Genomic DNA, 57671 nt, shown 5'->3' on the forward strand with positions numbered 1-57671 from the left:
TATTTCAGCAGCTGTTAAAACAGGAATGAGTTCTTTAATGAGTTTGTGTGATGCTGGAGAGATACCTTGGGGTATTCTTTACCACTCCCATTACCGTGATGTCGCTCGTGAGATTGCTGAGCGTTTAGTGATAGAGAATACTTTTGTTGATGTGCTTTTCAGACGTTCTTCAGTGAAGGGACATCTGGCTGTCACTACATTGAACAATGAGAAAGAGCCGATTCATTTTCTTTTATCGAATGAAGAGCTTAATGAGAGAGCAGCGAGTTGTAGATACTACCAGGTAAATATGGGGAATGTCCTTGTAGAATTAACTCATATCTATCTCTCAGGGCGTACGGACAATAAATATCAGGACTTTATTTTGCAGGGAATAGATCAACGAGTCGAAGCCATTAAAGAAGATGTCCGCCAGCGACAGAAAAAATTAGTAGAGGCATTTATTGTTAAAGATGAGGATGAAAATGACTCTTATGGGGATGAAGTAATTGTCTCTAAGTTAAATTAAACTATTCGAGCTTCCATTAAAAGGGCATTATCTTGCCCTTTTGCAGTTTGCTTAAGACATGTCAAGGGCACCAAGACCAAATGTGAGATAATTAGCAGAAAGCTCCTCATTTTTTACTCTGGAGTGCCTCATTACATGTCTTTCAGAAGACCAGAGTTTGACCCTCAATAAAAGAGTGTACTAGGAAGAGAAGCAGACAATACAAAAGCCTGTTTCTTATTCTACATGAATGTGTAATTTTTATTTGAGAAGAAGGACTTGTCTTGATATAGTAAGCACGGAAAAACACATGTGGATGTGAAGACAATGATACGGACGTTTGTTACAGTTTTACTACTGTTTTATTCCTTATTTTCAGTTGCACAACCTGTAGTGCAAGCAATAAAAGACATTGATGTTTCCTCAATACCGATGGACAGTCCGCGCCTTATTCAGGCCAAACAGTATCGTATTGTTGAGATTGATGTTAATCATCTGTATGCCGAATTAGAACATGCTCCTCACCGAGACAGCTTGTATACAGGCACTCCTCTTTTAATTGAATTACCTCATCCCGATGGAACAAATCATCAATATAAAGTATTAGAAAATAGTACTATGGCACCTGAATTGGCTGCCAGGTTTCCAGAAATTAAAACTTATGATGCTTACGGAGTAGGTGAACAAAAAGAGTTTGTAAAATTTGATATTACACCTCATGGATTTCATGCCATGATCATGGCTCCTGGTCATACTATTTTTATTGATCCGTTAGAGAAGGATAATACGCAATATTATATGGTGTATTATCAAAAACATTTTACTACTTCAAAAACATTTAAATGTGGTGTTTCCGGGCAAAGTCAGCCACTAAAGGAGGTTGGTCATTTTAAACAGTTTGTTAACTTTGCCTCCTGCGAATTAAGAAAATATCGACTTGCCATGGCAGCTACTGCAGAATATACGGCTTTTCATGGAGGTACTGTTCCTATGGCCCTTGCAGCGATAGTGACAACAGTGAATCGTGTAAACGGTATTTATGAGCGCGATATAGCAATAACTATGCAGTTGATTGCGAATGAAAGTGCCATTATTTATACCAATCCCTCTACAGATCCTTATACCCATGGAAATCCAGAGGCTTTAATCGAAGAGAATCAAACTAATCTTGATAATGTTATTGGCTCTGCCAATTATGACATTGGTCATGTTGTTGATTCAGCCGGCAGTGGTTTAGCCAGCGTTGGCTGCGTGTGTGATGCGACTGAAAAAGCCAAAGGCGCGACCGGGCAACCTCGTCCGGTAGGGGATCCCTTTGATGTGGATTATGTAGCGCATGAAATAGGACATCAATTTGGTGCGAATCACGTGCAAAATAACGATTGCCAACGAAATGATGCAACAGCAGTAGAACCAGGCAGTGGCAGCACTATTATGGGGTATGCCGGAATTTGTGCTCCAAATGTGCAAGCGCACTCAGATGCGTATTTTAATGGAATAAATTTGCAGGAAATAGGTATCTTTATTTCTGGATCTTCTCATACTTGTCCTATTAAAACTGCTATTCCATCAGCTCCTAAAATAACGGCTACAAGCGAAGTTATTCATATACCGGTCAGCACCCCATTTATATTAACTGCTTCGGCCACTAATTCTGCAGGAAGCGTATTGACTTATGCCTGGGAGCAAATGAATAATGAAGTGTCTATTCAGCCACCTGTGAGCACTGCAAAAGGTGGTCCCAACTTTAGAAGCTTTAGTCCGACGGTACTTCCTTCACGTTTTCTACCTAATCTAAAGGCTCTTGCAAACAATGGTCCCTTTACCTGGGAAGTATTACCTTCTGTATCGCGAATTTTAAAATTTAGAGTCACTGTAAGGGCAAATACTACGCCTGGCTCTTGTAATGCTTATAAAAATGTCACGGTAGTAACCGACAGTAAATCGGGCCCCTTTGTAATGAGGTATCCTTCTGCTAGCGGAATAACATGGCCAGCGGGTGTTTCAATGCCTGTAACTTGGAATGTGGCTAATACAAATCTTGCACCTATTAGTGCTCATTCAGTAGATATTCTTTTATCGACAGATGGAGGCCTAACTTATCCTCACATTCTTTTGCGTGGTGTGCCTAATACAGGCGTAGCAAATGTTATCGTGCCAAATTTATCGACCTCGAAAGCACGAATTATGGTGCGTTCCTCAAGTGGCACCTTCTTTACAATCTCTGCAAAAAATTTTTCAATTATTAACCACTTATTCCTGACTCAAGCAGCTCGCAATCCTATGAATTTGAGAGAAGCCTTCCTAAACTATACAGGGTTAGATAAACAATTTGTCACTAATTACCTTCTTAACGGTTTGTCTGGTGTGTCATTGGTCTTGGATGAGGCTCATCAACGCTTCATCGTGAGAAATATTACCACCCCTCGTAAAGTCGATATTTCTATCACTTTGGTGAGACAAGGTGGTGGTGTAAATGAAACCTCCAATGTCATCACCATCCCCAGTATTTTATGAGGTTAAATATGAATAACTATGCAGCCCTAATCGTTGGTTTAAGTAGCTTGTCTTTTAATGCCGAGGCCAGTTGGTATGGTGGTGTTAATCTTGGCGTTAATGCGGTTAATATCGAAAAGAAAATCACCTATCCTCTCGGGGATCCCATTGTTACTTCCCAAAATTTTGACAGTGGCTATACCAATTTTCATGGGCAATTGACAGCAGGTTATGACGTTTTATTGACTGAGTTATTGGGCTTAAGTGTTGAGGGGAATGCCGATTTATTTACTGGGAAAGCGGAACATACTATTGCTAACTGGTTTTTTTCTAACGCTGTGCAAGCCGAAGAAAAGCTGAAATATGGTTTTAGTGTATTTGCATTACCTGAATATCATTACAGTAAAAACATGTACTTTTATGCAGGCCCAGGAGTTTCAAGAAGCAGGTTTGAAATTCAATCTGGCAACACCGCTGGCAATGTGGGAGTTACTGGAAATTATGATAAATGGCTCACTGGTTGGGGACTAAAAGCAGGAGTTGCCACGCTACTGACTCCCAATGCTGAAATTCTGTTGACTTACCAGTTTACCCAGTACGAAAAAATTACCTGGACAAATATTGAACCACTTTCGGGTGAGTTGTTAAGTGGGCGTTACAAACCTCAGGTGAACTTATTTATGGTAGGCTTAAAAGTGAGGATGCCGGAATTGCAAAAGACTCAAGAGAAATAGGGTGTGTGGCTTTGCATCCTGGAGTAGGGGAAGTCTCAAAGTTAGCTGCTAACATTATGTTATCGCAAATACACCAGTCATGTAGCTACATGAGCTAAGAGTCTTTTTTCTTGCTGGATAATTTTTTGTGCAGTACAGGTATTCGACTTAATGCATATCGTGCAGCTTTGGTTAAAACCTGGGTGCGAGTCCCATTAAAGTGTTTTGTTTCAGTATACACTATTAATTTTTTTGATTGCTTAAATCCCCAACCAAAACATACTGTCCCTTTGGGAATGCCATCAATGGATTCTGGGCCGGCAACACCTGTAGTGGCTACCACCACATTGGCAGTACTATCTTTTAAAGCTCCCTCAACCATTTCACGAGCAACTTCTTCGCTGGTGAGAGTAAAACAATCAATGGTTTGTTGTTTTACCCCTAGTAATCTCTTTTTAGCCTCGACAGAATAAACCACATAACCTGCATCAAGGCATTCGCCGCTTCCTGAGATTTTAGCTAACAAATGAATAATTCTTCCTGCAGTGCAAGATTCAGCAGTTGTTAAAATTAATTCCTGTGCTTTTAGAAAAGCTAAGATATCGCTCACTTTTTTCATGTTAAATCTCTGTGACCTCAAAGAACTCAAGATAGAGAAAAATAATTGCTGATATTGTCATAAGTAGCAATGTAGTAATTCCCAAAATATTTGACCAGTTACCGTTCGTAAATTTGCCCATAATTTTTTTATTATTTGCAATCAGTAAAATAAGAAAAATTAATACGGGTGCACTGATTCCATATAATACCGCTGTATATATGAGTGCTTTTATAGGATTTAATTTTGTAAAATTGATTAAAAGACCAATGAGCAAGGAAGCTACAATTATGCTATAAAAGCGTTTGGCTTTAAAAAAGGGTTTGTCTAAGTCACCTTTCCAATCAAATGATGTTGACAAAATATAGGAAACGCAGCCTGCCAGTACTGGAATTGCAAGAAAACCGGTGCCAATGACTCCCGCTGCAAATAACACATAGGAAAGTTCGCCGGCCAATGGCTTTAGTGCACTGGCAGCTTGTTCCACCGATTCAATTTGCTGTATTCCATGTGGAAATAAAACAGTACCTGTGGTTAGAATAATAAAATACATTACCAGATTAGAACTTAGCATCCCAAAGCCTACGTCTTTATTCATATCCTTAATATGATGTCTTTCCACTAAAACATTCTTGGCTTGGTGATCCGTTGCTTCCATAGTGGCTTGCCAAAAAAAAAGATAAGGTGAAATGGTTGTTCCCAGTATAGCTACTAATATTAGAAGGTACTCTTTATTAAATTGAATGGTCGGAATGAAGGTATGTTTTAGTACCTCCAACCAATTGGGGGAGACAATAAAAGGAATAATTATATAAAGCAATAATGAAAAACAAAGATATTTTAAAGTGGCCACTATCTTGTCATAAGAGAGAAAAATGATGGCTAGTATTAGCATGAATGTAAAAATAATTGAAAAGACAGAAGAAGGAATGAAAGGAAATATTAGATTTGCCACGGCACCCATACCGGCAATATTAGCCCCGATATTTAAGATAATGGCTGGGACACTTAATAACAGCAAAAAAAATAATAATGGTTTTGGATAATGTTTTTTTATATTGGCAGTAAGTCCTGCAGAGGTCACCATTCCTACTCTTGCGCACATTTCCTGAATTGAAACCATTAGTGGAAAGGTAATAAGAGCGGTCCATAAGGTCGTCAGGCCAAATTGGGCACCAGCTTGTGAATAGGTCGCTATTCCTGACGGGTCATCATCACTTGCTCCAGTGATAAGGCCAGGACCAAGTTTCTTAAAGAAACCAATCACTCCTGCTTTACGTTCCCTCGTCATTGTTTTTTTCAATTGTTGTATACTCCCTTTTAACCCTATTTTAATCTAATTTTTTAACCAATATAACAGTAGTTCATCTTCATCTAAAGCCTGAGTCTGTTACCTGACGTCATCTTTCGGGACAGATAATTTTAGGCAATTCGGAGGCAATTCGCTGCCTGCACCTGTTAATGTTTTTTTAATAATCAAAACGTATAATAAATATATCGCATAATTTTTTGATTTTTATTATGTCTAATTACGGTCTAGCTGAAATCAATAATCTTAGTGATGCTAAAAATGCTTGGGAATCATTTTTTGGCCGTTTTTTCTCGCCAGAACTCTCCAAAGGTGTTAACGTGGAGTTTGATCCCGATTTACGTGAATTTATCCCTAGAAAAAATCCAGATGCCAAGAATAAAAGAGCTGATTTAACAGAAGAAAGAACACTTCATTCCGATGATTTTGATGATTTTTTAAATGGTGATGTAGTTAAGATTCCTGATCATTTTAAACTTACTCAAGAAGGTTTGGAGCAGGTTTATCAAGCGATTCAACGCGGTAATTTTGAGGATGCTGCATTAACTAGGGAAGATCATACCTTTTATGCGCTTTGGTTATTTAAGCAAAACAGAATTACTCGTCAGCAAATGGCCACTCTACTGGCAAGAGACCAAATACCCAGGGAATACCCGCTCGTAAAAACTTTTAAAATTTTGGACGATAACGGTGAATTTACTAAAGAGGCAGTGAAATTATGGCTTCCGGTGATAAAAAGCGATGCGTTTGGCGGAAAGTTTACTGACTGGCATCTGGAGCGATTGCGCTTGTTAATTCAAGCTGCACCCAAATCGGAGCAAATTTTTTATCTTTCGGAGCCTAATCCCAATATTATCTCCTCACAGAAACGTGAGCTGGGAAATGCTTTGCAAATTAATCACTCCTGGCACAGAACTCTTTATCAAGGAAAGCTTTATGATCTTCATATGTCCTTTGGGGTACTTGAGGGAATACAAATAGCAACCAGTGGTATTAGTGGTGCTGCGGCCAGTCGTGCAAAATTAGGTAAGGTGGGGATTGATGCGGTCAAAGAAGGCGTTGAATTTTATTACAGACCCACTGCTATTAGTATGAGAAACAGCGGCATTGAGGCCACTACAAAGGGTATTCATGGTTATGCGGAAAGTCTAATGCCTGCTGTTTCGGCTCATGATGTTTTTCACTCAAGGTTGCATAACACGATTAAACCTGAATTTCATATGATGCTAAATCATATGCATCAAATCATTCACCAACATACCAACCAAAAATGGTCAAAAACAATGTGGGAATTGGTGGATAGGGAGTTTCATGCCTTTCAATACCAAAGCATCAATTTGGATTCCCCCAAGGAAGCTGCCAGACATTTTCTGCGTATGCTCACAGGGGGTAACGCAATATTTTTATTTCATAATAATGTAGACTCCGCATTAAGCGATGATGGATTCGCCATAGTTTTAAATATGGTTAATGAGAGCGAGATTTGGAAAAAACTTTATAAGATAGATATCGAGTTTTTAGGAGATCCTTATAAAGCACAAATACGAAAAGTTAAACATTTTAAAGAGGTGATTGGGAATGCATCCCTACGTCCTGAAATATTAACGCTGAAGTATCGATTTTTTTCCGTTCTGACTGTCAAAGAATTTAATCTAGTGAATCGAGTGATTGATTCTTTAGGTGAGCAGCTCGTCAATAGCGCGGACCAAAAATTAGTATTTGGTAAATATGCTATAGATAAGATTAAAAATTTAACCACACTTAAATTTAAAACGATTGACAAAGACATTGTAGTTAATGAACGTTCGGTAAGACAGCTCATTCCTATTCTTGCTAATAGACAGTTGGCCTCTAAATTGGGTGTTAGTGATCAACAAGAAGTAGAAAAAGAAGTAACAGTTGCCTCTAAAAAATTCATAAGCACCTACCAACAGGGGACTTTGGATAATAACGCGCTTAATGAATCGATTAATAGGTTACCATCAATAGCAGCAAAGTTAGATTTTCTTGAAGCCTGTTATGAAAAAATAATCCGCTCAACGGGATATAGTCGCAGACATGCTGTGGCGGACCATCTTTTTGCGTTCTTTAAAAACCCGTTAACCACGTCCCAGCGAGAACACATTAATTTATTAAAAGCAAAATTTAATGAAGTGGTTAGTGAGTATATGAGGGAAAGCAATCTGTCCGAAGAAGAGAAAGAAGAATTGCAATGGTGCTTACAAAATAAAGGTTCAAATTTGGCGCGTTGCAAAACGGACCGCTTTTATCTGCACTTCGATTCGACTGTTCCTTCTTCAAGTGGCGGAGTAAAACCTCTCTAAAGATACATCGTAATTACCGCGTAATTAAGTACGATGCAGGCAACAATGGGATAGCTTATGGGTAAGATTTAGATGCTTTTACTCTGTTTTTGGGATGAAGCTTTAATTACGTCTTTATAGTGAATCAATACCAGAGGTTTCAGCGGTTTTCATTTAGTGCTTAATGTTTTAAATTATGGTCTTTTAACCAGTATAGCAGTAGTTCATCTTCATCTAATACCTTAATATGGGATTGATTTTTGGAGGTCCATTGATGCAATAATCCACGTTCCCACCAGTGTACTATTTGAGGATGAACATAATTTTTTCGACATACAGCGGGCGTATGCCCCAATAGTGTGGCAACTTCTTTAAGAACCGTATTAAGTAATTTTGCAGAAGGCTTTTTCGTTTCTCTAACTGAATTGACTAAATGACACAATGTTTCGCGACAGGCAATCCAGGTTCGAAAATCTTTGGCTGTAAAGGGTTGTTTTGTTAACGATTGTAGATAACCATTAATATCCTGTGAGGTTATTACTTTAAGATGATTATTTTCATCACGATATTTAAATACTTCATAACCAGGTATTTCTTCGCATTTTTTAAGCACCTTAACGATTTTTTTATCCTTTAAGTCAATATGCCACAAGGTTGAGTTCTTACCTTCGTACTCTAAAGACACTTGATTCTTCGAAATGGATAAATGTTTTTTACGCAACGTTGTTAGACCATAAGATTTATTTTCTTTGGCATAGACAGGATTTCCAATACGCATGCATGATTTATCCAGTAAATAAAGGATAGCGCAAATAATCTGCGTTTTATCCAGTGATGCAGGTTTGTTAAGCATTTGGTTAATGTGCTGTCGAATAGCTGGAAGTGTTTTCCCGAATGCCTGCATCCTATGAAATTTTTGCTGCTGGCGAATTTCTTGCCAAAGAGGATGATAACGGTATTGTTTTCGATTTTTATCATCTCGTGCGGTTGCTTGAATGTGACCATTGGCAAAAGGACAAATCCATACATCGTGATAAGCGGGAGGGATTGCTAAAGCTCGTATACGTTCTAACTCTTTTTGCTGGGTCACTCGTTCTCCATTAGGGTAATAATAACTGAATCCTTTACCGGAGCGTTTACGGGAGATACCGGGAAGGGAGTCATTGACGTAGCGTAAAGAAGCTTCTCTTGCAATTCTTTCACATTCTTCCGCTGAATATAGGGATATGTCCATCGAATAACTCGTTTCATGCACCACAATTATTTTTTGTAACCAATAAATCCACCGATGCAACTGGATAAAGCGCCCAGGAAAAATAAAATAAAAGTCAACATTGCATTAAGCGTCAGCACTTTTTTTGTGGTTTCAATATTGAAACTCAATGGGGAGCTTTTGGTAATATGGGCTATTGTTTCTGTTAGCATGGGGGCGCTGTGCGTTAATTTAACACTCACCAGATTAGAGGTGAAATTGGAATGAAAAGCTAAAAATTGAATCATGTTGGTAATAATAAGGACTGTGATAATCAGCAATAGTGACCAAGCCAAAAAGCCATAAAAAGCACCCCAGAGTCTTCCTTGAAGCATGGGAGGTGAAAGTTTACCCGCAAACCAACCAGTGAAGAACATGGCAATAATTGATGAGATACAAAAGCAAATGAACCCGGCAAAAGAAAGGCTAGTTTTTCCTTGCAAATCAATAGAGAAGCTTGAAATTCCCAAGCCGAGTGAGAATAGATTTAATAAAAAATTCAATCCAACACCGATGATTGCCGCTGAAAAGATAGCCGTCCATGAAAGGTAGGGGTAGCATTCGCCTTTATTCTCCATGCTTTGACCTAAAAATAATAAAAAGTAAATACAATTAAAAGAATAAAGCCAATGATGGCAATAGAACCATGGCCTATGGCTAATAATTTAGGAATTTCTTTACCGGTGATATCTCGATAAAAGAGATACAATCCACCTAAGGCAGCTAAAATAAACACTATAAGACTGGCTGTAGGAGTTTGGTAAAGTAGTGAGTAAATAATTAGCAACACAAGACCAAGGCTGGCGGTACTACCATGAATAATGGCGACTCCCTTTGGAGTATGTTTCTCCGTTAACACATACGTTAAGAGATATAGGCCCAAAATTGCAGCCAGACTAAAAAAAATGATCGCCAAAATTAATAACATACCACCTCCTTGTAATTATGTTCCAGGGAGCTCTTTTTTCTCCAGGTTGTAAGTTGCAGGACCCTCAAGTACTTCGCCATTGGGTGAAAAACGGCTGCCATGGCATGGACAATCCCATGTTTGTTCGGCATTATTCCAGTTTACAATACACTTCATATGGGTACAGACTGCAGAAACAATTTGTAATTTATTCAATTCATCTCTTGATACAGCCCATTTTTCACCGTCAATGTCGACAACTTTCCCTTCCCCTATTGGTAAAGCTGCAAAATTATCTGTAGTGCCTAAAGGGAGATCTTTGGCATATTGTGCTAGTACATTTAAGTTTTCTTTAGTAATAAAACCTATTGATGAAAGGGGAGTAAAACGGTTTGCATAATAGATTTCAGCAAAAGGATTGGTTTTATTTAAAATTAAATCAGCAATAAGAAGACCGGCTAAAGTCCCATAAGTCAATCCATCCGCAAAATAACCTGTAGCCATGTAAATTTTTTTAGTCATTCGATTGGCAAGTCCAATATAGGGAATTTTATCGGCAGATTGAAAATGTTGAGCAGACCAGCGAAAGGCTATTTCTAACCCTGTAAAATATTGCTCCAGAAAACCCTCTAGTTCTGCAAAATGTTTCTTCATATCCTTACCTTGTCCAGTTTTATGATGGCTGCCGGATAAAAGAAGAATTTCAGGATGAGATTTCGTTAAGGCATGTGTACTTAAAATGTGTGAGGGCGTCTCAAATTCCCATAAGTGTCCTTCGGGATAATTATCCTTTGTCAGATAAGCTCCCACCACATAACTACGATAAGGGGCAGTGAACATTTGAGCTGGGTTAATATCTAACGGGGTATGTGTTGCCATGAAAATAGAGTTGGCGTGAACCTCCGCCTGTTTGGTAAATACCAGGCACTTTTCCGTTTCTTTAACCGCAGTAGCTCTCGTGTTCTCAAAGACAAGACATCCTTTATCAGCCAACGCGGCTGCAAGTGATCTCACATACTGCAGAGGATTAAAACGGGCTTGATTTGGCATTACTGCAGCTTTTCTAAATTTTAAATCAAAGGGTAGGCTGGAGGTGTAATCTATTTCCACCCCTATTTGCTTTAGTGTCTCGACTTCTTTCTGCAATAACTGCTCTTTTTCTTCTGAAGCTGTATAAGCATACCAAGGTCGACGATGAAATTGACAATGGATATTGTAATTAGTTACATTTTTTTCGATATAATCAATGGCTAATTTACGTGAGTCAGCCACCTGTTTTGCAGTATGTAAATCAAAGTTGGATACAATGGTCTGATAATAAGGTTGGACTGGAATATACAAATTACCCGTTGAATTTCCTGTTGTCATTCCGCCGATTTTATGTGCTTCTAAAACGGCTACTTTTTTTCCTGCTTGTAATAACGCTGCAGCAGCAGTGATACCGGTAATTCCGCCACCAATAATTGCCACATCTACCTCAATATTTTCTGCAAGAGGAGGGTAGCTGACTTCTTTCGGGCTAATCGTTTCCCATAGAGAGCTTCCTTTCATTGCATATCCTTATAATAAGGCAACATTCGCGCAAGCAATATTGCCTATCACTTGCGCGAATATTGCTATACGCCTCTGGTTAACATTAAGACAATTACAATGATTAATATTAAGCCTACTATTCCGCTAGGGTAATAACCCCAACCACTACTGTAGGGCCATGTGGGCAAGACTGCTAATAAAATAATTATTAATAATATTAATCCAAGTGTGCTCATAATAATTCCTTTTAAATTGAGTTAGTTCCAATCGCTCATTCACAACTAACAGCGAGTCTGTTCATTTTAATTATGGCATAAATGTTTAAAAATGGTGATTTTTTGTCTGATTAAGAGTAATCGCCAATCGTTCTTACTGTAAAGAGGACTCATGAATAGTTCTCATCGCGCTTGATATTCAGCGTTTCAAGCTGGTCTACTAGCATACTTCCTCAAAAAGAGCAGCAGGCTGGTAAAAAAAATTTATAATTGCTTTTCTAGAAATTAACTTCTTTTAATTAATTTTTTCACTTCAGCCCAATGACGAGTATTAATAACGTTTTCTTTCTCAATCCAACCTCGGCGTGCCTGATATATTCCAAACTGCATATAGCCCAATTCACGTGTGCTGTGAGAGTCACTGGAAATAGCAACGGTTACATTCATTTCTTTTGCTAATCGACAATAATTATCATTAATATCAAGTCGATAAGGTTGGGCATTTAATTCAATAATGCAATTTCTATCTTTAGCTGCCTTAAAAATTTTTTTTATATTAATGGGATAAGGTGGTCTTGATTTAATTAAACGTCCTGTAGCATGACCAAGAATGTTAAAATAGGGATTATCCATTGCTCGTAAAATACGTTCGGTTTGCTTTTCTTCAGGCATTTTAAATTGAGAGTGAATAGAGCAGACTACAATGTCTAATTCTTTTAATACCTCGTTAGAGAGATCGAGAGAACCATCCTCCAGAATGTCAACTTCAATGGATTTTAAAATCAGGAAATGATTCAATCTGCTATTCAAACGGTCAATTTCTTTTATCTGTTTTAATAAACGCTTTTCATCAAGTCCATTAGTGATTGCCAAACGTTTGGAGTGATCTGTAATGGCAAGGTACTCGTACCCTTTTTCCATAGCGGCTTTAGCCATGGTTTCCAGATTGTCTTTTCCATCAGTTTCATTGGTATGAGAATGTAAATCGCCCTTAATATCCTCTAATGTAATCAGTTTTGGTAAGTTATTATTGGCTGCTGCTTCAATCTCTCCGTGTGCCTCTCGCAACTCTGGGGCTATATAAGATAAATTTAACTGCTGATAAATATCGGATTCATTACTGCTTATGCATTCGCTACCTTTATAAAGTCCATCTTTGGTTAACTCGCATTGATGAGAAGTTGCTCTTTTTACCAAGGCAGCAAAATGCTCTCTGCTTCCCGTATAGTATAATAATGCTGCGCCGAATTGGCTTTCTTTGACGATGATTAAGTTAACTTTAATGCCTGACCATACATTAACACTCACGTGATGATCATTTTGCGAGAGTACATCAATGACCTCCTTAAATTGAATAAATTGATGAATCACTTGAAAATTGTCCGTTGTTGATACAAGTAGATCAATTTGTTCAAGGACCTCTTTTTTTCGGCGAAAATCACCACTGCATTCCACATGAATAATTTCAGGAAGTTTCATTAAATTGCAAATTAGAATCTCTACTATTGGATAAGCATGGTATAAGCGAATAAATTTTCTCGACGTTGGATTATTAATTTCCTTTTTTAATTGCTCTTCAAATTGAGGAGTTACCCATCTTAAATGCCGGAGTGCTTTTGTATTAATTGCCTCCAACAGGGCTTTTTTAGTGGTAATATTTAATTCATTAAGTGCAGCTATTCTTTTTTTTCCCAAACCATGAATATCTTTTAATTCATTAATCCTTTTGTCCTTTTGATTTTTAAATTTAGGCAGCTCTCCTGTTTCTATAATATATAATATGGTTGAAGCGATACCCCTACCTATCCAAGGAAGTGTGGTCATATCAAAACCAGTTTGAAGCAGGGTAGTAAGTTCCGTATCTAATTTTAAAAGTGTGCGCGCTGCTCTTCGATAGGATCTTGCTCGATAAATGTTATGTCCACCAGCTTCTAAAACATCTGCAATTTTATAAAGACAATCAGCAATAAAAATATTCGATTTTTCCATGCTATTTATAAATTGTTTCCATACTCTAAGTATAAGAATTTTTCTGAGGTTAGGCCGGAGTGAGATTAACTGTACTCTTACGATGATAATCTGTAACAGTGGTATTTAGCAAAGCAAGTTTTTATTCGTTCAAGCAGTGGATAATGGGCTCTCTTAGTCGAACCCATTATCTACTTCAATTAACCCAGTTGTCTTTGAATGAGCTGAGCTTGTTGGAGGTGATGAGCAACATGAGTTCTGGTTATTTCAAGTTGTCTTCTCAATAATGGATTGGTTGCCTCATTGAGTAGCTTGTGGTCAATTAATTGCAATGCAGCTTTATGATCTTTTACCATTGCAGCTATATAAGCCCTTTCAAAAGCGACACCGTTTAAACGATTAAGCATCGCTAACTCTTGTCTGCCTTTCTGCTTAAGCATCATAGCAACCTTACCATTTGCTGGAGCGACGCCAATTCTGCGGCTTAAATTTTGCGTTTCCTGTAAATTCTGACTATGGGCCTTGTTCATCCATGCCGCGTAATTCTTAACAGCTGGATTTGCGGCTTTTCGTTGCGCTTCTGTTGCTGCTGCAATTTCATTCTGATTTAGTACGACTAAACCACCCAAAATTCTAGCATCCACTTGTGCCTGTGCGGGTGTAACAATCACATTAGCAGGTGGATTATTAAAATCATTCGTTAGACTGGGATTTAATGAGCATCCGGAAGCTAACAGGATGGCACTGCAACTTAATGATAAAAGAAGTTTTGATTTCATAAAATATCCTTATTGATTATCCTTGAGAAAAGCTAGAATACAACAGAAGTAAATAAAAAAATACTCTAAATGTTAATCTTTTTTTAATTCATGGAGTTGCATAAATTTTATCAATCTTTTCATTTGATGAATTGGCCATATTGGCCTATTAATTACCTATAAAGTCAATAAAAATTACAGGCGGTAAGTCAATGCTATGCCTCTTTTTAAGGTTTTTGTATTACTACCGATTTGTAGAGCGTAGATGGGAAATGTTTTCAATAATTTCTAAAGGGAGGATAGAACATGCCACGAGGAGATAAATCTGATTACACAGATAAACAAAAGCGTCAAGCTCATCATATTGAAGAAAAATATCGTAAAGAAGGTGTTTCAAAAAGTGAGGCAGAGGAACGAGCCTGGCGAACTGTGAACAAACAAGATAAAGGAGGAAAGAAAGAATAAATTCAACGCACTGTTGTCCAAATAATAACAATAAACTGACAGCATTTTAAACGAATAAATTAGTAAACCTGAGGCAACACCCCTGCAGGCACATTGCCTAATATCCATAAAAAAAATGATGTTGCTCTAAAGCCACTTCCTACTCTTTAAACATTAAAATAAAGATGCAGATGGGTTGTTTTGCCTGTAGTGAAATGTTCAAATTTATCAGGATAAACACCGATTAAAAAATCGCTGAGTCCGTAGGAAAATGCTTCTTCCTCCAGGAAAACCGTTTTCTTCTGATTAACAAAGGGTAGTAAAAGAAGATCGCCATCGTATGTAATTTTTACAACCACATCAATTTGATCGTAAGTAAGGAGTAAATTAATATTATCTTCTGCCAATTGGCTATTATAGAGATGTTGTAAAATAGCATTGGTTGTTTGGGCAATTCTTTCCATAAGAGCTATATTAATTTGCCAATAGTTAGCATTCTCTATAATGAATTGAGTGAGTTTCCCTCTGGTGAGCTCTTTTCCATTATCCAGTGTAAGCATAGCCTGTTTTCGAATCCCGATGCGAAATAGCAGATGTAGCAATAATGCGACGATTACTGACAAAGAAAGTGTGGTGCTGGTCATGGTCTGTAAAAAAGTAGGTAGTGAAGAGTAGAATGTCGGATAAACTTCTTTGCTTAATCCAAATAATAGCGCCAGGCCAATGACATAAGTCATTCGAGTATCAATGTTGCGCGACGTCATCACGCTAATTCCACCTATAATCATAAAACTACCTGTAAACATTAGAGCTGGAGCTATAACCGCGATAGGCATAATAAGCAATAGCGAAGCAAATTTTGGCAGAAAGGCCAATAAAACTAAAAAAATGGAAGTTGAGAAGGCAATATAACGGCTTGTAGCACCAGTAGCCTTTGAAACACCGACAAGACTGGGCCCTGTGCTAATACCAGGTATACCACAAAGACCTGCTGTAATAGCAGCTAAACCATCAGCAAAAATACCGCCTTTAATAGATTTGAGGCTTGGACTTTTCCACGACGAGCTATTGATTTTTTGACAAGTTGTGACTACGCCTACTGTTCGAAGAGCGGCTGCAACACTGGCTATAAAGAATGGCAAAACCAGAGAAAAAGAAAAATTATAAGAAATAAAGTTGATGTGAGGGAATGCAAAAAATGGTGTTGCTTGCAATTGAGCAATTTTAGTAGCGTCAATACTTCCCAAAAAATAAGCGGCTGTAAAACCTACTACTAAACCAATAAAGGAACAAATGAGTTTGACGATACCGCGCCACCAGATACTTATAGTAATCATGGTTCCCAGAGTAAGTAGTCCAATAAATAAATGACGCTCAAAATTGACGACATCGGAGCGAGCAACACCCAAGAATTGGCTAAGACCTTCTAGTCCTAATTCAATCCCTACAATCACAATGATAAAACCTGAGATTCCAGGAGGAAACATTGCACGCAATTGATAAACCAGACGTGAAAAAACCACCTCAACAAGTCCGGAAAAAATGGTCATACCTAACACCAGTGGCAGACCTCCTGCATCCGCTGCTAGTAGTGATGCCTTTAAATAAATCGCTGAAACCACGGGAGGTGCTAAATAACCTGAACCATACGGAGGACGCAGGGCTTGTAAGCTTGTAGCTATTCCCAAAGCAATCATTCCCATTCTAACAGCATCAAATGCAACATCATCTGGCAGATGAGCTGCACGCACTACAATAATAACCAACACTAGATAGACAGACATGAGGAGAACATACTGCAGGCCCAGAAGCAGGAGTTTGATAAAGGGAGGTTTATCATCTACCGTGTACACTAAATCATTGTTATCTATTGAGTCAGCCATTTTTTATTTAATGAGAATTTACTTTTAAGTTACACTGGTTTTAAAAATTCTAAACCTGCAATTTCTCTACAGGAATAGAACATCAGAGCATGGATAAAAACATTTATCAAGAAAGGCTTAAGACTGAACAGAGCAAAATTGTAATTATCTAAATTAAATAATAAGGCCTTATTAAGAGCAAAGCGAAGAATCCTTAATAGGATGGGATTCCATCTGCAAAAGATCCTTGTAAAGCTGAAGGGGAGGATTTATAAGAGGAAAGACATGAGAGTCATAATATGAGGTTAAGAATCTTGCAACGGTTTGTTGCGTAAGGGGGATGTCACAAAAAATACTTTAGGCATCTTGGTTTTTAAGCTGGCTCACCATACTTTTATTTGACTTCCAATGTTGGATTGTTAGCCGTGCAAGATTTTTTAACCACCATTTAATAATAACAATGTCAAAAAAATGAAACAATTTCGAAGAAAGGGTTTAGTGTTAAGAAAATGCAAATTTAAGCGCTGAGAGAAAAAGAATTAAAGTGAAGCCCTTCTAATGAAGGGCCCTCAATTACATCTCTACGTAATTTGGACCACCACTTCCTTCCGGTGCCTGCCACACTATATTTTGACGGGGATCTTTAATATCACAGGTTTTACAATGAATGCAATTCTGGGCATTGATTTGTAGTCTTGGACCGGTTTCTTCCTGAATAATTTCATAAACGGCTGCAGGACAATACCGAGTCTCGGGGGAGGCGTAAATTTTATAATTAACCTCGATGGCTAAGTTGGCATTGCGTAATTTTAAATGGCTTGGTTGATTTTCTTCATGGTAAGTGTTTGTCAAATAAACAGAAGATAATTTGTCAAACATTAAAACACCATCTGGTTTCGGGTAGTTTATTTTTTTTGCCTTTTCTGCAGGAATTAATGTTGTATGATCAGCATGATGCTTCATTGTCCAGAATGATCTGCCATGAGTAATATAGGTCTCAAAAGCCGCATTGAGTAAGCCAAACCAGAGCCCGTAACGAAATCCGGGGCGAATATTTCTAACCTGGTATAATTCCTTTTCTAGCCAGGATTGTTTTATTTTTTCAGGATAAGCTTGTAGCTCAACTTGAGTGTCACCTTGTTCTTCCTCTAATGCTGCAAAACAAGCCTCTGCTGCAAGCATTGCTGATTTCATTGCAGCATGAATCCCTTTTATTTTAGGGACATTTAAAAAGCCTGCGGCATCCCCAATGAGAGCGCCACCCGGGAAAATGAGTTTTGGAATGGCTTGCCAGCCTCCTTCGTTAAGTGCTCGGGAGCCATAACTAATACGTTCCCCTTTTTCCAACAATTCTCGAACCATGGGGTGTGTTTTAAAGCGTTGTAATTCACCAAAGGGATTAAGCCAGGGATTTTTATAATCCAGACCAATTACAAAACCAAGAGCTACTCGATTTTTAGATAAATGGTAAATAAAAGAACCTCCGTAAGTCGTATTATCCAACGGCCAGCCTACAGTGTGAATGACTCTGCCTGCTTGATGTTTTTCAGGAGTAACTTGCCACACTTCTTTAATACCTATCCCGTAGGTTTGGGGTTGGACATCATCGCGTAGATGAAAACGCCGCATTAAATTTTGACTAAGTTGGCCGCGACAACCCTCTGCAAAAAGAGTCTGTTTGGCATATAAATGCATTCCTGGTTGATAATGAGCAGTTTTATTACCCGCTCTATCAATGCCAACGTCACCAGTAGCTACACCAATAACCTGCCCATGGGTATTGTAAAGAATCTCTGTTGCAGCAAAGCCAGGATAAATTTCGCACCCCAAATTTTCAGCCTGTATTGCCAAAAACTGACAGAGTTCTCCCAACCTAATAATATAATTACCATGATTTTGCATTGGCTTGGGCGTAGGGAGACGAAAAGAGCGTTTACTGGTAAGAAAGTAAAAATCATCTTGTGTTACAGGTGTATCTAAAGGAGCCTCTTGCCAGCTATCAGGTAATAATTCTTTTAAACTGCATGGTTCCAATACCGCCCCAGAAAGAATATGAGCGCCTACCTGAGCCCCCTTTTCCAGAAGACAAACGCTAATTTCCTTATTTTCTTTCGCGGCGAGTTGCTTAAGTTTTATAGCAGCAGACAAACCAGCAGGGCCTGCACCAACAATGACTACATCATATTCCATTGTGTCGTGTTGCACACTAACTCCTTTACACTAAAAGTAAAAATGATCGCTTTAATTGCGGTTAAGATCAAGTTAGCTTGCTTGCGAAAGAGTGCCGTTATTAGAAAACACAGGCTCTCATGCGTCTAGTACCCTTGCCTAAACATAAAGATGAAATAGCAATCTATAAAAATAGACTACAGAATAAAGCAGATGAGTGTATTGCAAAAGCTAAAAAATTTACCAGGAGCCGAAGAGACGAGAAGTTAATTTTGTTAAGTATTATAGATGCACCCAAGGAAAATATATTAAATCAGAAAACGGGCGTTGACGTATTGGAGTTATACATCATGCCAGTGCTGATTAAATTATATGCATGTTGACGTAAATTTTGTCTGCTAGTAAACTATATAAATCTGCTCTCTTTTAGTTATTACAATGTCTGCTACCAAAAAAGTAATCGCCGAGCGTGTATTGAAACCCAAAAAAAATGATTTGCAAGAGGATATAACAGCGGGTCTTTTTCTGGATTTTGCCAAAACATTGTTTGCTGAAGAACAAATGCAGGAATTCTTATCTCCTGAACGCCGTTCAGATGGTCGTTACGTGACCAGCGAAGCTACTCTTGATAAATATATCGATCTCCGTATTTTTCGCGAGACACAAGTGAAACGCTTTTTGCGCTGGTTAACCACTACGCCGCCTCTACTCAATAAGCTATTCACCTGGATTTTTATTGCCCAATTGGGAATGAAATTGGCTTATTTTGATCAACAAGAAAATACTGCTCCGGAGAAAATTTATAAGGAAGGTGAACAGCACGCTCTTACTGAAGGAAAAGATGATACCTTTACTATCCACAACTTAGGTCATGCTACTCAACTCATTCAAACTTCAGGGATGAGTATTCTTACTGATCCTGTTTTTGGAAATTTAGCCCCTATTGTTTATCCTGCAATGACAAAAAGTTCAGGATTGGATGTTAAAGCAGATGAATTACCTCCCATTGATGTTATTCTTATCTCTCATAATCATCGTGATCACGTCGATGTTGATTCACTGAAAAAATTATTAAAAGTTCAGCCCACTTTGTTAGTTCCCGTCGGTGATGAAAAGTTTTTTAAGTCATTGGGGTTTAAAAATGTTGTCGCTTTTGAATGGCACGAGCAAATAACACTGACTTCTAAAACGAATAAGAAAGTAACTTTTTGCAGTGTTCCAGCTGATCATCGTTCCGGACGCCACGGTCATGATTCGCATCAATCACTGGTGACTGGATGGACTGTCAGTCCTAAAGACAGACAAGAGATTCTCTATTTTGCAGGAGACACAGCAAGAATCAACGATGTACGGATGAAAGGCTTGGCTCTCGACATTTATCAACTCTATCAAAATAAAAAGAACATAGAACCTGGAGAACTTCCGCGAATTATTAATATGGAACCGGGAGGACCCAATTATACGAGAAAGGACATGCTCCCAACCCATCAATCCGCGGTAGACAGTATTATCTCTTCTTTTCGATTGGCTTTTGCGCTAGAGGAAATAAGTGCCCATGATAAGTCTGTTGAAAAAAAGATTTCAGCCTCGGAATGGTTAGATAGTACCGCTACTATCTTTATGCATCAAAATAAATTTGAACTAGGACCAGATCGTTTTAATGAGAATTATTTTATCTTTACACGTTTATGCAGTTACTTAAAAATGAGCGATGAAGAACTCGCTAAACAACAGGAGAAACAAGAAAGTAAGAGTGCTTCGTGGAGTTTATTTCATCGACGAAAAGATTTCATCATTGATGGTGCGAAAGAGTTAAAAGAATTTGCAAAACAACTATGGCCTGCAGAAAATGAACTAAAACAACGCGATAAACTCATTGAATTTATTGAAGCACGCACGCATTTCCCGTTAATCAGAGAAAAGTTGACTTCAGATGCTCCTTACGTTCGTTTGGGAGAGAAATCAAGCATTGCTCCCGATACTTGGGATAAGACAAAAGAGAAATGGAAAGGGGCGAAAAAAAGCGATCTAATAGACTCAGATTCTAATCCTAATCCTGCCCCTTTTTAAAGAAGCAGGAAGTTTAGTTGTCTACCTTCCCATCCCGCCAGTACCAGCATTAGCCACTTCCACCATCATCTTCCTCTGAGTAGAAATATTTAATTCTGCGCAAGCACTTAAAGATCGACAATAATAGAGTGAACACCAAAACAACTCTTATTTTCCTTAGCACTCCGATTGTAAAAGTAACTGGTCATTAAGTAACTTTTGAAGTGTGTACGCTATTTAATTATGCATGAAAAACGATTGTCCTTAATTGTTTGTATTTTGTACAAATATTTAAATAGGTCTATATTAATAATTCAATACTTTATGAAAGAAAAGCCAATAAGGAACACCGTATAATGAGAATTGATGATGTAAATGTTACCTTACTAAATTTTCTGAAATATCGTGCTAGAACTAAGCCTAATCACATTGCCTATACTTTCTTAACTGACAAGGATCAAAGTACATTACCCAATGCCGAACTTTTACAAAAGGTAATGCAATTTGCCTCACGCCTGTTATTAATAACCTCTAGCGGCTCTAGAGCAGTTTTATTACTACAACCCAGTCTTGATTATATTATTGCTTTTTTAGGTTGTTTAATGGCAGGGGTCGTCGCAGTACCTGCTTATCCCCCGTCGAACACCCGACACACTCATCGTTTACACTCAGTGATAAAAGATGCGCAGGCTGAATTAATAATTACCACTCTGCAGACTAGTGAGCAGTACTCTTTTGAAAATCTGCGATTATTTTTAATTGACCAGCCAGAGTCAGTTAGCGTTGATGAGGAAAAATTTCCACGACTTACCCAAAACCAGCTAGCTTTTTTGCAATACACTTCTGGTTCAACCGGTAATCCTAAAGGAGTGATGATTAGCCATGGTAATATTCTTGCCAATACAAAAGTTATCACACAGCTTTTAAAAAGAGAGGCAAAGAGAATATGCTCCTGGTTGCCTCCCTTTCATGATATGGGTTTAATAGGAGGAATTTTGTATCCTCTTACTGTTGATGCACACACTATTTTAATGCCACCTGTCCGATTTTTAAGAAAGCCTTTTTTATGGTTAAAGACAATTAGTGATTATAAGGTTGATGGTTCACTGGCGCCCAATTTTGCCTATGAATTATGTATTAATACCATCACTGAAGAAGAAAAGGCTCAACTTGATTTAAGCTGTTGGAAGACAGCGTTAAATGGTGCCGAGCCTGTTAATGCCAAAACTCTGGAAAAATTCTCACAAGCTTTTGGACATTGTGGATTTAAGTTAGAAAGTTGCTATCCCGCTTATGGCATGGCAGAAACAACGCTGATGGTTACAGGTAAAAAATCAGGAGAAAAAACACGTGTCTTACACGTCGATAGAGATACTTTAAAGTTTCATCAGGTTAAAATAGTGGACTCTTCACATCCGAATAAAACAAGTATAGTGAGCTGTGGAAGAATTGATAAAGCTCATGATATTAAAATTATTAATCCAGAAACAAATGAAATTCTAAGAGATTATGAAATAGGGGAGATTATTATTGCGGGCCCTAGTGTTGCGCAAGGTTATTGGAACAAACCTGATATAACAGAACAACAATTCGGGTTTAAATTAGCTGGAAGTGGGCAGCAATTTTTGAAAACTGGTGATTTAGGTTTTTTAGACGAAAAGGGTGAATTGTTTATTACCGGCCGGTTAAAGGATTTGATGATCATTCGCGGCCAAAATTTTTATCCACAAGATCTTGAAGCGATAGTCGCAGAAGCTCATTCACAATTAATTCCTTCCGGTGCTGCTGCATTTACTTTAGAAGATGAAGATAAAGATGATAATGAACTGGTAATTGTACAAGAGGTTCACCGGCATGCTAAATGCTTTGACGATATTTTCTCTGCTATTTTAAAACGCTGCTCTGAAGAATTTTCAATTTTACCCGCACAAATTGTTTTGATTCAACAATCGACATTACCTAGAACTTCCAGTGGCAAAGTACAGCGAAATTTTTGTAAACAAGCATTACTTAATCAGGAGTTAAAAGTTATTGCGCAATGGTTTACAGGTAAAGAAAATGATTCTCAACACGAATTTTCTGAACAAGGAGATGATTTACAATCATGGATGAAACATTGGTTTGCCTCAGAATTAAAAATTAATGAACATCAGATTAAATCAACTGTGAATTTTGTACACTATGGGATTGATTCACTGAAGGCGGTACGTTTTTGTGCAGCCCTTGAGGAAAAACTTAATCAAACCATCAATCCAAGCTTGCTTTGGACTTATTCAACCATCGAACAACTGGCCAATTATCTCCTAGGAAATATTGCTGAAAAAAAGCATGTACAGCCTCAGGATTATGTATTTGAACCCATTGCTATTGTTGGTATGAGTTGCCGATTTCCAGGTCAAGCGGATAGTCCGGACGCATTTTGGCAATTATTAGAAGCTGGTGTGGATGGGATTACTGACGTTCCTGGCGAGCGCTGGGATATTAATGATTACTACGATTCGCGCCCAGCAACCCCTGGAAAAATGATAAGTCGAAAGGGAGGATTTATTGCTAATGTTGATCAATTCGATGCGGCTTTGTTTAATATTAGTTCAAGTGAAGCAGAGGCCATGGATCCTCAACATCGCCTATTACTTGAATTAACTTGGGAAGCATTAGAATACGGTGGTATAGCGCCTTTATCACTCTCTGACACTAACAGTGGGGTATTTATTGGTATTTCTTCTAATGATTATAGTCATCTCAGTTCGCATCTTTCACTGGAGGAAGCAAATGGATTTTATGGCTTGGGTAATGCCCATAGTGCTGCCGCAGGCAGGATAGCTTATTTTTTTGGTACCCGCGGTCAAACATTGGCTGTAGATACCGCATGTTCTTCATCGTTAGTGGCTGTTTTCAATGCCTGTCAGGATTTACAAACTAAAGATTGTGATTTAGCCATTGCTGGTGGTGTAAATCTTATCCTTGATCCTTCTCTAAGCATTAGCTTTTCCCAGGCTGGAATGCTTTCTCCTGACGGAAAATGTCAGGTGTTTGATGCGAATGCAAATGGTTATGTTCGTGGTGAAGGAGGAGGGGTTATTATTCTCAAACGTTTATGCGATGCAGAGCGTGATGGAAACAGAATTTTAGCGGTCATCAAAAGTGCAGTGGTGAATAGTGATGGTCATAGTAATGGAATTACTGCCCCTAGTCCTCTTGCGCAAAGGGAATTAATAGCCAAGGCAATTCATTCCGCAGGATTAACTGCGGATGCCATTAGTTATGTTGAGACACATGGTACAGGTACTCGTTTAGGAGATCCCATCGAATTTAATGCACTAAAAGATGTTTTTGCTACAAATTCAAGAGAAAATTCCTTGTGTATCGGGTCGGTAAAAACGAATATTGGTCATCTTGAAGCAGCAGCAGGAATAGCTGGACTTATTAAAACCATTTTGATGTTGCAACATAAAAAAATTCCTGCCAATTTACATTTTAAACAAGTAAACCCACTTATTGACCTAACCACGATTCCTGCACAAGTACCTGTGCATCTGGAGTCTTGGAAAACCTCTGAGCATTATCCCATTCGTTATGCAGGGATTAGTTCATTTGGATTTACCGGCACTAATGCCCATTTAATATTGGCAGAAGCGCCAACCTTAGAAAAAGCACCGCTAGTGAAAACGATAGAGCGGCCAATTCATATTCTTACGCTTTCTGCGCATTCACCAGAGGCTTTAAATGATCAGCGTCATCAATTATTAAGGTTTATTGAACAGGAAAAAGTGTTTAATTTGGCAGATTTCTGTCACAGTTTAAATACAGAAAGAAGCCAATTGAATTACAAACTGGCGGTGTGCTGCAAAACAGTAGAGGAGTTAAAAAGTCAACTGGAAACAGCTTCTAGTGAGCCACTTACATGGTACGACTTTAAAAAAATTGCTTTTCTATTCACCGGAATGGGATCGCAGTATTCACAAATGGGCTGCGAACTCTACCACACTCACCCGCTCTTTAAAGCGGAAGTGGATTATTGTTGCCAACTGGTTAGTAATTTTTTACCAGAGTCTTTGCAAGAAATCATGTTTAATCCGCAAAAAAGTGGATTACTTAAGGAGACGCAATATGCTCAACCCGCATTATTTATTCTTGAGTATGCTTTAGCACAATTATGGATGAGTTGGGGGTTAAACCAACAGCTGTCATTGGCCATAGTTTAGGTGAGTATGTAGCTGCAACAGTTGCAGGCATGATGTCGCTGGAAGACGGGTTAAAATTAATTGTTTGGCGTGCAAAGCTTATGCAAATGCAGAAGCAGGGGGCAATGTTGGCGGTTGCTGTCAATCATGACAAAGCAAAAGTTTTATTAAAAACGATCCAGGATGAAATGTCTGACAGCATTTTAGCAATTGCAGCTATAAATAGCCCAACACAAGTGGTTTTTTCAGGGGAAAAACATGCAGTGGAGTGTTTGGAAATTATTTGTCAGTCACAACAGATTAAGACAACCGCACTTGATGTCTCTCATGCTTTTCATTCAGAATTAATGCAGCCAATGATTGAAGAATTTACTCAACTGGCAAATTCAATAACCTATCATAAGCCAAGAATACCAGTGATTTCGAATGTTACTGGAGAAGCACTTACAACAATTGATGCCAATTATTGGGCTAAACATGTTCTTGCTACTGTTAATTTTAGTGCAGGTATTAATTATTTATTAAAAAAAGATTATCGCATTTTCTGTGAAATAGGTTCTCAACCGGTTCTGTTGAGTTTTGCAATGGCGCATCATCCTAATCCAAACGAGGCATTGTGGCTTGCCTCATTGAAAAGACAGCAACAGGATTGGACGGTGCTGGCTGAAACACTCATGTCTATCTACTTGTTAGGAGGTCCCATTGAATGGCATTCTTTCGACAAGCCTTATGCTATAAAGTCTTATTCAAAAATTTTACCCACCTATCCTTTTCAGCGCCAATCCTATTGGCTACCTATTGAGAAGTACAAAAAATCTATTGAAGAGAATCTGTTGGAACGTGCTGTTTATCAAATTGGTTGGGAAGAATTGGCTTCTAAAGCGGTTAATGCCAACATAAAATCAGGAAACTGGCTAATTTTTGCTGATGAGCAGAGTATGGACCTTGCCCGTCAGCTTAAATCTGGTTTTGAAAACATTACAGTAATTAACCCGGGCTCTAGCTATAGTCATACCCAAAATAGTATTACTCTAGACCCTGAAAATTCGACTCATTTTAAGCGTCTGTTTGGTGAAATAGCTTGTCCTGTAAATGTCATCTATTTATGGGGATGTCAAAAAAATCTTTCCCCCGTAAGTGATAAAAAAATGTTCACCTTTATTAAGCGTGCCTGTTCTGGTTTGCTTTATTTGGGGCAAGCACTAGGTAATAAAAAGTATATTGATAAAATTATGATCGTTACGCGTGCTGCAGTTTCTCCATTTAGCAAGAAAAATATGCCATTATCAGCACCTCTGATAGGCATGTGTAAAACCTTAATGATCGAATACCCCGAATTAACCTGTCAGGTCGTCGATTTTGAAGCTGTTACTCCAGAAAAGGAAGTAACGACTCATTTACTGCAATTAATAGACAATAGTTTTACAGAAGCAATTATTGCTGTTTCTCAGAATGGTTATTATGCACAACGTCTTGAACCTTCCTCCCTCAAGGAAGATGGCTCCTGCGAAATTGATGCTAATGCCACTTATCTTGTTACAGGCGGTTTAGGAGGGCTTGGATTCATTTTAAGTCAATGGTTGATTACGCAGGGGGCGCGATATATTGCATTGTTAGGGCGTCGAGAGCTGAAAGATGTCAAAGAGCAGTTGGAAGCTTTAGCACAGGAAGGGGTTACCGTTGTTTATTTTCAAGCAGATGTTAGTCATTTTGACCAATTGAAAAATACCTTGTTAACTATTCAGCAAACAATGCCTGCCTTAAAGGGTATTTTTCACACTGCTGGAATATTGGCCGACGGTTTATGGACTAATTTAAGCTGGCAGCAGTTTGCAGATGTTTTTCAGGCAAAGGTGTGTGGATCCTGGTATTTACATCAATTAGACAGCGAACTTGATCTCAATTTACAGCATTTTATTTTATTTTCTTCAATAAGTGCTTTGTTGGGTTCGGCTGGTCAGGCTAATTATGCAGCTGCTAACGCTTTTCTTGATGGATTGGCACACTATCGTCATCAATTAAACCTACCTGCATTAAGCATTAATTTTGGCCCCTGGGAACAAATAGGAATGACGCTGCATCAAACACAATCCTGGTTAGATGCAGGTCTGCAAAATATTTCTCCATCAGCAGGTATGGCCGCATTAGAAGTGATGATGTCTTCTTCAGCTGCCCAGCTTAGTTTAATGCCGCATCAGCTGTCCAAAGAAAACCTGGCTGCATTTCCTTTAACTCATAGAAAACTGTTAGCTCGATTAATACAGGCTAAACTTTCAAGTAAAGACGCAAGACCAGAGCATTGGCAACACTTAATAGGGTTGGAAAGTGAGGAGCAGAAATTTCATATTCAAGAGATATTGCAGGATACAGTAAAAAAAGTTTTGGGATTGACAGAAGAGAAGCCAATCAACCCTACGGACACGCTGTTGTCTTTGGGAATGGATTCCTTATTAGTAGTGGATTTATTACATAAGTTAAAAACCAGGCTCCCTCCAGAGATAAATTTAACAGCACAATTTCTGCTATTTGAGAATCATTCTATTCAAGCGTTAATTACACTGATTCATCAACGACTGAGACAGTTAGCAGATAGTGATGGCTCTAATAAAGAGCAGAATTTAGTGCAGGCAACTGATAATCAACTGATACCACTCTCAGTTCAGCAAGTACGAATTTGGCGCCATATACAACAACAACCTGATAATCCCGCTTATGTCGTCGCTTATTTTCTTGAGCTTCATGGTTCTGTTGATGCTGACGTTTTAGAAAAAAGTATTCAGGCGGTTATTAACCGTCATGACATGTTACGTTGTAGTTTTCAGACTTATTTGGAAAATGTTTTTCAATACTGTCATAAAGAGATTTCTTTTAATTTGGAGCGGCTCGATTTCAGCCATCTTTCTTCTATGGAAAGAACTTTACGTGTTGATGAAGAATTAATGCGAGCCAGTCATCAGCAGTTTGATTTAACGCAAGCGCCCTTACTTAAAAGTGCTTTAATTAAATGTACTAATGAGCAGATGGTTTGGGCAATAAGTATCAGTCATTTACTTGCTGATGGGGCGAGTAGTCTGGTTATCTTACAAGACATATTACATTTTTATCAAATATTTAGTCAGCAACAAAATCACGAAGAAATGCCACCAGCAACCTCTTATCAGGCGTTTATCAACTGGCAATTAACCGGGCTTTTGAATGGTAATTCTGCTCGCTATGTTGATTTTTGGTCTAGAAGATTAAAAGATTATAAAGCGCCTTGTTTGCCAGTTGATAAGTCACGACATGACACATTGCCAAGAACAGGTAGAAAGGAAGTTATTCCTATCACAAGAGAACAACTTAATGCGCTACAGCAAATGGCAAAACAAAACCAAACAACGATTGCCACGCTATTATTGACTATTTATGGACTTTTGCTTGCCAATATGGCAAGAACGAATCATGCATTTATTACAGTTTTAACTTCAGGGCGAGATCTAGATGAATTTAAGACAACTGTAGGCAATATTGCCAATGAAGTTCCTATTATTCTTCGTTATGATTCCAAATGCAGCTTTATTGAATTGCTTCATCACCTACAAAATGACTTTGCTCACTCCCTTCAATACCAATATTTTCAGCCTGAACAAATGGCTGAGCTTGATTTGCCGACACCAGAGACTTCTTTCGATTTTCAGGTTCTAAAACCGGCACAATTTAATGTTGGATTTACTATAAAACCCCTTTCCTTAAAGCAAACCACTCTACCGCTTTGGGGAAGTAACCCGCGTAAGTTATCAATGAAGTGGACTTATGAAAGCACTTTAAGCGGATACATAAAATATCGCAGTGATTTATATAAGTCAGAAACTATTACTGATCTTGTTCAGCAATTCCTACAAGTGCTCGAAGCGGTAATTAAAGAACCAATGATAACTTGTGGAGAACTGGTTACTCTGATGGAGGAAATTAGAGTATGGAAGATTTAGAGGTAATAAAAACAGCTTCATTGGGCATTTTCAGAAGTTATGATATTCGTGGAGTTGTTGGTAAATATTTAAACAGAAATACCTATTTTACCCTAGGACTGGTTATTGGCACGGAATTGCAAGAATTGTATAAAGAAGACTGTATTCTTGTCTGTCGGGATAGCCGGGAAAGTAGTGAGGCATTTTCGCAAGCACTCGCCTATGGGTTATCGTTGGCGGGAGTGCGTGTTATAAACATTGGCTGTCTACCTACACCTTTACTGTATTTCGCCATGAATTTTCTTAATTGTTCCTCAGGGGTAATGGTCACGGCAAGTCATAATCCAATTAATTATAATGGATTAAAAGTGATTCTGTCCGGAAATAATTATCATGGCGAATTACTGGGAAATTTATATCATCGAATAGTTCAGCAACGCTATTGCATGCAAAGTAGCTCTACTGTAGTAATAGACCATCCTACGGATGAATTAATTGCCCATTATATTAAGGCGGTTAAGAAAGATGTTCGTTTAACCAGAAAATTTCGAGTAGTCGTTGACTGTGGTAATGCTGTAGCCGGTAAAGTAGCGCCACAATTATTAATGGCCTTGGGATGTGAGGTTATTCCCTTATTTTGTGAGGTAAAAACGACTTTTACCAATCACCATCCTGATCCTGCACTAGAAGAGAACTTAAAAGATTTATCTCGAGTTGTACGAGAAGAAAACGCAGATTTAGGGGTTGCTTTTGATGGGGATGGTGATCGTCTGGGGGTTGTTGATAATCAAGGCAGAATAATTAATGCTGATAAGTTACTCTTGGCATTTTCTGCAGCACTATTAGCTCAACGCAGTGATGTAGCCGTGGTATTTGATGTTAAATGCAGTCAGCAGTTATCCGATTACATCACAGAACATCATGGCAAAGCAGTGATGACAAAAACGGGTATGGCACATATTGTTGAAGGCATGGTAATGCATCAAGCAATGCTAGGGGGTGAGTTTTGTGGGCATTTTTATTTTTACGATCGCTGGTTGGAACACGATGATGGTATTTATGCCGCTGCTCGTACTTTGGAAATATTAAGTCAGCAATTTGAAGATGCCTACACATTTTATAATCAATTTCCTTCTAAGGTTGCAACGGGAGAATTAAAAATAGCGATAGCTGAGCATAAAAAACAAGCTTTTATGGAGCAGCTTTTGGAACAGGCTCCGTTTATTGGTGGAGAAGTTAATTATATCGATGGCTTACGCGTAAAATTTTCAAATGGTTGGGGACTTATCAGGGCATCCAATACGACACCTTGTCTTACGGTTCGTTTTGAGGCAGATACTGAAAAAGATTTACAATTGATTCAATTGTTGTTTCGTGAATTAATTTTAAGTATTAACTCGATGCTTGAACTTCCTTTTTAATAGAAAGTTTTAAAAGTCGAAGCTACTTTGTATTTTCATCATCGCGAAACGAAGTGAATCTGGGTTCGACCTTGCAGCTCTCCACCCAGTACTTTCAATAATAGTTGGTTTAAACGATGACAAAAGAAACGATTGCTATTTTTGATTTTGATGGCACATTAACCATGGGCAAGTCGAGTCGCTTAATGTTTTTTAAACATTTAGTGGGTTTGCCCATGCTTTGTGGCGGGCTCTTTCTTGAATATTGTCAGCATGGTTTAAGTAAAATAAAACTTCTGCAGGAAAATCCGAAGGGGTTTTATTTGGATAAATGGTTACTGGTGGGATTTACACAGGAGGAGCTACAGCGGCAGGCTGAAAATTTCATTGCAAAAAAGTTGACAAACCATATTCGTCAGGAAGCACTGGAACGGTTATGCTTTCATCAGCAAGAAGGACATAATTGCATGATTATCAGCGGGGCATTGGATATTTATTTAAAACCATGGGCCAAGCAGTATAATGTAAAGGAAGTTATTTGTACAGAAATAGAGTTTGATCCTGTAACCGGAAAAAGCACAGGACGTATGTTAAATCCCTATTGTCTGGGTCAAGAAAAAGTGAAGCAGTTTGAAAAATTGTATGCGAACCGTAATGATTATATTATTTACGCGTATGGTGATAGCTTTCATGATTTTGAACTACTAAAATATGCCGACCATGCCTTTTATAAATGTTTCAGTTGATTAAATTCTCACATGGCTTTAATCTGGCGCAGATAATCAAAATTTATAAAATTAGTGAAATTGCTTGCGCCTCTGGAAAAAATTTTGCAAATACCGTATAAAAAGAGGCTTATCTGATAGTATCAATGGGTTAATAATTATAAAAAAAAGGATGAGCGCATGAGATGTAGAATGCGAATAATCGCGCTGGGGTGTGTTCTATCACTTGACGCCTCGGCAGGGGAAAGTTATTTACCAGCTATCTCTCTTGAAGAAACACAAGGCAATCGCTGGTCTATCATGGCGAGCTTGGGTTACGGACAATATCAACACATGTATAGTGATGATGGTCAAACACCATTAGCACGTTTGGCTGTTGGAGCAGAGCTACTAACTACCACACAAACTGCCTTTGGATTGGAAGTAGGTGTCCAGAATGGTAATCGCATGCGTGTTGCTGTGCCTGTCAATACGCTAAATATTTTAAGTGGTGTCGTTAAAACTACCGTTAAACCTATGTTAGATTTGCTTCTGACTGCAAACACCAATCCTATTAGCGAAAGTTTACTCTTTACTCAAATTAAAGGGGGTATTGCTTACCGTCAATGGCAGATGGAATCTAATTGGGTGAGTAATAAGACAGAGCTGGCAGGAGAAGTGCAAGCAGGTTTTGGTTATCCACTGACAGAGGTCACCAGCTTGAATCTTCTTTATCAAGGAGTCTTTGGTGGCAACCCCAAGTTTCGTCAAGGCTCACTCAATGATAGCTGGCATTTTTCCAGTATTCCTGTACAGCACGGTATACTATTTGGTTTTTCAGTCATTGCCTAATACTAAAGATTATCCTTCGATACGTTTAAAGTACTGAAGGATATCTAACGTTATACTTTTTTCCAAATGACTGCTTTTTGATCATTCAGTGGAAGTGGAACATTTAAGAATGGCGGCGAGAAAAAGAGGCGCAGAAATAGAACAGACACACTGCCCCCGCTGCCACCAAAAATATATTTACCTTTAGTTTCAAGTCCATTCGAAAATAAGTCAAAAGCCATACCGGAATTGGAAAAAAGATTAATGGTTTTTTTCCAATCATGAGCTTGCCGTTCGTAAACCAGGATACTGCCTTGTGCAATCTGTCCATCAGGTCCATTACGAACAGGATCAGCAACCAGAGCGGTCTTTTTATTTAAAGCAACAGCGATTCCTGTTAATAACGCTTCAGGAGCATCTGAAACAATCTTTTTCTTAAAGATCAACTGTTTTTCTTGATTATGGCCATGTAATTTATAGAGATAAGCAGCTCCCTTAATAACGTCTGAGCCTAAATGTTCAAAAGGTGCTCCTATAATAGCCCACTTTCCGTCAAAGGCGATGGCAGAACCAAAGTTGTCAGCTAATAAAATATTGCCACCAAATGGATTTGAGAAAACTGGCAGCGCAGTGGTCTGATTGCCTTGAATTTTTTGAACAAAGTTCCATTTATCGTGTTTAAAGTGAAAGAGATAAGCACTTGAATTTTCATTTAAATGTGGGACATTTAAGAAAGCATTACTAATGAGAGCATACTTCCCAGAAATTTTTATAGTGCCACCGAATGTGTCATTGGCTGTTACTCTCTCAGGATTTCGAATGGTTTGAAATAATTTCCATTCATCTTCTATATGTCTGAAAGCGTAAACTACTCCAGAATTAATGAGTGGCGTATTTTCTGCGGTGGTATTTTGTTGGGTGACGGCACCAACCAAAAGAAGCTTGCCATTCTTTGTTACATCAAAGCCAATTCCTAAACCACCTCCCTGTTCAGCTGTATATACCACTGGGGGTGCCGGCGAGACTACGGCTGGATCTGCTACAGAAAGATTTTCTAAACCAGGTGTATGTCTATCAATCGCTTGATGAAACTCATACAGTCCTGATTGATTTCTTTTATAAATTTGAATGGAGCCTGTAAAGTCCTGATTTTGTTGTACGTCATCGGAAACAGGTCCAATCGGAGTACCAGACGCAGAGAAGAATAACCAGTCACCCACGGCTTTTATAGTATTAGCGCCAAGATGATCACTCGTTCCCTCGGTTATAATCGTTTGAACAAGATTCCAGTTGTTCCCCTCTTTCTTATAAACATAGATTGCGCCCGAAGCAGTTTTCCCTGCCGGACGGGCAATAGGAGCAGCTACAAACAAGTATTTGTTATGGTAATGAATTACATTTCCATAATCATCTTTTAGAACTGGACTGCCTGCAATACTGGGGTTTAGTGTCGTTAGTTCTTCATAAGTATGCGAATAAGCTGTTAGCGAGTTGCCAAGCAGCCACATAATGGATAATGCTGCCAAAAATTTTTTCATTATTTTCCTCCCTGTGACTTTAGGATTTAGTCTTTTCCGTTGTACTCATCAATTTTTACACTAATTTGTTTTTATTGGAAGAAAAATGGCATAGCGTTATTCTTGCAAAGAACAGAGGAAACAGGAGGTAGAGAGGAGTTACTTCTAAAGGCAGGCTATAGTGATCACTATAACCTGTCTTGATGTATCTACTTCCCATTTCCCAGAGTTTTTGGCAGGCTATCTTTGGCATCTTGAGGTGGAGGGGCTGGTTGCCAAATTATTTGTCTAATACTGTTCTTGACCATGTTTGGAGAGAGACCTGTTTTTCTGACATCCGATTGCAGTGTACTATTTTTCTTCTCTAAAGCGACGCTAAGGAGAATGGAATCCAATATAGCTACAGTAGGATCATCAGGTTTTTTCTTGCTAAACGATTCTTTTGTTAACTTGGCCACAATTTCTATTCTGGATGCATAATTTGCAGGATACAGTTTTTTATAAACATCTAATAAATGGAAAACAATATCGATGGCTTTAGAGTTTGGTTTTTCCCAATAAATTTTCAACGCGATAGTATAACTGCCAAGCGCTTTTTCATGCTCCTTTTTCTCATGATAAGCATCACCTAAAATTGCAGAAACGTAGGCAGTGAATTCTGCGATCTCTTCTTTATATTGTTCTGATTGATTATCTATTAAGGTTAGGGCTTCTTCATATTGTTTGATAGCAAAAGAAGCATTGTTGGCATGAGTAAGGCCCATTGCGACGCGAAAAGCTATAAGCGAGGTTACGTTTGGACTATTGGCTAATCTTTTTTGCAGGCTATCCAGATCAAGTCCAAATTCCGTATAAAAAATTATTAAATTTCTTAATTGTTCTTTCTTAAAATCCAGATAAGCAAGATTTTTGCTTCCTTTAAATTTTTCTTCCAGAGCATCAAAGACAGGTGCGAGTTCGCTTATCAATTTGTCCAAATCGTTTATTCTTTTTACGAGAAGTAAGTCCGCACTGGAGAAAAAGCTGGAGGATTTTTCTTTGATTAATTTAAATAAACTTTTTGCATAAGAAAAATTCATGCAATGGCTCTGTTGGTATAACATTGTTTCGATCAAAAGAACGAGCAGATACAGGTAGGGTGAAAAGTCTGAGGAAAAAGTTTCACTCGCCTCATAGCATTCTTTAATATCCCACAGACACGCTGTGAGCAAAGGAAATTTGGAGAAATTAGATTCGATTATTTGAGCAGTATTTTTTACTACTTCTGCTTGTTTTAAATCGCTTTGATTTAAATTAGTCATCGCTTTACGAAACTCTGCAAAACATAATTTATATAAGTATCTACGCTTTTCTTCAGCAGCAGTGGTTAAACTTGCAGCGGACCGTATCGCCTTTTGATAGTTAAATTTAGCTTCTTCAGTAAGATTCAACCGAACGCAAAGATCTCCTATAATCTCATACGCGCAAGCCAGATTATGTTGGACGATATTATTGAGATCTGGATATTTTTCCGCAAATGCTTCTACTAATTTCTTACACAATTCAATATATATCCGCAAATGATACATACTCAAGTTACAATAATTTTGTAGCAACAAAGGACTGTCGTGAGTAAAATCTGTATCACTTGCTGCCTCACTGTAAGTCGTAGCTAATGCAAAAAGGATCAAAGCCAGATTGGCTACCTCTTTCACAGAGAATTCTTTTTTAATGAAAATGGCTTCTCTAACATGCAATTTAAAAGCACTCTCATAAATTTCAATTGCTTTTCCATAATTTTTTAAATGAACGTAGGCTGCTCCTAATTCAATGAATGAAACAACGACAGTTTCTTCTTCTGCATTAAAGTTTTCCGGTTTCGTGGTGAGGATTTTTTTCATTGCACTTAATTCAACGTCCATCGATAGCGTTTGCTTAAATAACCTATCCAGAAAAGGTATTTTCTTTCTATCAAAAGGGCTATGCATTAATTTATGTCGGGTTTTTGTTGTACTATCAACAGATGTAGCAAAGGATGTTGGTGCCAGGTTTAGGAGAAAGTCTCTTTCATTTTCCTCCCAATCTTTAAAGGCTTGTCCGATTTTAGCCAAACAAAATTCCGCAATAAAATTTTTTTGAGTTTGAGTTAAATCACGGTGATTCATGATGTGCCTTAAATAGTCCAGCTCTTTTGTAATTTTTTCTATATTTTGAGCAAGCTGTTCTTTAGGTGTTTTCTCACTTTTAGTTTCATTGAGCCTAGGTTTAGGCTTGGGTTTTTTGGCTAATTTTTCTGCTGATGGTTGATCATCTTCCTTAACTATTTTTTCGATAGATTTATCATCAGGGGTTTTTTCAATAAAGTCCGGGACATTCCCCTCTTTAATTTTGTCGATTAAGTCCTGTACCTGTTGCAGGGAGGGGAGTTGTTTCAATGACTTCGTTTCGTTGAAGTGAGAGGTGGTACTATTGCAGGGAATGAGTTTTAATTCATTACGGTTACCTATTGCTAAATGATAGGCTTCTATTAGTGTGTGGCTCTCTGCGTTTACTTTTTCCAATAATGCTAAACTTTTTTTATCCTTTTTTGCGGCCAGTTCATGACATTTTTTTAGTTTAATTAATATAATCGCTAATGATTTTGAGAGGCTATTTATAGTGATTTCACTTGATTGTTTAGTGGTTTCTTCTTTTGTTTCTGAAAACGTGGCTTTTTTGTTAATCTCGCTGGAAAGGTCACTTACATCACTGTTTATAATAGCTTCATTGATTTCGACTGTTTTACCATCAAAAACTGCGGCAATTAATTTTTTGCATTCAGTTTTTTGTTTCGGGGTTAATTTTCCCAAGTCAGGTGTAATATTTTTTATGTGATAATAGACCTCTTGATTGGGTTCTTGTGTTAAAACAAGCGCGCTATTTAGCTCCATTTTAATTTGCTCAATTTGCTTGGCAAAGTTTACAGTTAATAGTTTGACCAGTAATTGATAATGCTTTAAATTTTCCGCCGTGGGTTCAAATGACATCACGGAAAAAGCGTGGGCAATTTTGCGATCTCGTATCTTTTTAAAGAAGCTGAACAAACCACTTTCTTTTTCAGGATTTAGAAAGTCACGTAACTCTTTGGATAATTCGCCTACCAACGATAAAACTCTACCCAAATAATAGCGGTCTTCTCGCTTCTTAAAGTTGAGCTGTGTTAATGTATTGTCGCTGATTAAAAAAGTTAATTCTTCCAGAATTAACATGGAATAGAAATGGTTTACAAAACTGGTAAAAGAAGTAGTTTCTGGTGAATTGGCTAATTGAATTTCAATTTCATGCTGAGTTTTTTTAGGATTGTTTTCTTCAATCTCTATAATAAAATTTATTTTTTCTTGTATCGTTTTAAGAGCATTTAAAATATTGGCGAGGTTCGTTTTTAAGACAGTGTTTACAGGTTTTTTCGCATGTTCAATAATTTTCCCTAAAGCAGTTAAATGCGCTATTTCCAATCCTTTAGCTCTTCTTCTAGCATTATTACTTCGATCAATTGAGCCATATTTATTTCTTACATATTCTTCTTTACCTTTATTGTTGTCATTAAAGTGGAGATTAGCAACTAGGAGACTTATCGTTGAAAAATTTGACAGCAACTCATTTGTCACTTGATTGCTCAAAAGGGCTTTATCTATCTCCACAATAACGCGTTTCAGCAAATTTAAATCAATTTGTTTATCTAATTTAATTTTTTCCAATATGCTGGCATTGTCTGTGTGGGAGTCACCAGTTTGCAGAACAGTTTTATCATTTGGCTTAGTAGAAATATATTTCTCCAGGAGGGTTATTGCTTGCACGTTTTTACGTGCATGCGCCCAGTCAACCGGAGTCTTTCCTTGTCTGTCTTTTATATAGGGATCTGCCCCATTCTGCAGAAGCAAAGAAACATACTCAGACCTATAGCAAGTAGCTTCATGTAATAAGGTAATTTGAGATGGATCAAATTGGAAATTGATTTCACTGGAGCTTAATTGGCTGATTAATTCCTCAAATTTTTTTAGCTCATCATTTTTTAAAGCATTGATTATTTCATCTAGGGCAGGCATCTGCACTCTCCACGCTCATTTACTATTAAATAGGGAAAAATTAGCCTATTGAGACTGACCTAAAGTCTTATCTATTTGGCAGGAAAAATAATTTTTCACATTAACTTCAGCATTGATTTGTGTAAAATTATAACAACATGTCTTTTAATTATTCCATGGGTAAGATTACCCATGGAATAGGCGTGGCTTTTCGCAAGTGGAAGTCTTAATGGAAGAATAATTGGATGAATATTTGCCAATAAGAGCAATTAAAATTCCATGTAGGTATTTAATATCCATTTTATTTGATATAATAATCCTTTTTTAGCCAAATTATCGCTTGAATGAAATCATGCTAATGTATCAATGTTCTTTAACAAGAAAAAAAATGTACTGACTATTTAAGAGGAGCACTTTTGATGAAAGAAGGTGAATTTTATGCAGGAGGGCTTGAGCTACATTTTTTTCATAATCCTGAGTTTGAAAATATTGATGCCATAGAAGAGGACAGTGACAAAGCAGCGGCCATCGCCAGAAATGCGCTACGAATTTTAATGATGGGATGGCGGGATAACTGGCATGAAATTTTATCTTTTAAAGTGTTTAAAGCAGTATTGATTCGCAGAGATAGGGAATTAATGCGGGGCATGCGCCTGGCATTTCAGCAAGGTTTTAATTTTATTTATGAGCAATTACAAGCAAAAAATGCGCTGTCAATTGAGCAACATAGGCAAGCTGAATTATATATTAGCAACTGTTTAACCTTACTTCCCTTTAGCGATATCAATCCTTATGAATCTATTGCTATTCCTCAATGGGTAAAAAATGAATGGCGTCTGGTTGATTATAAAGTTGTTCCTGTTGAATTGACTCCAACTCATGGTCTGAAAAAATTATTTATTCGAGATGAAGATCGGGTATTTGCTTATGCTTTGGAACCGATTACTGACGAAAATGCTGAGCCTCATCTTGTATTTATGGGAACAACTTATCCCGCAGGACAGGGGTTTTCTGAACAAGTCAATACTGATCTTAAAGGCTTTGATACAGTCGGCAACCAACTGTATCGGAGTGGCCGAAACCGATTACTCACCTGGCTTTCTACACAAAGCAAAAAAGTTCGAGTATGCGGTACCAGTTTGGGGGGATCTTTATCACTGCTCTTGGCAATCGATCAAGGTGATAAATTATCTAGTGTCTATCCTTTGAATCCCGCAGGACTCTATGATTCCTGGTTTAAGAGTCATTTTGACAGGTGGGATCAATTCATCAACAAGCCGCACGTTCTTATCCAAAAACAAGGCAATGATCCGGTTTCCCGATTTGGTATATGGAAATCTGATTGGGATGTGGTTCATGTGACTCCCCCGCCTGATAAACAGGGGCCCAATGAATTCGTTGATCATGCGCTTAATTATGCAGGTTTCGCTGAAACGAAATTTATTGGGGTGGATACGGAGCAAGATAATGAAGAACACCGTCAGCGCAATTTCTGGCTTTATACTCTTGGTCGAGGAATAGTTTATTACCTAGCCTTGCTGCCTTATCGTTATCTTGTCCGTCCCTCTATCTACTATGCAGCAACCCATAAAACGCAATTTTTACTACTCTCAGCTTCCATTTTATTACTTACTTTGTCAGCCATTTTATGGCCAAGTGTGATACTTTCATCTGCTTTTGTACTGACCTTTATTGGTCTGCCTTTTTTAATGCACGCGGCGTTTAAATTGGGTAAAATGATTGCTACTGTGTTCAGTAATGAAAAAATACCTCCCGCCGCCTGTCATGATCCCGCATTACCTCGAAACCCATTACTTGATATTTACAATAATCAAATTGAAGAAGCATTTAGTGTAAAAGAATTAGGAACTTACTATCATGCCAAGCGCGTGCTTGTTAAAAATAAGCCATTTATACCAGAATCTGAGAAAGAAGGTGAAAAAGATAAGTTGGGTGGTTTTTTTAAAAAAGAATTACTTGGTAAAAGCTTAGAAAAAAATAGCGAGCAAACTTTGATAACTGTTAGAAATACTAAAGCAAAAATTTATGACATGCGGCAAACTATACGTCTAATGAGCCAAATTGGTTTTCACTCAAAAGAAGCCTTGATAGTTATTTTAAAAGAAAATCATGAAAATTATATAAACGGTAAGCGTGGTAGCCCTTCTTGTCAACGATAATTAAAAAATAGGAGTTGCCTCTATCGGATGACAGCAGTAATTGACGCATGCAAAAAATTTGCATGGTATGGTGAATTGACACAGCCTTGATACCAAGCCTCGATGTCATTGTTGGTTTTAAATTAATATATATGTATAATATTTGTCTTATTCATTTTTATCATGTCATTATGATTAAATATAAGTCTTTTCATGCCTATCTTGATAAACATCTTCCTGGTTTATTTACTATTCGACTAAAAAATTTTTTCAGTTTCTTGCCCTTTGTAAAACCTGTAAATCCTCAGCTGATTAAGTTAAGAACGCTAGTAGATCGGGCTAAAATCTCGCCAAATTCCTATGACTATTTAAGTTATTTTGAAACTTCATTAATCTGTCCAGGAATTTTTAAAGGTCTTGACTCGTTTATTTATTCGGATGGAGAATATAATGCTTTGCCATCCAAGAAAAGTTCAACCACTGCCAAGGTAAATGCTAACACTGCGCTTCCTCCAGCAACATCAGTGATTTCAGCTGAAAAAGCACCTGATTATGTTAACCAAGTAATGGGTCTTTTAGAGAGCCAGCGTTGGCAAAAAGCGCTTGATCATTTTCTTTCTTCAATTGAAAAAAATGAAGTAATAAAACTTATAATAAATTTACTTTCACAGTATTCCACTTTAAAGCATCATCAGAAAGAACACTGCATTCTCTATCTGGTCGACTATGCAAACCTAAATAAAGATGGCTTGAAGAATCAACTATTCAATGAGTTGCGTGAAGAAAAAGATATCTTACAGTATCGCCTGTTATTACAAATTAAAAGTAGTGTATACATTGATAAACTACTCACCGCAATTGATTTACTGGGGCGTCAGCAATCTTCAAATGAGAAACAACAGTACGGCGTTCAGCGTGATTATCTGCAAGTTAGGTATACCTTAAGAAACATGCGTGATGGAAGAGTAATTTATGAAATACCAGAAGTATTAGCTAGTGTAGAAAAAGCCTTCAGTACGTGGAAAAGTGGGCATTCTGTTCATGATGAATCTATCCAGCAAATAATAGATGAAATTGGTATTGCTTTACACACGTTAAAAGACATCATTGATGATTTTGAAATGACACCAAGCCTCAAAGAAAGCTTTATCAAGGAGGAAAAAAATGCCAGAGCCAATTTTTTACTCATGGAAGAGCGGCAAGAGTTTACACAAAAATTGCGATCGGGCGAAATTGCCGTGGTATCTATTCAAAGACTTAGAGAGTTGTATCCCGACGAAAAGAGTTATCAACAGATAAGTAAACAATGTCATAAGTTTGGCATAACCGTTTTTGATGCTCTGGATCCTGAAGAAAAAAAGCGAGCTTTGCAAGAGCATAATGCCATGAAGTTTTTGTCCACTCAACTGGGTTAAAGAGGCAAGTCTCTGAATTTTTTTAAAGCGGCAATGTCTTTAATGACAGTAAGACATTGCTGACCTTGGCAAATGTAGGCACAGCATTCGCCTCTAGCCTTTTTCATGGCTAAGCCTTCGGGAAGTTTTCCCGCGTCTTCAGGAATGGCAAAGGTATAATTGTAAGTTTCTTTGACAATATTTTGCCAAGCTTTCATTTCTTCTTGTTTACCACCACGAATTATAATAATTTCGGAGGGGTTGAAATACTCCTCCAAACCCAGTAGCAATGAGCAATGTTCTGCCGGATAGCGGATTAGCAAATTCCATGCAGCTTTTAATGTTTGCTCGGCAGCATAGATGTAACGTGTTTCTCCGATTAAATACCCCAGAGTGATAAGGGCACGAACCAAAACTCCATTGCCGGCTGGTATTGCATCATCCATCATTGATTTGGGACGATATAATAATTTTTCGTGCTGTTCAGCTGTAAAAAAGAAGCCACCGGCTGTTTCATCAGGAAAATCAGTTAACACTGTTTCCGCCAGGTCAATGGCAAATAATAAATGTTCGGTATTCCATGAGATTTCCAGTGAAGTGAGTAAAGCATCGAGTAAAAAAGCGTAATCATCAAGGTAGGCGGACAGATAGGCTCTGCCATTCTTATAGCTGGCAAATAACTGCTGCCCATTCCACAAAGTAGTATGCATAAAATGCAGGGCTTCTTGTGCTGAGCTAATATATTTTTCTTCGTTTAAACAATATCCTGCTAATAACATGCCCTTAATCATTAAAGCATTCCAGGACGCTAAAACTTTCTCATCGCGAGAGGGGGGGACACGATTATTGCGTACTACTAACAATTTTTTTATGGCCGAATTAAGAAGTGCATTCACGTTAGAAAGAGGTATTTCTAATGCTTTACTAATAGCTTGTGGCGTTTGGCTGATATAAAAATGCCAATGATTTTCAAAATTAGGCGCTTTATCCAAACCATAATGTAAGGAAATAACTGCATATTCCTCCTCAGTAAGTAAAGAGTGAATTTCTTTTTTATCCCAGTAGTAAAATTTGCCTTCTTCCCCTTCAGAATCGGCGTTCAGGCTGGAGTAATAACCGCCTTCTGGAGATTGCATCGTTGTGATGACCCAGTCAGCAGTTTTCTTTATAGTGGCTTTAAAAGCGGATTTATTCTGCGCTTTGGTAGCCAAAGCGTAAATGCTCAGGAGTTGACCATTGTCATAAAGCATTTTTTCAAAATGAGGAATGCGCCATTTTTGATCAACCGTATAACGGTAAAAACCACCACCCAACTGGTCATAAATTCCCCCAGATGCCATACTCTTTAAAGTAGTTGACACGAAAGCAGAATCGTTTCTTAGTAAAAACTCCAGCTTACTTACTTGTGGAAATTTAGGCGCGCTACCAAATCCTCCATATTTTTTGTCGTAATTTTGTTCGAGTTGCTCCATGGCAAGCTGTAATGGTTGTTTATTTAATGAGAGAGTAAATGTCTTATTCTGCTGTTGTAATATACGCCTTAATTCCACACCTTGCTTCTTAATATCTTCTTGCTGGGTATGATATAAGTGGGCAATGGTCTTTAATACAGTTTTAAAACCGGGCATCTGATAGCGTTCTGTAGGAGGAAAATAGGTGCCGCTAAAAAAGGGAGTGAGGTCAGGGGTTAAAAAGATAGTCAATGGCCAGCCACCACTTTGCTGACTTAGATAATGATGTGAAGTTTGATAAATTTTATCTAAATCAGGGCGCTCTTCTTTATCAACTTTAATATTCACAAACAATTGATTCATTAAAGTCGCTGTCTCTGGATCTTCAAATGATTCGTGAGCCATCACATGGCACCAATGACAGGCAGCATAACCAATTGAAAGTAAAATAGGTTTATTTTCTTGCTGGGCTTTTTTTATCGCTTTTTCTCCCCATGGATACCACTCAACTGGATTATAGGCATGCTGTTGAAGATAGGGACTTGGTTCGTGGATTAAGTGGTTCGTTGGAAGAGACATAATAGTCGCTTTTACAGATAGCTATTATTGTTACTATAGCAAACATCCTTTTAATTAGAGGGGAAAGGTTAAAGCGGAGAGCTTTAACCTTTTTGCAGAATTATTAATTTGGTGTTGCAGTAGCTGGAGCTGAAGTAGTTTCTGAAGAGGTGTCAGTTATGGTTGACCCTGTATCAGTGGATGGTGCACTTATCAAATATTTTTTAGCAAAATCAGTTCCAATACATTCGCCAATCTTGCGTCCCCAGGTATTGGCTGTTTTGCTGTCAATGGTTGCTGGTAAGTTTGCATAATAGTCAGATTGACACTTTTCAAAGCTTGGTGCAATTAATGTTACGCATTTGGTATTGTCTATATTGCGGTCATTAAGTTTTTTCTTAATGGAAGCATCATCGAAAAAACCCTGGCAGATCATTGTGGGGGCCAAAGATTTAAGTTGTGCAAACCAGGTATCCTTGGACATATTTGCCGTTGAGTTGGTTGTGTTATCGGCTGAAGAATCTGAGCTGACTGGAGGTGTTCCTATTAAATGTTTTGTGGCAAAATCAGTTCCTATACATTCGCCCATGGTATGTCCCCATTTAGAGGCATTTTCTTTATTAATGGTGGTGGGCAAGCTGGAATAGTACTGGGTTTGGCATTTATCAAAGCTTGCAGGAATCAAAGAGACACATTTGGCATTATCAATTTTTAATTCTTCCATGCGTTTTTTTAAGGCAGCATCTTCAAAAAAACCTTGACAGATAACAGTAGGTGCAACTGATTTTAATTTTCCTAACCAATCATCCTTGGTCATTTCGGTTGGGGAGGCTGCTATACCGGATACAGGCAGTACTGCTCCAATGCTCATTAAGGCCATTAAGTTAGATTTTATTGACATTTTTGTTATTCCCTTAATCGTCATTTACTCTAGTAGAATAGACAAAAAACGATGTTTTTACTAAATATAAATGGATTTTTTTCTCCAATAATCTAAACATTTGCTGTGCTTTGTTCTAAAATTTTCCATTATGCTTGTTCTATGTGACGCAAAGAATTAATTGATAGAGTTGAGTTGGCAAGACTATTATCGAGAGGAAAAATAATTTCAATGATGCAAAAATTACTGCGTAATTTTTATGATAGAGAGACGGTTACTGTCGCTCAGGAACTTTTGGGTAAATACCTGGTTCATCATGTGGATGGTTTAATACGCATTGGTAAAATTGTCGAGGTGGAAGCCTATTTGGGAGAACAGGATTTGGCAGCGCATTCCTCCAAAGGGATAACGCCACGTACACGAACCATGTTTGGTCCACCCGGATATGCTTATGTTTATTTGATTTATGGAATTCATCATTGTGTTAATGCGGTGACTGAAAAAGAAGGTAATGGCACAGCTGTTCTTTTGCGTGCGTTAGAACCGGTTAGTAATATCGCAGAGCGCACAAAAGGTCCTGGTTTGCTTTGTAAAGCAATGCAAATCGATAAGCGTTTAAATGGACATGATTTATTAAGTGACAATTTTTATATTGCGCAACCACCCGATGAGGGTACCCTTGTGATTCAAAAAAAACCAAGAATTGGAGTAAATTATGCCAAGCATTGGGCAGAAAAGTTGTTAAGATTTTACATTAAGGATAACCCTTTTGTTTCAAAACCATAATTATGCTTATGGCGTCAGATGTACTAAAGCACTAAGGGAGCCGTGTTCATGAATTTCCTTAATGGCCTGAGCAAATAAAGCTGTGGCATCGAGCACTACCACCTTTTTGTCCAATAGCTGTTTTTTCACCCTGAAAGGAGGAATACTATTGGTGATAATTATTTTCTCAAGATAGGGAAGAGAGAGTGTGTTGTTAGCATCTCCGACAAAAATTCCGTGGGTAGCACACACTATAATTCGTTGGACTCCTTTTTTATGCAAAACCTCCGCAGAAAGTCTGATGGTGGTGCCAGAGCTAATCATATCATCAACGATTACAACAATCCCATCTTTAAGTTCACCAATAACCTCCTGACTACTTGAAACGACCTCCAGATTTCTTTTTTTATCGATAAAAGCTTTACCTACCTCTCTATGAAGTAAGCCAGACAGCGTTTCTCTTAATTGCTCTGCACGTTTAAGGCCGCCTGTATCCGGTGACACTATGGTAACTTCTTCATTATTTATAAGAGTGGCAAGATAGGGGGCAAAGAGTACTTGAGCCTCCAAATGTTCTGTCGGAATACGAAAAGCATTCTGAAAGGCAGCAAGGTTATGAATATCCAGGGTAAGAATGCGATCGGCACCTATCGCTTCCAGCAACTGTGCTACATACCGTAATGTAACTGGATCGCGTGCTTGTGTTCTTCTATCTTTACGAGCAAATGCAAAATAAGGAATAACTGCCGTAACGAATTGTGCAGAAGCATCTTTTAAAGCACCAATAAAAAATAAAAGCCGACACAGTTTGTCATGAATACTTGCCTTATCTTCATGAAATAAAGATTGTATTAAGAAAACATCACGTCCTCTCACATTGTCAAGAGAACGAACTTTATGCTCTCCATCAGCAAACTCTACTTCTTCGTGCGTGGAAAGAGGAAGTGCTAAATGAGCTGCTATTTTTTGTCCCCAATCCAGCGAAGTGTTCAATGCAAAAAGTTTAATCTCCATCTTTACTTTTCCTTGGTTAACATAGAATAAACTTCGTTTGCCAATCCATCCGCAGCTGCCAAAAAACTATACTTAACTCGAGTTTCTCCTGCTTCATAATGCAGTTTATTTGTACCAGCGAACAAAAGCTTGCCTCCTGCCTCGCGAAGAATAACTTCAGGACCGCAAAGATCCCACAAATGGCAATGCCCCGAAAAGTTAAAATAAAGGTCGGCCTCTCCTTTAGCAATTTTGGCGAATTTTAATCCCAGAGAACCACATTTATAAACGTCGCTGACGCCTAACTTCCTGGCAATTTCATCGGCCTTAGTGCTCCAGTGTCTTCTGGACTGTATCAAAATCGCCTGCGAAGGATGTGAAATTGCTCTGACTTTAAGATTAAACGTTTCTTTGCTGGTGATGTAAAACGTACCTTGATTTTTAATCGCATAGAAAAGTTCATTGGTGTCAGGTTGATATACAACCCCAAGACAAGCTTTTTTATGAATAGAAAGTCCAAGCATAATAGACCACTCTCCGCTTCCAGCAACGAAATCCGCTGTGCCGTCAATTGGATCTACAAACCATATGCGTTCTTTGGATTGACTCCTTAAGGGAGGTGGTTCTTCTTCTGAAATAACGAGATCCGCAGGGAAAGTAGTTACCAGGTTGTTTAATAAAAATTGACTTGCTGCTTTATCGGCATCGGTCACTAAGCCTAAATGTTTGCCTTTATCATACACTTTATAACCTTTAGCTCGGATAGTCTGTACCAGAAAACCTGCTTCACGCGCAAGACTGATGGCAAATTTTAATTCTTTATCCAAATCCATTTTTAAACTCATCATGCAATTTGTCCTTATTGATGACAACATTCGTCATTTTGTTTTGCTGGTTGCGAGACAAGAACAATGTCAATCAATTGGCTTTATTTGATCTAAGTGTATTATCTTTAGTATTGCAAATTGTTATCGAGAGGTTATCCTCCCAATGAAGTTAATCAATCACATATTATGAGGTTTATTTAACTGCATTGGAATCGATTACTTTATGCTATAGCTCCTTGGCAACTGATTTTGTAACTCTAAACTCTTTTAAAGGAAATTTGATGACCGACTTTTTCTCAGGGATGCATTATTTTTTTCTAGGGTTTAAAAATTTGACTCGCAGAGGATTGAGAACCTTCGTAATTTTGCCTATTATTTTCAATCTTTTAATTTATGCCGCTATTGCCTATATTGGCTATCATTATTTATCACCGTTAGTTCATCATTATGTGAGTAAGCTTCCAGAATGGCTTAGTTTTTTAAGTAGCCTTTTTACTATCCTTTTCTTCATTTTATTCATTTTGTTTTTCTTAACCACCTTTTCAGTGTTAGCGAATGTTTGTGCGGCTCCTTTTAATGGTTTATTAGCTGAACGTGCGCAAAAATTAATAAAAAATGAAGCTTTGCCTGAGCGGGGATGGCTAATTCTCATCATTCAGGCTATAAAACGCCAGAGCCAGTTTCTCCTTTTTTATATACCTCGTTTAATCTTAATGTGTGGGTTATTTTTTATCCCGCCACTACATCCTTTATTACCTTTCCTATGGTTTTTATTTAATTCCTGGATATTAAGTATACAGTATCAGGACTTTGTAATGGACAACAACTTAATTGATTTCAAAAAAATGCGACAGATGATTAGCCATAAAAAGGCTTTATCCTTGGGGTTTGGTATGACGATTAGCGGGTTAAGTTTCATTCCTTTTCTTAATCTTATTATTATGCCTGCAGCGGTGGTGGGTAGCGTATATCTTTTTACAAAAGAATATTCTGCGGCATAATTCTAAAATTAGACAAAATTATAAAAATAGAATATAGTAAGGAGGAATGGATCAAATTAAAGAGACAATCATGAAAACTTCTGCTCAAGTAGCGTTGGCCGTTCCTAATGAAGTAGCATGGAAAGCTCTAAAAAATTTAGTGGAAAGATTTAATTTCACCAAGGAAGAAGCGCTTCGGCTGATGGGGGATATGCCCGTTTCCTCCTATTATAAAGGGATTAATAAACATGATGGTAATTTAACGCGAGATGAGAAAGAACGTATTTCTTTATTACTAGGAATTTATAAAAATTTACGAATTTTGTTTGTTGATAGCAATCAAGCCATGTCCTGGATCAATAGAGAAAATACCTTGCCTCCGTTTAATGGCATTACTCCAAGAAGCTATTTGATGGAAGGAAGTCTCCTGCGATTAGCCGAAGTGCGACGATTTTTAGATTTTTGGAGAGGGTATTAAAAGGATGTTCACTTACACTGATTTTAAGGAAAAAACGCATCGCCTTATTCCATCACGCTACCCTCCAGTCACGTTATTTGATTGGGCTGACTCTCAAGAAGAGCTCGAGCAGATAGCTCATTTGGAAGGGTTAACGAATGAACGTCTAACAACAGAATACGGTCAAATATCTCTGGTGGCAAAAGAAGATTGGGTAAGTGGGCCTGGGTCAACACCATTAATGGCTGCTTTTACCCATTTTGGTGTTTCACGATTTAGTGATGGAACCATGTATGGAATTTATTATGCAGGGGATTCGGTCAAAACGGCCATTGCAGAAACTAAATTTCATCGAGAGCGTTTTTTGGCAGCATCAAACGAGCCGCCCTGCATTGTACAAATGCGGGAGTACACAGCTTATGTCACTAAAAGTCTAATAAACCTCTGTGATAACCGTTATCAAGAGTATTTAAATCCAGATGTTAATTCCTACTACAAAAGCCAGGAGTTTGGACGGGAAATAAAACGGCAAAATGAATGGGGTATGGTATATCCCAGTGTAAGGAGTACTACTTCGCAGGCACAGTGTCTGGCTGTTTTAAGACCTCCTGCCTTAACTATTCCCAAGCAGGCTGGACACTATGATTATATTTGGGATGGAAATGCAATCTCAGAAGTAAGAAAATCTATAAATTTTAAATAGCTAATTTGCAAAATTTTGCTATCCTTAGAAAGGCAGTACTTAAGCGTTTAACTGCTAATTAAGATGAAATATCTTAATGTAAGGAGTCATTTGTCAGGGTAGACATTCAGTTGTCTATTACCAGAATAAATAAATTTAATAACTGGAGATACAACGATGAAAAAGCTAGTATTAAGCGCCTGTTCTTTATTTCTTTTAATTCTCAGCATTCCTTCCTGGGCTGATAAAGTGGTCATCAGCGGTAGTCCTGTAGTACTGGAGCAGCGCGGTGATGTCTATTATGTGCCAGATACTTATACTGCCACTACCGATTATCATTATGTAACGATAGGTGGTGTTAACAAGGTTTGCTATGCAGAAGCACAACCAAGTCTGGCTTCATTAAATACTCAAATCATTGATGTACAAGTGGGTGGTAGCAAAGTGCAATGGACTTGCTATCCTTATGATGAAACCTATTTTACAGTAAGCCCTTAATTTGTAGAAATAAATAATAATAGCGGATTTTTCCGCTATTATTATGTTAGATGTCCTCTCATCCCTGATCTCATTAAAACCCCAATAAAACGCACCAAAATTTTTCTAAAGTAATCAGAAATCTTATGCTGAACTGTTGAATTTCAGATGATAACCTGGAAATGAAACAGTTAGTGATATACTAATTGTATTGATGTAATACAATAAGATTCCTTATTGCTCAAATGCAAGGGTTGACACCGTGAAAGGATTTATCTCTGAAGAGCTTACTGAATTTGCGCAAATGATTTATCAGCAAGGGATTACTGATGATCTTGCATCTCAAGTCATTGAATTATTAATTGATAAAATTGGACTTATGTTGGGAGGGGCTTATTTTTCTTCAAGCCAAGCCGTTTATAAGGCTACGACGCAATTTCCTGCCCCAGGCAACGCACGGGTGGCTTGTTATGGTGATAAACTCTCTCCTGAGCAAGCGGCTTTTATAAATGCAAGTTTTGGCCATGCGCAAGATTTTGATGATACTCACATTCAAGCCATTACTCACCCTGGTGGTGTTGTTATTCCTACTGCTTTTGCTGTAGCTAATCAATCAGCTGCTACAGCACAACAAATTCTTTGTGCTGTAGCAGCGGGTATTGAAATTATGATTCGTATTGCTTACTCCATACCAGCTTGTCATGCTAAAGGATTTCATACCCCAACTGTAGCAGGTCCCTTTGCAGCAGCAATTACTGCCAGTTTATTGTTAAATTTAAATCAACCACAATGCATCAATGCCCTCGGTATTGCTGGAAGTTATGCCGGTGGGTTATGGGAGTACACCCAAACAGGTGGTACAGCAAAACGTATGCATTGTGCCATTGCTACCACTGCTGGCATTAAAGCGGCTTATCTTGCAGCCCAGGGAGTTACTGGTCCTCATTCCATTTTAGAAGGAAAATTTGGTGTGTGTCAGGTATTTGATGATGGCTCACATATTCAACGGTTGAGTAAGGAATTGGGTGAAGAATTTTTATTAAAAGGTATTGCTATAAAACATTATAATTGTCCATTTAGCATTCATGCTGCTCTGGAAGCTTTATTGAATATTTGTCAATATCAAAAAATTGAAGTAGACGAAATTGAAAAAATAGAAGTGGGTACCAGTCGATTTGCACTGAATCATGTAGGAAAAATCCGACATCCAAAGAATGCAATGGAAGCCCAGTTTAGTATGGTTTTTACATTGGCTTTGTCACTTTTAAAAAATCCGCCTCAGATGCATGATTATACTGAAGAAAATATCAACGACCCAAAAGTGCACTTGTTGTCCAATAAAATTCGCTTACATGAAGATGCTTTGGCAACCAGAGAACAAAGTGAGAATATGGGAAGTATTGTTAAAGTAACCACTCGAGATAAACGATGCTTTGAAAAGCGTATCAAATATGCAAAAGGAACTCAGCAAAATAGACTATCAATCGCAGAAATTGAATCTAAATTCAAAAATTGTGTGTCGCCTGTAATGAATGAGAAAAAATCTACTCTATTGTTAGAAAAAATTAAAAATTTTTCTAACTTAACAAGCAGCGAGGAATTGACTGATCTATGGAGTTTACAAGGAGAGGTTGCAAAAGTCGCTGGAGGTGAGCTATGAATACAGCGTTAATTGTAATTGACTTTATTAACGATATTGTTCATTCAGACGGTAAAATAGCCGCTGCTGCGGCCTTTGTTGAAAAAAATAATACAATCCAAAATACAAATAAGCTGATTGAGATGGCAAGAAGAAAGCAGCTTCTGCTCTTGTTTGTAAAAGTAGGATTTTCTAAAGATTATCGAGAGTGTCCGACAAATTCTCCTGTATTTGGCAAAGCCAAAGAATCACAAGCCTTGCAGCTTGACACCTGGGGAACTGAATTTCATAAAGAGCTGGCAGTTGTACCTCAAGATATTGTCATTATCAAACATCGGGTAAGTGCCTTTTATGGTACTTCATTAGACATTTTTCTCCGTATCAACCGAATTAACACCCTATTGCTCAGTGGTGTAGCTACTAACATGACAATTACTTCTACTGCCAGAGAAGCTCATGACAGAGATTATAACGTTGTTATTGTTGAGGAGGCATGTGCAGCAGCTACAGATAAAATTCATAAAAATAGTTTAGAGTTGCTCTCACGGGTAGCAAAAATAGTACCTTTTGCGCAGGTAGAAACGGCGATTTCATAGACTATTCTTTATATAGAGGAGAATTTATTGAAAAGGGAAGAGTAAATGGCCACTATGGTAGGAACACAGGAAAAATTTGAAGACGCACTCTATGGGCTATGCGAGTTGGATTTTGAAATTGTTGAGGCATACAAGACCGCTATTAACCGCCTTGATAATGCTACCTACAAGCACAGGCTTACAGAATTTAAAAATGATCATCAATGCTATATTAAAGAGATTAGTAATTTGCTTAAAAAGCATAACAAGATTGCGCCAACAGGTCCTGGCGCTAAAAAATTATTAACGCAAGGGAAAGTTGTTTTTGCTGATCTTTTTGGTGATGAAGCTATTCTTAAAGTACTACTTTTCAATGAGAAGGATGTCAAAACGGCTTTTGAACGTTTAAATTGCCATGAAACTAAATGGAGAGACGCTGCCAACGTTTTAAAACGTGGCTTAGGCAATGAAAGAAGACATCAACATTGGTTTGAGGCAATGCTGGAACAATGATGCTATTATTTTTTAGCATAAATGACGATTGATAATAAAACGAGACTCATACCCACACACTGCAACACTGTTAATTGTTCATTAAGGATAATCCATGCCAGCAAAACAGTGGCCACAGGCATTACCGCGGTAGAAAGAGAAGCCATAATGCCGTCAACTAATTGATAGCCAAAATACCAGAACACGTAAAATAAACCTGAGCTTAGCCCTAAAATAAACAAAATCCACCAGGTGTTGAGGTCTAAAGCAGGGGTGGCAAAATAATGATTAATTCCTGCCGGTAATATCAAGGCCGCATTAATGCCATTCATGAGTGCTGAGGTAATAAAGACAGGCAAACGATTAGGATGCATTTTACATAGTACGTAGTAAGTTGCTTCGGGTAAAAGGGAGAATAAAATAATAAAATCTCCAAAAAAAGAATGAATGGCATGATTGCCTTGTAATTTATCATAAGCAATGATAACAAGGCCGATTGTAGCAAAAATAATGCATAAACTTTGCTTGGCTGCAATTTTTTCTTTCAGAATAATCCAGGACATTATAGCAATAATGGCAGGTAGGGTACTGGTGATGATACCTGCTACATTGGCATCAGTATAATGTAATCCTAAAAGCATCAGGCAATTAAATAATATCCCAGCAGACAGTGCCTGAGCAAAAATAAATATCCAATCGCGGCGATTAAGCTGAGAAAAGTAGTAGCGCAAGGAGAATTTTCTGGCTGAGCTTAACCAATGCAAAGGAAATAATATTATGGTGGCTAAAGCAAAACGCATCGCCAATAAGAAAGTGAGAGGTATCGATGAAAGAATTACTTTTGAAGAAACAATATTAACTCCTACCATAATTTGAGCAAGAATTAAAAATAATAAGCCTCTATGCCAATGTGCCTTCTTTTGCATAATGTACTCAAACCCTGCGTGTTTTATAAAAGCCATTTTACCAGTATTCGAAAAAGATTAATTATCCAAAACACGCATATATTTTGCTTTTAGGTTCATATGCCGCCATTGAGTAGGCGAGAGTCCATAAGTCTGGTGAAAGCGTCGGCTAAAGGCAGATACATTTTCATAGCCAATTCGATAGGCAATTTCCTCGATACCTAATTCCTTATTTAGAAGCAATTGCTGGGCGTATTGGAATTTTTTCATTCGCCAGTATTCTGCCAGGGTAAAACCAGTGCTTAGCCTAAAACGCCGCTGAAGTTGACTTTTACTCAAGTGACAGTGTTTAGCTAATCGAGCAATATCCACAGGTGTTGCTAAATGCTGAGCGATCCAGTCTTTTGCTTGAATCACAGTACGATCAAAAGTTTTTAAATCAGTTAAAAGCAGACTAACCAAGAGCTGATAGAGATGGTAATTTGCCAAAGGATCGGATTGAGTTTCCAGATAGCAGTGAACAAATTCAAGATATTTTTTTAAAGCAGGATTTAAGTTTAAAAAAGAAGGTAATTTGTGCGTGAGCCATTCACTGGAGTTATAAGGTAGATCAACTACTAAAAATAAATTGTTGTCACTGCCAGCAAAACAGTGTCTTATATCTGAGCGAATATTAGCAGCCGTCATTTCTTTGACAACTCCAGCTTGCCCTCCAATTTCAAGCTCGAGCTGACCTTTGAGAGGTAGGACTAATTGAGTAAAATCATGGCTATGGCTGCAAGTCTCTGTTGTATAGGATCGTAAAGAAAAAAGAACAGACATGATTCTCTAATTTTTCAATATCAAAAGTAGCAGTTTATCACAGGGTTCAGCAAAAACATCTCCTACATGTAACAAATACTATCATACTTTCATCTGTTATAAATTTGACATATTGGGTATTTTATCTATACTTAAAGTGCAGGTTGAATGTTAGATCCCATGTGTTGGGAGCTACGTTTTAACCTCTCCACCTTCGGGTGGATTTTTTTTATTCCCATTCCCAAATCCTTTTATTCTTTCCCAAAAAGACTCTCTATTCTGTTAAGGACAAATGGGTTAGCCCATCGACTCCTGTTTTCGACGCATTCTTGTTATAATGACTTGTTAATACCATTGGATGTAGCCTAAGCATCCAAAAATTATACGCATCTTTCATAGGTAAAATTTGAGAATGCTACTGTTTGGCTAGGTTAAAATATAGGCTGAATTGAAATCAATGTAAGGATGTGTAATTGTGTAGCAGGGGTAGCTTTTGTTCTCATGGAGGAAAGATGAGTTCCCATGATCTACTAAAGGAAATAGAAACGCTTATTAAGAGTTATGACTGGACTGAAGAGGTGCGTTTTAATTGGCTACGCAATTTTGGAAAAACACTGGTTTTTTTTCAAAACCCTGATTATGCATTGGAGTTTGATGCTTTAAACCAAGCGGAATCGTTATACCCCAGAGGCATTCTGGCAATTAATGGTTTACTTAACCGAAACTGTGCAAATGAAATAAAAATTGCTGGTATTAAAAAAATTTTACGCGATAAAGGGTATGATGGAGAGGATGAAGAGAAGAGTTGGCTAAGAACAGACAACACGCATACAGTTTATGGGCAGTTGGCAAGAATGATTGCTAACTATGAAAAAAATGAAAGCTGCTATATCCCAATAAAACTGTAGAGCCATTTTAGCTCACAGTGCTAGTGATGATATTACATTACTTTAGTGTGTTTGGAACGGGAAAAGGTAGTAAAAGTCTCTAATTTTAGTTCGGAGAATGTTTATGCAATATATTGATGTGAATGACGTAAGGAAGTATGCCAGGAATGTTGAGGAAGCTTGTGGGCGAACCGGTATACCCGCCAAGTTTCCCGAAAAAACATGGGAAGAGAATGTAGCCTATGTTGAAGCAACGTATAATGATCTTCGCAAAAATACCTCGAAAAAAAATTTTGAAAAATATGCTCAAGCCATTTACTTGGCTGCTTATTGGCTAAATGAGGCATCAGCTGAAGAAAAACGAGAAAAACAACCCTTTTTTACTCATCATATTGCAACACTTAAACAAGGTACTGAACACCTTCTTCATGTCCATATTCCTGCCCCTCGTGTAGTCTATGAAGCAAATGAGAGGCGTACAACAGCAGCCGCTATTTTTTTTCAGAGCCCAGTGTTTAAGGAACTATTAGCTTATAGAGATTTCTTAAAGGACTATAGGGGTAATCATTTTTTTGGTTTACTTCATAATCGCAACGATTACCACATTTTGAATGAACTTATTCAATCGTTAAGTGCTCAAAAATCAATGGAAGGGATTCAGACTGTGTTTGAGGATTTCTATCATGAGAATAGCCACAATGGCCATACTCGCTATGAGGCTATAAATCGAAGACAAGATATTTTAAGTATGATTCTTTCTCTATTTGGTGTTAAAGAAAAAACGAGTACTGCTTTGCTTGATGAAATAAGTAAATACGCTAAAAACACCTATGAGTGCACTTCTGCGGATGAAACGCCAGTTTGGCCTACTTTCAGCTATAGTCCGGGCTAGCAAAGCCCGAATTTATTCCAGCAGGTTATGCAAATCCAGAGAGCACAATTTTACCTCTGGATTGATTGCTCTCCAGAAGCTCATGAGCTTTGCGCAAATTGGCGGCATTAATAGTACCAAAGCTCTTGTTAAAAGTAGTTTTAATGACTTGCTTGTCTACTAGATGTGCAACCTCATTTAGAATATGATGTTGCTTAATCATATCAGGTGTTCTAAACATGGAGCGTGTATACATCATTTCCCAGTGGATCGAGATGCTTTTAAGCTTGAAAAGAAGAATATTAAGATGCTTCGGATCATCAATTAAGGCAAACTTTCCTTGTGGTTTTAAGCATTTAATTAATTCTTCAACATGCTCATCGCTATGGGTAAGGCTGATGACATAATCTACTTCAGAAATTTCTAACTGCTTTAATTGCTCTTGCATTGGTTTACTATGATCAATGACATGGTGTGCACCCTGATTGAATATCCACTGTTTGGATTCTTCTCGTGATGCTGTCCCTATTATTGTTAAAGAGGTAAGTTGGCGAGCTAATTGCACTAAAATAGAGCCCACACCACCGGCAGCTCCCGTAACTAACACACTGGATTTTTCACTGGCTGTAATACTCAAGCGATCAAAAAGGATTTCCCAGGCGGTGATTGCTGTTAGAGGCAGAGCTGCTGCTTTTTCAAAAGATAGATTTTTAGGTTTTAAGCCAACAATGCGTTCGTCCACCAAATGAAACTCACTATTGCAACCAGAACGAGTGATATCTCCGGCGTACCAAACTTCATCACCTGGTTTAAAAAGCGTTACTTGTTCTCCAACTGCTTTAATAATTCCTGCAGCATCCCAGCCTAATACCCGATACTGCCCGGGCTGCGGTTCTTCTCGAAGTCTTACTTTACAATCTACCGGATTTACTGCCACCGCTTTTATTTCTACTAAAACATCTCGTCCACTTGCCGTAGGTGTTGGAAGTTCTATATCCATTAATGAGTCAGTATTGTCGATGGGCAGTGATTTTGAGTATCCAATGGCTTTCATAATTTTCCTTAGTGTTAGCCTGACTAATTCCCTATCATATAGGAATATATTCGTTTTCTAAATTAGTATTCATTCGTTTAATAAATTGGTTAAATTGCTCTTTCTCTTCTTTACTGAAACCAGATAAGGCAAGGGCATTAAGATCTGTCGCGCAGCGATTCATGGCTTTTTTAACATCGAGTGCTTTTTGAGTCAGATAGATTAAAGAAATACGTCTGTCATTTTCAGAGGGTTTTCTGTAAATAAACCCATCTCGCTCCATGCGATCAAGTGTCCTCACTGCAGTGGGTTGTTCAATACCTATCAATTTGCACATTTGAGCCTGAGTTAAGCCATCTTGTTTAAAAAGCTCCAGTAAAAAGAAGGTATAGGCGTGTGTAATGGCATAAGGTTTTAATAAGTCATTGGCTTTTTTTATAAGCAAACGATTGGCTTTTTTAATTAGGCTGGACGTTAGCATCGTTTATCTCGGATAAATATCAATTGCTAATATATAGCATACTATGTTATAGTAAGCAATAATTTGTCGTGTTAAGGAAGTTAACTATGCCTAAACAACCTATGTACCAAGTTGATGCGTTTACTACCAAATTATTTGGAGGCAATCCTGCAGCAGTCTGTCCCTTGGAAGAATGGTTGGATGAGCAATTAATGCAATCCATAGCCACTGAGAATAACCTATCTGAAACAGCTTTCTTTATAAAAGAAAGAGACTATTTTCATATTCGTTGGTTCACACCCAATTCTGAGGTTGCTTTATGCGGGCATGCAACGCTGGCAAGCGCCTATGTTATCTTTGAAAAATTGGGTTATCCAGGTAACAGTTTGGTTTTTCAGAGCTTAAGTGGTGAATTAAGAGTGGCAAGACAAGGTGCTGCGTTGCAATTAGATTTCCCTTCACTTCCCTATACCGAGATTAAACCGCTACCAGCTTTATTAGCTGCAATGAATATAGTTCCTAAAGCTGTTTATGAAAGTACTTTTGATTTGTTAGTCATTTGTGATGACGAAAAAGATGTTAGAAATGCACAACTGGATCTGCATGCTATTAGCCAGTTGCAAAATAGAGGGGTAATTTTATCAGCCCCTTCAACCCAATTTGATGTATATTCACGTTGTTTTTATCCTGGTTGTG

At 37.9% G+C, this 57671-nt stretch carries 44 protein-coding genes and 2 pseudogenes (2 of these 46 cut by a window edge); 25 read left to right on the top strand and 21 right to left on the bottom strand.

From position 1 onward, the window contains the following. The 3 genes from clem_RS05085 to clem_RS05095 form a co-directional block, all read left to right on the top strand. A protein-coding gene (locus clem_RS05085; protein ID WP_094090635.1) for a hypothetical protein crosses the window boundary here: on the top strand, nucleotides 1-508 show its 3' portion. 38 nt of this gene lie to the left of the window's left edge; the window shows 508 of its 546 coding nt (coding positions 39-546); its start codon lies beyond the left edge, outside the window; it ends in the stop codon at nucleotides 506-508. 306 nt (nucleotides 509-814) lie between these two features. Then, entirely contained in the window at nucleotides 815-3004 is a 2190-nt protein-coding gene (locus clem_RS05090; protein WP_094090636.1) for a reprolysin-like metallopeptidase, read from the top strand. Nucleotides 3005-3012: 8 nt separating this feature from the next. Further along, complete coding sequence (locus clem_RS05095; protein ID WP_094090637.1) at nucleotides 3013-3717, top strand: outer membrane protein; 705 nt, start codon at nucleotides 3013-3015, stop codon at nucleotides 3715-3717. Between the two features lie 94 nt (nucleotides 3718-3811). Here clem_RS05095 and clem_RS05100 read toward each other — a convergent pair whose 3' ends face one another. Continuing rightward, nucleotides 3812-4315: a CinA family protein gene (locus clem_RS05100; RefSeq protein WP_094090638.1), complete on the bottom strand. Its 504-nt coding sequence runs from the start codon at nucleotides 4313-4315 to the stop codon at nucleotides 3812-3814. 1 nt (nucleotide 4316) lies between these two features. Beyond that, nucleotides 4317-5585 (bottom strand): NRAMP family divalent metal transporter, encoded by a 1269-nt coding sequence (locus tag clem_RS05105; protein ID WP_094090639.1) that lies wholly within the window; start codon nucleotides 5583-5585, stop codon nucleotides 4317-4319. Between the two features lie 230 nt (nucleotides 5586-5815). On the opposite strand from clem_RS05105, the gene clem_RS05110 reads away from it, so the two are divergent. Continuing rightward, on the top strand, nucleotides 5816-7927 hold the full coding sequence (locus clem_RS05110; RefSeq protein ID WP_094090640.1) for a hypothetical protein: 2112 nt from the start codon (nucleotides 5816-5818) through the stop codon (nucleotides 7925-7927). A gap of 160 nt (nucleotides 7928-8087) precedes the next feature. Here clem_RS05110 and clem_RS05115 read toward each other — a convergent pair whose 3' ends face one another. The 7 genes from clem_RS05115 to clem_RS05145 all read right to left on the bottom strand — a co-directional run bounded on the left by clem_RS05115 (nucleotide 8088) and on the right by clem_RS05145 (nucleotide 14560). Next, entirely contained in the window at nucleotides 8088-9140 is a 1053-nt protein-coding gene (locus clem_RS05115; protein WP_094090641.1) for a DNA topoisomerase IB, read from the bottom strand. A gap of 26 nt (nucleotides 9141-9166) precedes the next feature. Continuing rightward, nucleotides 9167-9736 (bottom strand): hypothetical protein, encoded by a 570-nt coding sequence (locus clem_RS14780; RefSeq protein WP_157698183.1) that lies wholly within the window; start codon nucleotides 9734-9736, stop codon nucleotides 9167-9169. An 8-nt stretch (nucleotides 9737-9744) separates the two neighbouring features. Next, a complete protein-coding gene (locus clem_RS05125; protein WP_094090643.1) occupies nucleotides 9745-10086 on the bottom strand; it encodes a hypothetical protein in 342 nt (113 codons plus the stop codon). A gap of 15 nt (nucleotides 10087-10101) precedes the next feature. Further along, nucleotides 10102-11616 (bottom strand): FAD-dependent oxidoreductase, encoded by a 1515-nt coding sequence (locus tag clem_RS05130; protein ID WP_094090644.1) that lies wholly within the window; start codon nucleotides 11614-11616, stop codon nucleotides 10102-10104. Between the two features lie 65 nt (nucleotides 11617-11681). After that, nucleotides 11682-11834, bottom strand: coding sequence for a DUF3309 family protein (locus clem_RS05135; protein ID WP_094090645.1), 153 nt, complete (start codon nucleotides 11832-11834; stop codon nucleotides 11682-11684). Nucleotides 11835-12098: 264 nt separating this feature from the next. After that, entirely contained in the window at nucleotides 12099-13802 is a 1704-nt protein-coding gene (locus clem_RS05140) for a DNA polymerase/3'-5' exonuclease PolX (protein WP_094090646.1), read from the bottom strand. A gap of 179 nt (nucleotides 13803-13981) precedes the next feature. Beyond that, a complete protein-coding gene (locus clem_RS05145) occupies nucleotides 13982-14560 on the bottom strand; it encodes a DUF4142 domain-containing protein (RefSeq protein ID WP_094090647.1) in 579 nt (192 codons plus the stop codon). 285 nt (nucleotides 14561-14845) lie between these two features. Between clem_RS05145 and clem_RS14965 the strand changes: the two genes are divergently transcribed. Then, complete coding sequence (locus clem_RS14965) at nucleotides 14846-15004, top strand: hypothetical protein (RefSeq protein WP_198333185.1); 159 nt, start codon at nucleotides 14846-14848, stop codon at nucleotides 15002-15004. 146 nt (nucleotides 15005-15150) lie between these two features. On the opposite strand, the gene clem_RS05150 is transcribed toward clem_RS14965, so the two are convergent. After that, nucleotides 15151-16866, bottom strand: a complete 1716-nt coding sequence (locus tag clem_RS05150; RefSeq protein WP_232505569.1) for a uracil-xanthine permease family protein — start codon at nucleotides 16864-16866, stop codon at nucleotides 15151-15153. 552 nt (nucleotides 16867-17418) lie between these two features. Then, nucleotides 17419-19050 carry an electron transfer flavoprotein-ubiquinone oxidoreductase gene (locus clem_RS05155; protein ID WP_094090648.1) on the bottom strand — a complete coding sequence of 544 codons (1632 nt, stop codon included), beginning with the start codon at nucleotides 19048-19050 and terminating at the stop codon, nucleotides 17419-17421. Nucleotides 19051-19154: 104 nt separating this feature from the next. Between clem_RS05155 and clem_RS15075 the strand changes: the two genes are divergently transcribed. The 7 genes and pseudogenes from clem_RS15075 to clem_RS05190 all read left to right on the top strand — a co-directional run bounded on the left by clem_RS15075 (nucleotide 19155) and on the right by clem_RS05190 (nucleotide 32150). After that, nucleotides 19155-19397: a hypothetical protein gene (locus clem_RS15075; protein WP_094090649.1), complete on the top strand. Its 243-nt coding sequence runs from the start codon at nucleotides 19155-19157 to the stop codon at nucleotides 19395-19397. 55 nt (nucleotides 19398-19452) lie between these two features. Further along, nucleotides 19453-21084: an MBL fold metallo-hydrolase gene (locus tag clem_RS05165; RefSeq protein ID WP_094090650.1), complete on the top strand. Its 1632-nt coding sequence runs from the start codon at nucleotides 19453-19455 to the stop codon at nucleotides 21082-21084. A 335-nt stretch (nucleotides 21085-21419) separates the two neighbouring features. Then, nucleotides 21420-23042, top strand: a pseudogene (locus clem_RS15400) (fatty acyl-AMP ligase); the annotation flags it as partial. A 125-nt stretch (nucleotides 23043-23167) separates the two neighbouring features. Continuing rightward, nucleotides 23168-29212, top strand: a pseudogene (locus clem_RS05175) (type I polyketide synthase); the annotation flags it as partial. Further along, a complete protein-coding gene (locus tag clem_RS05180) occupies nucleotides 29203-30615 on the top strand; it encodes a phosphomannomutase/phosphoglucomutase (protein WP_094090653.1) in 1413 nt (470 codons plus the stop codon). The pseudogene clem_RS05175 and the gene clem_RS05180, both read left to right, overlap by 10 nt. Before the next feature lie 116 nt (nucleotides 30616-30731). Then, nucleotides 30732-31340, top strand: a complete 609-nt coding sequence (locus tag clem_RS05185) for an HAD-IB family hydrolase (protein WP_094090654.1) — start codon at nucleotides 30732-30734, stop codon at nucleotides 31338-31340. A gap of 159 nt (nucleotides 31341-31499) precedes the next feature. Next, a complete protein-coding gene (locus tag clem_RS05190; protein WP_094090655.1) occupies nucleotides 31500-32150 on the top strand; it encodes a hypothetical protein in 651 nt (216 codons plus the stop codon). Nucleotides 32151-32200: 50 nt separating this feature from the next. Here the strand turns inward: clem_RS05190 and clem_RS05195 are convergent, their stop codons facing one another. After that, nucleotides 32201-33667, bottom strand: a complete 1467-nt coding sequence (locus tag clem_RS05195) for a hypothetical protein (RefSeq protein ID WP_094090656.1) — start codon at nucleotides 33665-33667, stop codon at nucleotides 32201-32203. A 188-nt stretch (nucleotides 33668-33855) separates the two neighbouring features. Then, nucleotides 33856-37710 (bottom strand): ankyrin repeat domain-containing protein, encoded by a 3855-nt coding sequence (locus clem_RS05200; protein ID WP_094090657.1) that lies wholly within the window; start codon nucleotides 37708-37710, stop codon nucleotides 33856-33858. 398 nt (nucleotides 37711-38108) lie between these two features. Between clem_RS05200 and clem_RS05205 the strand changes: the two genes are divergently transcribed. Beyond that, nucleotides 38109-39869 carry a hypothetical protein gene (locus clem_RS05205; protein WP_094090658.1) on the top strand — a complete coding sequence of 587 codons (1761 nt, stop codon included), beginning with the start codon at nucleotides 38109-38111 and terminating at the stop codon, nucleotides 39867-39869. Nucleotides 39870-40039: 170 nt separating this feature from the next. Then, the gene (locus tag clem_RS05210; protein WP_157698184.1) at nucleotides 40040-41263 is read left to right on the top strand and encodes a hypothetical protein; all 1224 of its coding nucleotides are present in this window, start codon (nucleotides 40040-40042) and stop codon (nucleotides 41261-41263) included. Here the strand turns inward: clem_RS05210 and clem_RS05215 are convergent. Together clem_RS05215 and clem_RS05220 are read right to left on the bottom strand one after the other, a co-directional pair. Next, on the bottom strand, nucleotides 41260-43272 hold the full coding sequence (locus tag clem_RS05215) for a thioredoxin domain-containing protein (protein WP_094090660.1): 2013 nt from the start codon (nucleotides 43270-43272) through the stop codon (nucleotides 41260-41262). The genes clem_RS05210 and clem_RS05215 overlap by 4 nt on opposite strands. A 103-nt stretch (nucleotides 43273-43375) precedes the next feature. Continuing rightward, a complete protein-coding gene (locus tag clem_RS05220; protein ID WP_094090661.1) occupies nucleotides 43376-44152 on the bottom strand; it encodes a hypothetical protein in 777 nt (258 codons plus the stop codon). A 213-nt stretch (nucleotides 44153-44365) separates the two neighbouring features. On the opposite strand from clem_RS05220, the gene clem_RS05225 reads away from it, so the two are divergent. Continuing rightward, entirely contained in the window at nucleotides 44366-44917 is a 552-nt protein-coding gene (locus tag clem_RS05225; RefSeq protein ID WP_094092273.1) for a DNA-3-methyladenine glycosylase, read from the top strand. 6 nt (nucleotides 44918-44923) lie between these two features. Here the strand turns inward: clem_RS05225 and clem_RS05230 are convergent, their stop codons facing one another. Both clem_RS05230 and clem_RS05235 read right to left on the bottom strand, forming a co-directional pair. Then, nucleotides 44924-45910, bottom strand: coding sequence for a ribose-phosphate diphosphokinase (locus tag clem_RS05230; RefSeq protein ID WP_094090662.1), 987 nt, complete (start codon nucleotides 45908-45910; stop codon nucleotides 44924-44926). A gap of 2 nt (nucleotides 45911-45912) precedes the next feature. Then, complete coding sequence (locus tag clem_RS05235; protein WP_157698185.1) at nucleotides 45913-46737, bottom strand: 3'(2'),5'-bisphosphate nucleotidase CysQ family protein; 825 nt, start codon at nucleotides 46735-46737, stop codon at nucleotides 45913-45915. A gap of 260 nt (nucleotides 46738-46997) precedes the next feature. Here clem_RS05235 and cysZ point away from each other — a divergent pair, with 260 nt between their 5' ends. From cysZ to clem_RS05270, 7 genes are all read left to right on the top strand, one after another. Further along, on the top strand, nucleotides 46998-47717 hold the full coding sequence (gene cysZ / locus clem_RS05240; RefSeq protein WP_094090664.1) for a sulfate transporter CysZ: 720 nt from the start codon (nucleotides 46998-47000) through the stop codon (nucleotides 47715-47717). A gap of 46 nt (nucleotides 47718-47763) precedes the next feature. Beyond that, nucleotides 47764-48174 (top strand): MbcA/ParS/Xre antitoxin family protein, encoded by a 411-nt coding sequence (locus tag clem_RS05245; RefSeq protein ID WP_232505570.1) that lies wholly within the window; start codon nucleotides 47764-47766, stop codon nucleotides 48172-48174. Nucleotides 48175-48178: 4 nt separating this feature from the next. Beyond that, nucleotides 48179-48856, top strand: coding sequence for an RES family NAD+ phosphorylase (locus tag clem_RS05250; RefSeq protein ID WP_094090665.1), 678 nt, complete (start codon nucleotides 48179-48181; stop codon nucleotides 48854-48856). A 156-nt stretch (nucleotides 48857-49012) separates the two neighbouring features. After that, nucleotides 49013-49333 carry a hypothetical protein gene (locus tag clem_RS05255; protein WP_094090666.1) on the top strand — a complete coding sequence of 107 codons (321 nt, stop codon included), beginning with the start codon at nucleotides 49013-49015 and terminating at the stop codon, nucleotides 49331-49333. A 241-nt stretch (nucleotides 49334-49574) separates the two neighbouring features. Beyond that, the gene (locus clem_RS05260; protein ID WP_094090667.1) at nucleotides 49575-50972 is read left to right on the top strand and encodes an MmgE/PrpD family protein; all 1398 of its coding nucleotides are present in this window, start codon (nucleotides 49575-49577) and stop codon (nucleotides 50970-50972) included. Then, a complete protein-coding gene (locus tag clem_RS05265; protein WP_094090668.1) occupies nucleotides 50969-51547 on the top strand; it encodes a cysteine hydrolase family protein in 579 nt (192 codons plus the stop codon). Before clem_RS05260 ends, clem_RS05265 begins: the two co-directional genes overlap by 4 nt. A 45-nt stretch (nucleotides 51548-51592) precedes the next feature. After that, complete coding sequence (locus clem_RS05270) at nucleotides 51593-52039, top strand: rubrerythrin family protein (RefSeq protein ID WP_094090669.1); 447 nt, start codon at nucleotides 51593-51595, stop codon at nucleotides 52037-52039. Nucleotides 52040-52044: 5 nt separating this feature from the next. Here clem_RS05270 and clem_RS05275 read toward each other — a convergent pair whose 3' ends face one another. Continuing rightward, on the bottom strand, nucleotides 52045-52944 hold the full coding sequence (locus clem_RS05275) for a DMT family transporter (protein WP_094092275.1): 900 nt from the start codon (nucleotides 52942-52944) through the stop codon (nucleotides 52045-52047). 57 nt (nucleotides 52945-53001) lie between these two features. Next, on the bottom strand, nucleotides 53002-53745 hold the full coding sequence (locus clem_RS05280) for a helix-turn-helix domain-containing protein (protein ID WP_094090670.1): 744 nt from the start codon (nucleotides 53743-53745) through the stop codon (nucleotides 53002-53004). 491 nt (nucleotides 53746-54236) lie between these two features. On the opposite strand from clem_RS05280, the gene clem_RS05285 reads away from it, so the two are divergent. Further along, nucleotides 54237-54632 (top strand): RNA-binding protein, encoded by a 396-nt coding sequence (locus tag clem_RS05285; protein WP_094090671.1) that lies wholly within the window; start codon nucleotides 54237-54239, stop codon nucleotides 54630-54632. 103 nt (nucleotides 54633-54735) lie between these two features. After that, nucleotides 54736-55503, top strand: coding sequence for a hypothetical protein (locus clem_RS05290; RefSeq protein WP_094090672.1), 768 nt, complete (start codon nucleotides 54736-54738; stop codon nucleotides 55501-55503). A 25-nt stretch (nucleotides 55504-55528) separates the two neighbouring features. Here the strand turns inward: clem_RS05290 and clem_RS05295 are convergent, their stop codons facing one another. Together clem_RS05295 and clem_RS05300 are read right to left on the bottom strand one after the other, a co-directional pair. Further along, nucleotides 55529-56536 carry a zinc-binding alcohol dehydrogenase family protein gene (locus clem_RS05295; protein ID WP_094090673.1) on the bottom strand — a complete coding sequence of 336 codons (1008 nt, stop codon included), beginning with the start codon at nucleotides 56534-56536 and terminating at the stop codon, nucleotides 55529-55531. A 34-nt stretch (nucleotides 56537-56570) separates the two neighbouring features. After that, nucleotides 56571-56996 (bottom strand): MarR family winged helix-turn-helix transcriptional regulator, encoded by a 426-nt coding sequence (locus tag clem_RS05300; RefSeq protein ID WP_094090674.1) that lies wholly within the window; start codon nucleotides 56994-56996, stop codon nucleotides 56571-56573. Between the two features lie 86 nt (nucleotides 56997-57082). Here clem_RS05300 and clem_RS05305 point away from each other — a divergent pair, with 86 nt between their 5' ends. Beyond that, nucleotides 57083-57671, top strand: the 5' portion of a protein-coding gene (locus clem_RS05305) for a PhzF family phenazine biosynthesis protein (protein WP_094090675.1). 200 nt of this gene lie beyond the right edge of the window; only the first 589 of its 789 coding nucleotides appear in the window; it begins with the start codon at nucleotides 57083-57085; the stop codon falls past the right edge of the window.

This window comes from Legionella clemsonensis (assembly GCF_002240035.1).
Lineage (GTDB): Bacteria > Pseudomonadota > Gammaproteobacteria > Legionellales > Legionellaceae > Tatlockia > Tatlockia clemsonensis.

Excerpts from the sequence above, each read along its gene's own strand:
- clem_RS05095 (WP_094090637.1), top strand. The coding sequence starts at position 3,013 with ATGAATAACTATGCAGCCCTAATCGTTGGTTTAAGTAGCTTGTCTTTT.
- clem_RS05255 (WP_094090666.1), top strand. The coding sequence starts at position 49,013 with ATGAAAAAGCTAGTATTAAGCGCCTGTTCTTTATTTCTTTTAATTCTC.
- clem_RS05235 (WP_157698185.1), bottom strand. The coding sequence starts at position 46,737 with ATGATGAGTTTAAAAATGGATTTGGATAAAGAATTAAAATTTGCCATC.
- clem_RS05290 (WP_094090672.1), top strand. The coding sequence starts at position 54,736 with ATGCAATATATTGATGTGAATGACGTAAGGAAGTATGCCAGGAATGTT.
- clem_RS05165 (WP_094090650.1), top strand. The coding sequence starts at position 19,453 with ATGTCTGCTACCAAAAAAGTAATCGCCGAGCGTGTATTGAAACCCAAA.
- clem_RS05295 (WP_094090673.1), bottom strand. The coding sequence starts at position 56,536 with ATGAAAGCCATTGGATACTCAAAATCACTGCCCATCGACAATACTGAC.
- clem_RS15075 (WP_094090649.1), top strand. The coding sequence starts at position 19,155 with ATGCGTCTAGTACCCTTGCCTAAACATAAAGATGAAATAGCAATCTAT.
- clem_RS05210 (WP_157698184.1), top strand. The coding sequence starts at position 40,040 with ATGATTAAATATAAGTCTTTTCATGCCTATCTTGATAAACATCTTCCT.
- clem_RS05130 (WP_094090644.1), bottom strand. The coding sequence starts at position 11,616 with ATGAAAGGAAGCTCTCTATGGGAAACGATTAGCCCGAAAGAAGTCAGC.
- clem_RS05150 (WP_232505569.1), bottom strand. The coding sequence starts at position 16,866 with ATGGCTGACTCAATAGATAACAATGATTTAGTGTACACGGTAGATGAT.
- clem_RS05225 (WP_094092273.1), top strand. The coding sequence starts at position 44,366 with ATGCAAAAATTACTGCGTAATTTTTATGATAGAGAGACGGTTACTGTC.
- clem_RS05285 (WP_094090671.1), top strand. The coding sequence starts at position 54,237 with ATGAGTTCCCATGATCTACTAAAGGAAATAGAAACGCTTATTAAGAGT.
- clem_RS05245 (WP_232505570.1), top strand. The coding sequence starts at position 47,764 with ATGGATCAAATTAAAGAGACAATCATGAAAACTTCTGCTCAAGTAGCG.
- clem_RS05100 (WP_094090638.1), bottom strand. The coding sequence starts at position 4,315 with ATGAAAAAAGTGAGCGATATCTTAGCTTTTCTAAAAGCACAGGAATTA.
- clem_RS05105 (WP_094090639.1), bottom strand. The coding sequence starts at position 5,585 with ATGACGAGGGAACGTAAAGCAGGAGTGATTGGTTTCTTTAAGAAACTT.
- clem_RS05265 (WP_094090668.1), top strand. The coding sequence starts at position 50,969 with ATGAATACAGCGTTAATTGTAATTGACTTTATTAACGATATTGTTCAT.
- clem_RS05300 (WP_094090674.1), bottom strand. The coding sequence starts at position 56,996 with ATGCTAACGTCCAGCCTAATTAAAAAAGCCAATCGTTTGCTTATAAAA.
- clem_RS05250 (WP_094090665.1), top strand. The coding sequence starts at position 48,179 with ATGTTCACTTACACTGATTTTAAGGAAAAAACGCATCGCCTTATTCCA.
- clem_RS05115 (WP_094090641.1), bottom strand. The coding sequence starts at position 9,140 with ATGGACATATCCCTATATTCAGCGGAAGAATGTGAAAGAATTGCAAGA.
- clem_RS05205 (WP_094090658.1), top strand. The coding sequence starts at position 38,109 with ATGAAAGAAGGTGAATTTTATGCAGGAGGGCTTGAGCTACATTTTTTT.
- clem_RS05220 (WP_094090661.1), bottom strand. The coding sequence starts at position 44,152 with ATGTCAATAAAATCTAACTTAATGGCCTTAATGAGCATTGGAGCAGTA.
- clem_RS05280 (WP_094090670.1), bottom strand. The coding sequence starts at position 53,745 with ATGTCTGTTCTTTTTTCTTTACGATCCTATACAACAGAGACTTGCAGC.
- clem_RS05190 (WP_094090655.1), top strand. The coding sequence starts at position 31,500 with ATGAGATGTAGAATGCGAATAATCGCGCTGGGGTGTGTTCTATCACTT.
- clem_RS05135 (WP_094090645.1), bottom strand. The coding sequence starts at position 11,834 with ATGAGCACACTTGGATTAATATTATTAATAATTATTTTATTAGCAGTC.
- clem_RS05090 (WP_094090636.1), top strand. The coding sequence starts at position 815 with ATGATACGGACGTTTGTTACAGTTTTACTACTGTTTTATTCCTTATTT.
- clem_RS05200 (WP_094090657.1), bottom strand. The coding sequence starts at position 37,710 with ATGCCTGCCCTAGATGAAATAATCAATGCTTTAAAAAATGATGAGCTA.
- clem_RS05270 (WP_094090669.1), top strand. The coding sequence starts at position 51,593 with ATGGCCACTATGGTAGGAACACAGGAAAAATTTGAAGACGCACTCTAT.
- clem_RS05145 (WP_094090647.1), bottom strand. The coding sequence starts at position 14,560 with ATGAAATCAAAACTTCTTTTATCATTAAGTTGCAGTGCCATCCTGTTA.
- cysZ (WP_094090664.1), top strand. The coding sequence starts at position 46,998 with ATGACCGACTTTTTCTCAGGGATGCATTATTTTTTTCTAGGGTTTAAA.
- clem_RS05195 (WP_094090656.1), bottom strand. The coding sequence starts at position 33,667 with ATGAAAAAATTTTTGGCAGCATTATCCATTATGTGGCTGCTTGGCAAC.
- clem_RS05180 (WP_094090653.1), top strand. The coding sequence starts at position 29,203 with ATGGAAGATTTAGAGGTAATAAAAACAGCTTCATTGGGCATTTTCAGA.
- clem_RS05275 (WP_094092275.1), bottom strand. The coding sequence starts at position 52,944 with ATGCAAAAGAAGGCACATTGGCATAGAGGCTTATTATTTTTAATTCTT.
- clem_RS05230 (WP_094090662.1), bottom strand. The coding sequence starts at position 45,910 with ATGGAGATTAAACTTTTTGCATTGAACACTTCGCTGGATTGGGGACAA.
- clem_RS05110 (WP_094090640.1), top strand. The coding sequence starts at position 5,816 with ATGTCTAATTACGGTCTAGCTGAAATCAATAATCTTAGTGATGCTAAA.
- clem_RS14965 (WP_198333185.1), top strand. The coding sequence starts at position 14,846 with ATGCCACGAGGAGATAAATCTGATTACACAGATAAACAAAAGCGTCAA.
- clem_RS05185 (WP_094090654.1), top strand. The coding sequence starts at position 30,732 with ATGACAAAAGAAACGATTGCTATTTTTGATTTTGATGGCACATTAACC.
- clem_RS05140 (WP_094090646.1), bottom strand. The coding sequence starts at position 13,802 with ATGGAAAAATCGAATATTTTTATTGCTGATTGTCTTTATAAAATTGCA.
- clem_RS05215 (WP_094090660.1), bottom strand. The coding sequence starts at position 43,272 with ATGTCTCTTCCAACGAACCACTTAATCCACGAACCAAGTCCCTATCTT.
- clem_RS05125 (WP_094090643.1), bottom strand. The coding sequence starts at position 10,086 with ATGTTATTAATTTTGGCGATCATTTTTTTTAGTCTGGCTGCAATTTTG.
- clem_RS14780 (WP_157698183.1), bottom strand. The coding sequence starts at position 9,736 with ATGGAGAATAAAGGCGAATGCTACCCCTACCTTTCATGGACGGCTATC.